This is a genomic window from Yersinia pekkanenii, assembly GCF_001152565.1.
Taxonomy (GTDB): Bacteria; Pseudomonadota; Gammaproteobacteria; order Enterobacterales; family Enterobacteriaceae; genus Yersinia; species Yersinia pekkanenii.
Window position 1 is genome coordinate 1 of the sequence record NZ_CQAZ01000009.1, and the last position, 57,671, is coordinate 57,671.

A 57,671-nucleotide genomic window follows, 5' to 3' on the forward strand; every position below is an offset into this window, starting at 1 on the left:
CGACTAATTAATAAGATAAAATAATAATATAAACTATTTTTATCAAATCATCAGGTCAGTAGACGTCATCAGATACTGTGTTTATATTTTCCTGCTCATTATTTTTAAGGAAAATAAAAAACCAGCCGTTAAGCTGGTCTCTTATTGTGGGGCATCAAATCCTAACGCTTATGACGCTTATTTTTTCAGTTGTAACGTCGTCATACAGGTTTGGCTCTCAGCATGGGTTGCAAAAGGTGATCGTCCTTTAACCCCCTGATAACTCACTTCAATCGTCCCCTCGGTATTACGTGGCAACCAAACACCGATAAAACCATTTTGATAGCTGGTGAGTGTGTCCTGCATGATAACTTTGCCGGTTTTATCGGTAATTTTTACATCAAATGGAGTATTTGCCAATTCGCCACGGCAACCAGACAAACTGTGATTAAAACAGGGGTGAGTTTGGTTCACAAAAGGGGCAAATGAGAGATAGAATTTGTCGCCCAAGGGAAAAGTATACTGCTGTTGCCCATCAGATAATGTCAATTCAGTACCGGTTACCGAGGCCGAATATGCCAGAGGGCGCTCTTGTTTCAACTGATCGATGGTTTCAATCATCTGCTCAGTGGTTTTCCCCGCCAGGCCATGTTGAGTCAAAAATTCCGTTTCAGCCGCAGAAACGGATTGCGCTGAGGCAAACTGGCTGAAAGTGACTGCGGCTAAAGCAATAATCGCTAACCGTGCTACCGAAGCAAACGTTTTATTCATTGTGATGGGCCTTTCGATAAGAGTAATAATGGCTATATAAGTGAAGGTAAAATTAACCCTCCCCTTGGGGGAGGGTCAAATACAGATTTGAATAGAAAGGTAAGTTAAAGTATATATATGGTTTCTCTTGAACGACATCAAATTAATACTGTGACATATCCCTCAATCTTGATTAATTAATATCAGGGTGCTGAGCAATCAGGTTCTTTCTCTTTGTCTCAAGTTCAGCTATTTGCTGATCAATATCTTCAATATTCTGTTCGATATGGTCATGGTGCTCCTGCAATATCTCTTTGGCTTCCGCCCGATCAGACGCGGCGGGTGTCGCACCTTTCAATGGCTGGTTGGCGGTCTCTTTCATAAATACTCCGGTAACCAAGCCAATAACGGCCACGACCATCAGATAATAAGCCGGCATAAACAGATTTTGTGTGCTTTCCACCAACCACGCGGCTGCCGTTGGCGTCAGGCCAGCAACCAGTACCGAGACATTAAAAGCGATAGCCAATGCACTGTAACGAATATGGGTTGGGAACATCGCCGGTAATATTGAGGCCATCACACCGGTAAAACAGTTAAGTAAAATAGCCAGAATCAGCAAACCACAAAATATCAAACCGATAATACCGCTATTAATCAGGATAAAACTGGGAATGGCGAGAATAAATAGCCCAACACTACCGAAAATAACAAAAGGTTTACGGCCAAATCTATCACTCATTAACCCCATAACCGGCTGCACAAATAGCATCCCCAACATGATGGCAATGATAATCAGCACGCCGTGATCTTCGGAGTAATGCAGGCTGTGGGATAGATAACTCGGCATGTAGGTCAGTAACATGTAATAGGTGACGTTAGTCGCAATCACCATACCGACACAAATGGTCAGATTCTTCCATTGCGTGGTTAAAATTTCACGAAAAGAGACCTTCGGTGGCTGCGCGATATTATGGCGCGAGTCACGGTCCATTTTATCCACATACTGTTGAAAAGTAGGTGTTTCTTCAAGTGCATGCCGTAAATAGATGCCAATTAATCCTAAGGGTGCAGCAACGAAGAACGGAATACGCCATCCCCATTCAAGGAAGCTGGCTTCGCCCACAATACTGGAAATCAGAACGACCACCCCAGCCCCTAAGATAAAACCAGCAATGGAACCAAAGTCCAACCAACTGCCGAGAAAACCACGCTTTCTATCCGGTGAATACTCAGCAACAAAAATAGCAGCCCCAGTATATTCGCCACCGACAGAAAACCCCTGTGCCAGTTTTGCCAATAATAACAATATCGGTGCCCAAATTCCTATCGAGGCATAAGAGGGAATCAAACCAATGCAAAAAGTACTGACCGACATAATAATGATGGTGACGGACAACACCTTTTGCCGCCCATATTTATCACCTAACGCCCCAAAGAATAAGCCGCCGAGGGGCCGAACCAGGAAAGGCACCGAAAAGGTTGCCAGCGCAGCGATCATCTGGATACCGGGATCAGCACCGGGGAAAAATACCTGCCCAAGTGCGAAGGCGACAAAACCATACACCCCAAAATCGAACCACTCCATGGCGTTGCCCAACGCCGCAGCGGTGATAGCCTTCTTCAGTTTGGTATCATCAATGATTGTAATATCATTGATTTGCATAGGTTTAACGTTCTTTTTTCTGAAATACATCTTATCCTCCCTTTTTTTCCTAATGGCGCGACCCTATAAAGCCAAAGTCATTAATGGCAGTCATATATGCTACGAATTGAAAATTTTACAGAAGGTTTATAATGATAGTTGTAAAAAGCTGAGATGTGTAGCACCACTGGCGCTAATCATTAGAATGACCCATTGAAATGTTCCGCAAAACTTTATTCACATCAAACGGCTAATAAAGTGAATCCAAGGGGAAATGTCCCTTTGAGATCATAGTGACTTATGCCACCGGAGCGCGCCAAGGAACAGTCGCTACTTGGTTATCGGGGCCACAAACTGGATTTGTCTGCCCCCCATAGATAAAACTCAATTACGCCTGCGGGCCTTCATCCGAGGGTTGCTTGCGCGTTTTTGCCCACTCTCGCAGCCGCTGAATATGCAGATACAATGCTGGAATAAACAATATTCCCACGGCGGTGGCCATCAACATGCCGCCAAACACCGTAATACCAATAATCTGGCGGCTCATTGCCCCGGCTCCGCTGGCAAAAACCAGCGGCATCACGCCAAGAATAAATGAGATTGCCGTCATCATTACTGCGCGGAAACGCTGTTTAGCGCCATCCCGGGCGGCATCGGCAATACTGGCCCCCTCCTCCCGTCGCGCTTTAGAGAATTCGACAATTAGGATCGCATTCTTGGCAGCCAGTCCTATCAATAGCACCAATCCGATTTGCGCATAGACATCGTTGGCAAAACCCATGGCCGTCAACCCTGCGACCGCCCCACCGACTGCAAATACCACCGAGAGAATAACCACCAGCGGAATGCTCCAGCTCTCATACTGGGCGACTAAGAACAGATAGGCGAATACCAACGCAGCAAGATAAATAAACACTACCTGACCGCCAGTTTGCTGCTCCTGCCATGACATGCCGCTCCAACTGTAGCTGTAACCCGGTGGTAAATGTTGCGCCAATAGTGATTCCATTGCCGCCATGGCCTGACCGGAGCTGGCCCCGTCAGCCGCAGAACCGCTGATTGCCACCGAAGGGAACTGGTTGAAGTTACTGATAAATGGCGCACCAACCGAGGGGGTCAGGGTGACAAGATTTGCCAGACTGACCAACACACCGTTGTCACTGCGCACATTCAGGCTATTTATTTGCGCAGTCCGCTGGCGGAAATCCATATCATTCTGTAATTGCACGCGAAACATGCGGTTATTCAGGGTGAAGTCACCCGCATTCATCCCTCCGAGAGACGTTTGCAGCGTCTGAAAGATCCGGCTAACCGGCACCTGTAATAGCGCGGCACGGTCACGGTCGATACTCAGATTGGTTTCAGGCACCGAGGCGCTGAATGTAGTAAACACCCGGCTGAGTTTCGGGTCCTGATTGGCCGCAAAAATAATCCCCTGACTGACCTGGGCCAGCTCTTGCGGTGACTGGCCCAGCAGCGCCTGAATACGTAAATCAAAACCAGAAGCACTGCCCAGACCGGCTATGGCCGGTGGGTTTACCGCCATAATCATCGCGGAGGGAATAGCCGCCAGATTGGCCTGAATGCTGGCCAGCACGCGGTCAATAGGTGGCCGTTGCCCCCAAGGTTTTAGCATCACAATGGCAAAACCGGCATTAGGCGCATTGTTGCCACTGAGCAAGCTGAAACCGGTGATTTTTATCACATCCTCAACCGCATCGTTGGCGGTCACCTGCTGATACATCTGGTCCATCACCGTCTGAGTGCGATTAAGGGAGGCCCCATCCGGCAGTTGTAAGCTGACAAAGAAGTAACCTTGATCCTCCTCTGGCAGGAACGACGTCGGCAGGCGGGTATAACCCCACAAGGTTGCCAGCCCCACCAGCAACAGCGCGGCAATACTGAACACTGCGCGGCGGCTGATTCGGCCGGTCAGCGCCACATATCCATCACGGGCGCTGTCCAGCCCACGGTTGATACCGCCAAACATTCCCGTGGTCGATAGCGTACGCCGCTTAAGTAATAGCGCACATAACGCCGGACTGAGGGTTAGCGCATTAATACTGGATAAAATAACCGCTGCCGAAAGCGTCACCGCAAACTGCCGATACAGTTCGCCGATGATCCCCGGCAAAATAGCAATCGGGACAAATACCGCCATCAGCACCAACGTCGTGGCGATAATCGGCCCGGCTATCTGGCCCATGGCCTGCATGGTCGCCTGCGCTGGCGATAAATTAGGGTCATTCGACAATAAGCGCTCGACGTTTTCAACCACCACAATGGCATCATCCACCACGATGGTCAGCGCCAGAATAATGGCAAATAAGCTGAGGGTATTAGCTGAATAACCAAAGACATACAGCACAGCAAAAGTGCCAAGTAGGGAAACCGGAATGGTCAGAGCGACAATAAACGTTGCTCGCATACTTTGTAAAAATAGATACACCACCGCCAGCACTACGATCAAGGTCAACGTCAGTGAAACTGCGATTTCATGCAATGTTGCGGTGACCGGCAGGGTGGAGTCATAATTGATTTCATAGGTTAAGTCTGGCGGGAAAGAAGCTGACAGACGAGCCATTTCATCGCGCACGCCATTGGCGACATTTAACGCATTCGCACCGGGTACCGGGTAAACCACTAAAAATGCAGATTCAGTCTGGTTTTGTGCTGCACTGACCTGATAATTCTGCGCCCCCAGAGCAACGCGAGCAACATCACCCAACCGAATCATGCCGCCCTGTGAATTGCTGCGAATAATCACATTGGCAAACTGTTGCGGATCGGTCAGCCGCCCCTGTCCACTGATGGTCAGAGTCTGTTGTTGACCGGGCATTGACGGTGACGAGCCAATCTGCCCGGCTGCCGCCTGTACGTTTTGTTGCTGTAATGCCGCGACAATATCCTGCACGCTGACATTCAGTGATTCCATGCGTTGCGGATCCAACCAAACGCGCATGCTGTAATCGCGCGCGCCGAATACTTGTACATCACCGACACCATTAATACGCGCAATAGCATCTCGTAACTGGATGCTGGTGTAGTTACTGACAAACAGCGGATCATGGGTCTGTTTCGGTGAAAAGACACTGACTCCCAGTAACAGGTTAGAGGCCCTTTTACGCACCGAGATACCGTTGTCATTCACTTCCGCAGGAAGCTGGGCGCTGACCTGAGAAATACGGTTTTGCACCTCAACCGCCGCCATATCTGGATCGGTGCCACTGGCAAAAGTAATACTGAGTTGATAGCTACCATTATTAGCGCTGGTCGACTCCATATACAGCATATTGCTGACGCCGTTGACCTGCGCTTCCAGCGGTGAGGCTACGGCTTGCGCCACATCACGGGCGCTAGCCCCCGGATAGACGGCACTCACGGAAACCACTGGCGGCGTAATATCAGGGTATTGTTCCACCGGGATCACATGCAAAGACACCCAGCCAACAATGGTGATCACCAGTGCAATAACAATGGCAAACTTGGGGCGACGGATAAAGAAATGCAGCATCTGGCTTTCCCCTTAGTTGGCTGTCAGCGGCGTAGCAACACTGGCGCTAACCGTCATACCAGGCCGGACATGTTGCAGCCCGGCCACAATGACGCGTTCGCCCACTTTCAGCCCGTCAGTCACCTCATATTGTTGTTCGAACTGTTCACCCAGAGTCACCGGCCGCACTTCAACTTGATCTTTATCGGTCACCACCAAAACAAAATGGCCCTGTTTATTCTGCTGTAATGCGGCTATCGGTATGACAGTAACTGGTTTGGCGGTTTCTGCGGCCAGCGACACATTCACCACCCCACCAGGCAATAGCAAATGCCGTGGATTGGCAAAACGGGTACGAATAGTCACGGTACCGGTCTGTTTATCGATTTGGTTATCAACGGATTCAAAAACGCCGCTTTCCGGATACTGTTTACCATTCGCCAGTTGAATACGTGGCGTGAAGTGCCCAAATGGCGATGGGGTATTCTCTGTGGCGGTTGATGCCGCACCTGCCGCCGATAACTGATAGGTCGCCGTGATGTAATCTCTTTCATTGACGGCGATAGCCACCCGAATCGGATCAAGCTGCACAATATTCACCAAAGTGCCGCTGGCCGGATTAATCAGGCTGCCGACATTAAAGCGGCTGTGGCCAATCTGGCCCGCTATTGGGGCATTAATACGGGTAAAGCCGAGCTGCAACTGCTGAATTTGCAGGTTTGCCTGCGCCTGAGCCACCGCCGCCCGGCTGATATCCCGCTGCGCCTGCGCTTCATCGACTTCGGCCTGACTGACTGAGCGGTTATTCCCCAAACGTTGTAACCGGGTCAGGGTCACCTGCGCATGATTGGCGCTGGCTGTTGTGCTATCTAACTGCGCCTGCGCCTGAGTAACTGACGCCTGATGCAAGGCGGGATCAATTTCATACAGCAACTCTCCCTGCGTGACCATCTGCCCTTCGGTGAATAATCGACGAGCAATAAATCCTTCGGTTCGGGTGGTCACATCCACCGCTTGAATCGCTTCCACTCGTCCGAGGTATTGCAACGCAGTGTCCGGCGTGATGGATGCTACCAGCGCTACCGTTACCGCCGGCGGTGCTGCTGCCATCGCACTATGTGCACCGACACTCAGCAACAGTAAAACCATGGCTCGCGGTAAACGCGAAGTTGCCCGCAAAGGGCGGCTCTGATCAACCAAGATCCGTGGCACGTAACGGATTATCGTGGACCGAATCAAATTCAGTGTAACCATGGTCATTCCTTACTCTCAGCAGCAGTGATAAATCATGAGTTGATATAACCAAAGAACTTGGGATCGCGGGTAGGCTTCAAGTGCTCAGGGGAGTTATTGCTCGCAGCCATAATCTGGCTCGAGAGAAGGTAACGTATTACAGCTACGATAATAAACAACTAAGATTATATATAGATAGAATTATGTTAGGTTGTAGCGTCTCAGAGTCCCCATATCCTGCTGATTAACCCGATATTTTTAAGTGCTAAGAGAATCCACTATGACAGACTCCGAACAGCCAGAGTCAGCATCACGAACAAAAGGAGGAAATGTTTTCTTTGCAAAACAGACTCTACAGGCCATGGCTTTACTGGTTGGGATAACCCTTATTATTGCTATTGTGGGCATTATCTACATCGCCTCACAATTAAATGAGCGAGCCGTATCTCAAAGCCATTTTCTGGTTGAAAAAGCGTGGAAAATGCGTCAAGACGCCATAAAAAGCAGAATAAAAGATAATGCTTTTTGGGGCGATGCTTATGAACATCTACATATAAAAGTAGATACTAACTGGGCCTTCGTTAGCCAAAATTTGGGGCCATCACTTTATGACGACTTTCGTTATGAAGGGGTCTTTGTGATAGATGGGCAAGGAAATACCCGTTATTCAGTCATTGATGGGCAATTGGTGAATACCAACCTATCCAATTGGCTTGACGAAGAGATTACGCCGTTAATTAACGCGGCACGTAAACGGGCTGAAAAACAATATATCGCCACGGAAACCATCGAAATTTCCGGGCAGCCGGTTATCATTGCCGCAGCAGCATTAACCCCGGGCGGCGATCCTCATGTTAAATCAGTGGCGGGGTCACCTTCTGTTCTGGTATTTATCGATTTTCTGACACAGACCGAGCTTAATACCTTAGGTGAAGATTACGGTATCCATAACCTTCGCACCCCACGGGGCAAAAAAGACACCTCCTCCAGTCCCTCGCTAGCGTTATCCTCAAGTGATAATGCTGAACTGACCTTGCTCTGGGATCAAGATATGCCGGGCGCGCAGCTACTCAAAGTATTGCTCCCGCTACTGGCGTTGGTGGCGCTGATCCTTGGGCTGTCTGGTTGGTTAGTCCTGCGGCGTACGATGTCCGAGGCGCGGGATGCGGATAAAAATAAAGATGCTTTAATCGCTAGCGAAGAGCGTTTTCGCCATGTGGCAGAATCGGCCACCGACTGGTTATGGGAAACCGATGCCGAACTGCGCATCACCTATCTGTCACAGCGGTTTTTAACCATTACCGGATTAAACGTGGATAGCTGGCTGGGGCGCAATCTTGATGCACTGTTAAATAATGACATTATTCCGCTGCGATCCTGGTTGCGACAAACTCATCTGACTGAATCCCGTAATGAGCTGCAATGCACTTATTTCTCTGCCAAAGGCGAGAAATGTATCTGCCGGATTTATGCCAAACCTATTATTAAAAACAACCAAACTATCGGGTTTCGTGGCACCGCCTCAGATATTACCCGTGAAATAGCAGCACAAGAACGTATTCAACATCTTTCTCTACATGACGTGCTGACCGGTTTACCTAACCGCCTGCGGATGAAAGAGTTTTTGGAAAATAAGTTACGGCATCTGGCTGCCGCACCGTACCCACTGGTGATCCTCAATGTTGATTTGGATAAATTTAAACCGGTTAACGATACTTTCGGTCATATTACCGGTGATCTGGTGTTGCATCAGGTCTCTGAACGTCTAAGAAGCTGTTTACGCGATCAGGATTTAGTCGCGCGTCAGGGGGGTGATGAGTTCATTTTGATTATTAGCGGCCTTTCTTCAAAAAAAGAAATTGCACAGCTCTGTGCCCGAGTTATCGCCCGAATCGAAGCGCCTTATAATATAAATGATCAAGATATTTATATCGGTGCCAGCATCGGTATTGCACTCGCGCCGCAGGACTCAATTCAAGCCGAGGAACTGTTGCGCTTTGCTGATATTGCCATGTATGAAGCCAAAAACAGTGGTCGTAACCGTTGGAGTTTCTACTCCAGTGAAATGAATGAACGCCTGATGCAGCGCAGTGAGCTGGAACGTTTTTTACGTCAGGCCGTCAAACACAACGAATTCAGTCTTTATTATCAACCACGCTACCGTATCGCCGGGACGAAACTTACCGGTGCTGAAGCATTAGTGCGTTGGAATCACCCGATTCTGGGGCTGTTGATGCCGGATCAATTTATTGCGCTGGCAGAAGAAACCGGATTTATCACCTCAATCAGCGACTGGACCCTGTTGCAGGCATGCCAGGATGCGTCAACATGGCACCCGTTACTGATTGTTTCTGTCAATATTTCTGCCATTGAATTCAGGAGTCAGCGTCTAATCGAACGGGTGCGCAAAGTCCTGCGACTGACAGGGTTACCCAGTCATCGGCTGGAGTTGGAAATCACCGAGCGGATCATGATTGAAGATGCCGACGGTGCCTTTAAAACCATGACAGCCTTAAAAACCCTTGGTGTGCGCTTATCGATGGATGATTTTGGTACCGGATACTCTTCACTTAATTATCTGCGCCGTTTCCCGTTCGATGGGCTAAAAATTGATAAAAGTTTTATCGATGAACTGGCCGAATCATACGAGGGTCAGTCGATTGTTGAAGGCATCATTAACCTCGGTCATGCGCTCTCCATGACGGTGACTGCCGAGGGAGTAGAAACCGCAGAACAACTCGGCTACTTGCAAACCCTGATGTGCGATGAAGTACAGGGTTACCTATTAGGTAAGCCAATGAAACTGAATGATTTATTGGTTGTTATCAGTAATGCGAATGACGATTAGCCGAGCGCTAACCGATACTGTTCAGCCGGTTGGTCACTGGCGGATAGCGGCAGCAATCAGTGCCTGCCCTAGCGCCAGGCCGCCATCACCGGCAGGTAAACGCTGAGGCAGCAATAGTTGGAAATCATGCAGTTGTGCGCGGAGTAATTCACGCAATAACCGGTTATGCAGCACGCCACCGGACAAGACGATGGTGTCAATACTAAAGTGCTGTGCTGCCCGGCGGGCTAAGGTTGCCAACCCTTGCGCCAGCGCGTAGTGAAATGCGTAGGCCCGCTCGGCTGGCGAGGCATCATAAGCCAGCCATTGTTGCCAGAAGGTGGCTAAATCCAGTTGGTTATCGTGCAACGGCATCGTTACCGGCGGGACTAAAACCGCGCTTTGCCGCGCCAGTGCTTCCAGCAGGCAAGCGGCTTCCCCCTCCCAGCTTATTGAAAGCGGAACAATATTTAGCGCAGCGGCTACAGCATCAAATAACCGACCCGCAGAGGAGGCCAGCGGTGCATTAATCCCCCGCTCAATTGCCCTCGCCAGTACTGCCCCCTGCGGCTGAGGAATAACCGTACTCTCAGGTAGATGTTGCCAATCTGGGACAAAGCGCTGCCATTGCGCCAGCAGGTTGCGCCACGGCTGACGGGAAGCAAGATCACCACCGGGCAAGGCCACCGCAGGCAAGCCACCAATGTATTCATAACTCGCATAATCTACTCGTAAGCATTCACCGCCCCACAATTGCCCATTAGCGCCATAGCCCAGCCCGTCCAGCGCTAAACCAATCACCGCCCCACCGTCACGCGGCCAGCCATGCTCTGCCAAACAAGCCACCAGATGGGCATGATGATGCAGCACTTCAACACAAGGAATACCCTGTTGCTGCGCTAACACTTTGCCCCACTGATGGCTGACGTAACCGGGATGAGCATCCACCACTACGGCTTGTGGGGTGAAATGGTAAATATCGCAAAACAGCGCCACTAGCTGTTGCTGTTGCTGCGCAATATCGGTGTCAGCCAGATCCCCCAGATGCTGGCTCAATACCGCATTGTGGTCACGCAGCAAGCAAAAAGTATTTTTCATATCAGCACCCAGTGCGAGGATCGCCGGTTGCTGGCCGAACCCTGGTGGCAGCGCGAAAGCATCCGGGACATAACCGCGCGCACGGCGTAGCATTTCAGCCTCGCCATGGATGAAACGCAACAATGAGTCATCGGCCCGTTGGACGATTTTCCTGTCGTGCAGTAACCAGTGATCGGCAATGCCACTCAGGGCGCTCAGGGCCTGTTCATTGCTTAAGGCCGGTGGCTTACCGCTCCCATTACCCGATGTCATCACCAGTGGGCGCGCCACTTGTTGCAGTAACAGATGTTGCAACGGATTGGCGGGCAGCATCACACCAATTTCAGGTAAATCCGGTGCCACCGCCGCACATAACGGGCTGTCAGAATGCTTCGCGACCAATACGATAGGAGCCGCCGGGCTGCGTAATAATCGCAACAAAGCCTCAGTATCGGTACTTTGAACACAGGTTTTCAGCCAGTTGGCATCGGGTAACATCACCGCCAGCGGTTTGGCAGGGCGATATTTACGCAGACGCAGACGGGCCACCGCCGCCGCATTGGTGGCATCTACCGCCAAATGAAAGCCTCCTAATCCTTTGATGGCAACAATCTCGCCAGCCAATAGGGCGGCAGCAGCCTGTTGCAAGACGGTAAAACCCGGTGCCACGCTCTGCCCATTCGCGCCGCTCAGCCACAGTTGCGGGCCACAATCTGCGCAGGCATTGGGTTGAGCATGAAAACGACGATCGGCTGGGTGGTCATATTCTGCCTGACAAGCCGCACACAGCGGAAACTCTCGCATCGCGGTATAGGGCCGGTCATAGGGTATACGGTGAATAATGGTGAAGCGCGGGCCGCAATGAGTACAGTTGATAAATGGGTAACGATAGCGGCGGTTACCAGGGTCATTCATTTCATGCAGGCAGGCATCACAGGTGGCGGCATCTGGTACGATTTGGGTGTCCATCTGCCCGGCACCGCTGTGCCGAATCACAAAATCCAGTGGCGGCAGTCCCCAGTGGTAAGGCGTGCTGACAATGCTGTCAATACGCGCCAGTGGCGGGCAATCCAGCGGCAGCGCCTGTAAGAAATCCGCCACCGCCAATGATTGCCACAAGTGAATAGTCACCCCTGCACTGTCGTTGCTGACATCGCCATGCAGCCCAAAACGGTGGGCAAGCTGCCAGATATAGGGACGAAAACCCACCCCTTGTACCTTGCCTTTTACCTGCAGGCAGAGGCCGTTTATCTTCACATTACACTCCAAACTAACAAATACGCGGCAGTGGCTCATCCAACGGCAGATCCAGTCGGCGCGAGACACCAAATGCGCCGCATAAACGCACTTGCTGGCGTTCAGTTACCTGACCGATAACTGCCGCATCTTTCCCCAGCGGATGACGATGTAATTCGGCCAATACGGCATCTTGCGCGGCGGGTGACACCACCAGAACCAGCTTGCCTTCATTGGCAAAATTAAGTGCATCCAACCCCAGTAATTCGCAAATACCGCGCACTGCCGGTTTTACGGGCAGATCGGATTCGTTGATCTCCATACCGCAACCGCTGGCAGCAGCAAATTCATGGAGGATCGCCGTCACGCCGCCACGGGTAGCATCACGTAACGCCCGCACACCGGGAATACTACGCAGCGGGGCGATCAACGGAGCCAGTAAGGCGCAATCGCTAATAAGCTCGGCTTCCAGCCCCAGTCCTTCGCGCAGATTCAAAATGGTCGCACCGTGATCGCCTAAAGTACCACTGACAACGATCCGATCACCGGCACGGATCATCGCGGTTCCCCACTGAATATCGGCGGGGATCACACCAATACCGGTGGTATTGATAAAGATCTTATCCGCCGCACCGCGCTGCACCACTTTGGTATCACCGGTGACGATCTGGATACCCGCCTGCCGTGCGGTGACCGCCATTGATTGCACAATGCGTTCAAGAGAGGCCATTGGCAGCCCTTCTTCCAGAATAAAGCCGCAGGAGAGATAGCGCGGAGTCGCACCACTGACCGCCACATCATTAGCGGTGCCACATACCGCCAACTTGCCGATATCGCCGCCGGGGAAGAAAATAGGATCAATCACATAACTGTCGGTGGATACCGCCAGCCGATCGCCCTGTGCTGTCAGATCCGCCAGCGCGATACGCGCCTGATCCTCCCGTTCATTCAACATTGGATTAGAAAATTCCGCCAGAAACAGGGATTCGATCAAGCTTTGCATTGCCCGCCCACCACTGCCGTGGGCCAGGGTGATTTCTTTTTTATTCATTATCGTTATGACCTGATGATTTATTTTGCTCACTATCGATATAAATAGTAGGCGGCGCAGGCCCCTTCAGAGGAAACCATCAACGCGCCAAAGGCATTGTCTGGTGTACATTCACCACCAAACAGTGAGCATTGATCGGGTTTACAGCGCCCGGTTAATACCTCACCGCAACGGGATCGCGGATCATCTGCCACCCGCTGTTGTTGCGGCTTGAAGCGTAATTCTGCATCAAAAGCCATATAGGCCGGGCTGAGCTGTACGCCGGAATCGGCTATCTCACCCAAGCCACGCCACTCACTGCTGACTTTTGGCGTGAATACGTCTGCCAATGCCTGTTGCGCCAGTAAATTACCGCCGTCCGGCACGATACGGCGGTACTGGTTTTCCACCGCACAACGCCCGCTGACCATCTGCTCAAGCAGCATCACCAGCCCCTGTAAAATATCCAGCGGTTCAAAGCCGGTAACCACCAGCGGTTTGTTAAATTGATCACAAATAAAACCATACGGTGTGGTGCCGATCACCATGCTGACATGGCCGGGAGCCAGAAAGCCGTCGATGCGCACATCCGGTTGCTGCAATAGGCTGCGTAAGGTAGGAATAATGGTAATGTGCTGGCAGAACAGTGTGAAATTGGTCAGCCCCAGCCGTTTGGCTTGTTGTAGGGTTAAGGCACTGGCGGGCATGGTGGTTTCAAAACCAAGGCCGAAAAATACCACTTCCCGATCTGGATTGCGCTGTGCCAGGGTCAGGGCATCCAGCGGAGAATAAACGACACGAATATCTGCCCCGCGCCGCTTGGCATCCAGCATCGAACCGTTGCGCCCCGGCACTCGCATCGCGTCACCGTAAGTGCAGAAAATCACCTCCGGATGGGCAGCAATTTCCAGACAACTGTCGATACGCCCCATCGGTAGCACACAAACCGGACAGCCCGGTCCGTGAACAAACTCCAGCCCATCCGCTAGCAGTTGATCGAGGCCAAATTTGAAGATCGCATGGGTATGGCCGCCGCACACTTCCATAATTTGCAGCGGTAAACGTTGTTGATCTGCGATCTGCGGTAATAAATGTTCGATCCATTGCAATAAGGCACTGACCAACGCCGGATCGCGGAATTCATCAACGTAGCGCATTGCTGGCCTCGCTTGCTACATCAGCATCCAGATCCAACCCGACAGCCTGCATATGTTCAAGGGCCGCCAGTGTCTGTTGCGCTTCTTCTTCGTCGAGCAGGCTCATAGCAAAACCGACATGCACCAATACCCATTGGCCCAGCAATGCTGCTGGTGTCTCGTCACATACCAGCGCGATATTAATTTCACGCTTAACACCACTGACTTCCACCCATGCCAGTTGGTGAATATCTTCACCCACCGCCACAATTTTACCGGGTACGCCTAAGCACATCGCTGTGCCTCCAGCCATTCCAGCCACAGCTCCATTCCCGCACCGCTACTGGCTGACAACGCAATTACCTGAATATCAGGATTGACCTGACGGGCATAGGCAATGCACTGGTCAATATCAAAATCCAGATACGGCAACAGATCTATTTTATTGATAATCATCAGAGTGGAGGCGGCAAACATATGTGGGTATTTCAGTGGTTTATCTTCACCTTCGGTCACCGATAATACCGCGACTTTATGGCGTTCACCCAGATCAAAACTGGCCGGGCACACCAAATTACCGACATTCTCAATAAACAGCAGGCTCCCCTCTATAAGATCCAAACGGTGCGCGGCATCATGCACCATCTGCGCATCCAGATGGCAGCCTTTGCCGGTATTGACCTGTATTGCCGGTACGCCGGTGGCGCGAATGCGTTCGGCATCATGGGTGGTTTGCTGATCACCTTCGATCACCGCACAAGGCACCTGCCCGCTAAGCCGTTGCAGGGTGGTGGTTAACAAGGTGGTTTTACCTGAGCCGGGACTGGAGACCAGATTCAGCGCCAAAATATGTTGTTTGACAAAATGCTCACGATTATGACGAGCCAACTGGTTATTTTTACTCAACACGTCTTGCTCGATTTGCAGCAAACGGCGCTGGCCCATCCCCGGCGCATGGCTGCCCGCCTCACCCTGACCATAATGCAATCCTTGTTGATCGGCATGTACCTGCGGCACAAAGGGTTCAGTTTCTGGCTGTGGCATCGTCACCGATTCAGGCGCTTTGCCGTGGTAGTGATGATGAACATCGCCCTGATGGTAATAGTGGTGGTGGTGAACAATGACCGGCTGCGTGCCTTTGGCGACATATTTATGTTTATGCTGAGTCTGTCGCGGCGGGGCATCGTTAGGGTGATCGTGGTGATGGCCGTCATCGTGGTGATGGTGGTCGTGAGGATGATCATGATGATCGTAGTGGCTATCGTCGCCTTCGATGTTTCTCTCGCCGCTGGCACAGCCACAAGTCGTACACATAGGAATTCACTCCTTCAGGATTATTCCACTTCTATCTGTTTTACCTGCAAACTGTTGCCATTCTCCACTTGCAGAGCATGACTGCCACAATGCGGGCACCCGGCATCGTGCCGTTCAATCGGGACACTGGCGCTGCACTGCCAACACCAGGCTTGTGCCGGTAAGTAGTGGATATGCAGTTGGCAATTGGCGGCCAAAGTCTGACGGCTGGCGGCATCAAAACTAAAACGCAATGCGCCCTCCTCAATACACGAGAGCGCGCCTATCTCCAGCCATACCGCCGTTATTCGTTTGGCACCGTTGAGCCGTGCCTGTTGTTCAATTAACTCCAGCGTGCTGAGACATAAACTGATTTCATGCATGCTGATTATTCATTTGGCTTACTTTATTAAACCAAGCTCGCCGCCGTGGATTGACCGGGGCATCGACGTCCATTACTGGCAGCGACAGCACCATAAGCGCACTTTGCTCCGCCAACCTCAGCGCTTGCTCTGCGCCAAGTGAGCTTTCCAGCGGTGACATCAGCGAACGGCTCAAATACTGGCCGCAACCGGCAATTTCGCTGACGGTAAAACCGATGGTACCGCAGGGTAATGCCAGCATCAGGCGCTCACCTACCACCCGGCGTTGCCAAGTCTGCTGCGGCCCCGGTAATACCACCAAGCTCAGCATCCACGGGGTCAATAACGCGCCAAGCCATTGCTGCTCAAATAGCTGAAATCCGCAGGCGCGCAGTGGAATGTTTTCGCGGTAAAACGGCAAGCCGCGCATCTCATCGGCGGCTATCTGGCCGAATACCTGTTCCAGCAACGCCGCCGGATGTTGTTCATGGCCCACAATGACTTCAGACATGATTTTTTTCTCGCGCCTTGAGGGTAATGCCGCTGACACGCAATGCCGCCAGAATCTGTTCCAGTGCCGGTTCAATCGCCCGCGTTACCGTTGGCGTCAGGCCGATATGCGGTGCCAGCGATTCCGGTACCACACCGACCAGTGTGAGCTGACGCGGGAACTCATCGGTCAGTTGCAATGCCATTAATACATCGCATAACCCCAATTGATGGGGCGAGACTTTGCGGCTAAACATCGCCGGGATCGCTTTATCACGCAGCACCGCAACGCTGCCCGGTGGCTGCCCGGTCAACACCGCATCAGCGACAATCAAATGCGCGCGATCCGCCATCGCTTCCATCAGTTCCAGACCGGCGGTACCGCCATCTAGCACCTCAACACCCGGTGGGATGTGAAACCGTTGCTCCAGCGCTTCGACCAGACGCACCCCCACCGCTTCATCGCTGAGTAATAAGTTACCTATACCTAATACCAAAATCCCCATCACAGCACCTTGACTTTGGTCACTTCGTTGCCCGTTGTGTCAACAATATGTACAGCACAAGACATACACGGGTCGAATGAGTGAATAGTTCGTACCACTTCCAGTGGTTTGGCAGGGTCAGCCACCGGCGTCCCCACCAGCGCTTGCTCGTAGGGGCCTGGTTCATCGTGATAATTGCGTGGTCCGGCGTTCCAGGTGGAGGGTACCACCGCCTGATAGTTGGCGATTTTACCGTCTTTGATCACCACCCAGTGCGACAACATGCCGCGCGGTGCTTCTTCAAAACCGACACCACGGATTTCGCCGGTTAACGGGATATCCGGCTTGATAAATGTTTCCACGTCACCGGTACCGATATTAGTCACCAGCGCCATCCATTGCTGGGCCAGTGTTTCGTGCAGTACGCAGCAATGCACTGCGCGGCCAATGATGCGGCCCAGTGTCGATGGCAGTTGATCTTGGGTAATGGTCTGCCCGCTCAGTGTTTGATAGGCCGCACCAATATCGCTGAAATGCTGTTTAGTTGGCCGATGACCCGCCGCCAGACCGCACATCAGCCATGCCAGCGGCCCGACTTCCACCGTTTTGCCGTAGAAGGTCGGCGCTTTTACCCAGGAATATTTGCCGTCTGCTTGCCAGCCGGTGTAATTCGGGTTGGTTTTACCCTCCCAGGGTGCTAGCGGTTCGTCGTCCTGATACCAGGCGTGTTTGCCGCTTTCGGCAATGCCGGTGATCAGGTAAGGATCATGGTGATTAGCAATCGGCCGGAAGGTGCCATTATCCAGATAACCACCCGGCAGCAGGAAGGTTTCACCTCGGCGATCGGTCGGCAGCTCCGGCACGCTGAGGTAGTAATCAGCCCCTTTGCCCAGATTGAGCCAACCCGGATAATGGGCGGCGATCACCGCCGTATCCACCTTATAAACCTGCTCGATAAAACTGCCCAAGCGGTCGATAAAGGATTTCACCAACATCAGGCGCTCCAGATTCAGCACACTAGGCATATCCAGATTGATGGGGTTTGCCACCCCACCCACCGCCAGATTCTGGATGTGCGGCGTTTTGCCCCCCAGCACCGCCACAATACGGTTAGCATCGCGCTGGCATTCCAATGCTTGCAGATAGTGCGCGACCGCAATCAAATTAACCTCCGGTGGCAGCGCCATCGCCGGATGACCCCAATAGCCGTTGGCGAAAATGCCTAACTGCCCGCTGGCCACCAGGTCTTTGATTTTCTGTTGTACGCGGCTGAACTCTTCCGCGCTGTTCAGCGGCCAGCTCGACAGCCCGCTTAGCATCGCCGCCGCCTTCTGTGGCGAGGCTTGCAGCGCAGAGGTGATATCTACCCAGTCCAGCGCCGACAGTTGATAGAAATGCACAATATGGTCATGAATGCTGTGCGCGGCCAGAATCAAATTGCGGATATGTTGCGCATTGACCGGCACTTCCATCCCCAGCGCGTTTTCCACTGCGCGTACCGAGGCAATGGCGTGAATGGTGGTGCACACGCCGCAAATGCGTTGCACAATCATCCAGGCATCGCGCGGATCATTGCCTTGTAAAATCTCTTCCATGCCACGCCACATGGTGCCGGAGGACCAGGCTTTAATCACTTTACCGTCCTCAATTTCGCAGTCGATCCGCAAGTGCCCTTCAATTCGGGTGACGGGATCAATGGTGATGCGTTGGCTCATGTTTTACCTCTGTCTGATTATTCTTATGTAACTGGCCGTGAGCAGGCAGCACCGGCAACAGCCGAATCAATAAAATGTAGGCACAGACCTCAATGGCGACGAAGCCGATGGAGATCAGGATTTCACTGGTGGTGGGGAAGTAGTTGTAGCCGCCGCCGGGGTTAAAGGCTAATAACGAGTAATTGAGCCGCCATAGCGCCGCGCCCGCAATCATGCACAGCGCCCCGATAAACAGTAAGCGGCTGTCTTCTCTGGCGCGCCGAATGCGAAAGATCACTAGCGGTAAGCTCATCAGCACGATCTCAGCCCAAAAGGCGATGGCATAGCGGTCGAGATGCCACAAGTATTCCGTCTTGTGGCGCACCACAATCTCACCGAGGCGTAGCAACACAAATAGCAGCAGAAACACATCGATGATGGTGGTCAAACGGGTGAATAATGGTGCTTCATTAGCGCCCCGCCCACGTAACCCAGCCTGTACCAGTGAGCCTTCGAAGATAACAATGGAGAAGCCCAGAATGGCGGCGGTCAGCAATGAAAATAGGGGTAACATTTCATAGCTTTGCCACAGCGGATGGATCTTCGCTCCGGCTGCAATCATCAATGACCCCATCGAGGACTGGTGCATAGTCGGCAGTAGCGCCCCCAATGCGATGACGAAAAACATCACTTTATTCAGTATCTTAAGCGATATTTTCCACCCGAGCCGTTCAAACAGCGCGGGGGCAAATTCCAGTGCCATCACGCCGATGTAGATAGTCATACAGACGGCGGTTTCAAACAGCACCGAATTGACATTGAAGTAGCCGGGGATAAAAAAGTACGGCAGGTTCCAGTAGCGGCCCACGTCGATGGTGATCGACAGCCCTCCCAACGCATAACCAAATAGGCTGGCGAGCAGCGCCGGGCGCACCAGCGGGTGATATTCGCCTCGGTTAAACACGTAAACCGCCCAGGCCAATGCCCAGCCACCACAGGCCAAACCGGTGCCCACCAATAAGTCGAAAGCGATCCAGATCCCCCACGGGAAGCCGCCGTTCAGATCACTGACCGATCCCAGCCCCAGTACCAAACGTTTGACAATCAACAGCGCGCACAGCACCACAAAAGGCGCTAACAGCATCACCGGCCAACTGACCAGCCGCCCACCCAGTGGGCTGGATTTATGCATGGTCATCTGGACCGTCCTTTTTATCCTGCGAGTCGCCGTCACTGTTTTTGCGTTCATCGCGGGTATTGCGATGCACCAACGCCGTCACACCTGCCAATACCGCCAGCGGCAGGATCATGCCTTTATACAGCGTATGCTGGACATGTTCGGAGCGCGCGCCAGTGGCCAGTTCCGCCAGTGGTGGCAAATCGAGTTTCTCGGCTGGAATAGCGGTCAGAACCAAGACCTGGGTGCCGCCGCCCTCTTTCTCACCATAAACATGCGGTTCATAGTGAGCGGCCGGATGCTCGTAAGTGTCGTTGGCACTGAGTGTCTGACGCGGGAAGCGGGCGTTCTCACCCGGTTTCAAGGTCAGCCGCCGTTGTGCTTCTGACAGCAACGCTTCGCGGGTACCGAATATCACCGCGCCAGTCGGACAGACCTCAACACAGCCGGGCAAGCCGCCTTTATCCAAGCGCTCGACCCCTTTCTGATTGCACAATTCACATTTATGGATCTTGCCAAAGGGATGGTCGTAATCGTATTTCGGTACATTGAACGGGCAACCGACCATACAATAACGGCAGCCGGTACAGACATTCGGGTCATAGTGGACGATGCCGGTTTTGGCATCTTTGCGCAGCGCGCTGACCGGGCAGACAGACACACAGTTGGCATCAACGCAGTGCATGCATTGCTTTTTGATATAGGCGTAGCCGTCCTCCAACTGATCTTTATGCACACCCGTGCCACTGGTCCACACCTGAATAATATTATTGGTATAGGGACTGAGTTTGTCGTTGTTTGACCAAATAGCGTCGCCGCCAGCATAGGTTTCGCCATGTTCGGCAAACTCGCTGTGATTGATCTCCTGGCATTTACTGACACACGCCTGACAGCCAACACATAACGTCGAGTCATATAACATGCCCAGCGCGCCAGGGATCGGTAGCCGGTTTTGTACCTCGGCTTGCGTGCGAGGAGAAAACCCCGCCAGCAATACACCGCCTGAGGCTAATTTGAAAAAGTGACGTCGGTTCACGGCTATTCCTCCCGCGATGAGTGATCGTCATCTTTACGGCGCTGCTTCTGTTGCCGCCCCAGTTCGCGCACCGTCATCAGGCTGACACCGGCCACCAATCCCACCACGCCACCGAGTAATGCGGTGGCCGTCGTGGAGATCTCCCCGCCTTCCGGGTTATGAATCAGGGGTTTCTCAGCACGCGGCGTAGGGTTTTCAACATTGGCCAGCTGCGCGATGCCTTTGGTGAAACCAATTCCTTCTTCATTGCAGCCGTAACAAGGATGACCAATGCCGACCGGCCAGATGCCACCGCCGACATCGCAAAACTCCAGTGTCGGACAGTTGCCATAGGTTTCCGGCCCTTTGCAACCGAGATGATAAAGGCAAAAACCCTGGCGATGACCTTCGTCGCCAAACTGGCGGGCAAAGCGACCGGCATCAAAGTGCGGGCGGCGCTCGCAGTTCTCATGGATCAGGCGGCCATAGGCAAAGGTAGGCCGGTTCTTGCTATCCAGAGCCGGAGGGCGCTGGAAAGTAATGATATGAGCCACCGTCGCCAGGAAGTTGTGGGGGTTGGGTGGGCAACCGGGAATATTAATCACCGTTTTACCCGGCAGTGCATCCTGCAAGCTGACCGCGCCGGTCGGGTTGCCGCCAGTGGCTGGCACGCCGCCCCAAGCGGAGCAAGATCCAATCGCAATAATCGCTGCCGCATGTTCCGCAGCGTCACGGATATGCTCAACAATAGGTTTACCCGCCACCATGCAGTAAATCCCACCGTCTTTCAGCGGAATAGAACCATCCACCACCAGAATGTATTTCCCGTTGTACTGCTCGATGGCCCGGTGTTTATTTTCTTCTGCCTGCTCACCAAATGCCGCCGACAGCACTTCGTGATATTCCATTGAGATAACACTGAGCAGTAGATTCTCAAGGGTGGGATGGGTTGAGCGTAACAGTGATTCGGTACAACCGGTGCACTCCTGAGCGCCAATCCAGATAACCGGTGGCCGTTGTGGTGAACTGACCGTATTGGCAATTTCCGCGGCCGCTCTACTGCTAAGACCCATGGTGGCAGCCAGTGCTGCACAAAGTTTCATAAAATCACGACGGTTAACGCCATGCTGGGAAAGCATGTTTTTCCCCCTGTCATTATTATTATATTGTCCACATACCCGATACTAACGACGGGCATATCCCTACAAAAAGAATGGCTTCTTGTTAACAGTTTGTAACTTTGGACATTTGATTAAGTTGATCTTTATCAATGGATAATTGATTGATTTAATCAGGGGGAATATCTGTGAACTAAAACCGTTTCAGCAAAATATTTTAATTGCCATGTAATAGAAAATCTGTCAAACGGGAATCGGATAGATACAGATGGAATTGAATATCATTAACCCCTTCATAAAGACAACCTCAGTAACTTTACTTAAATATTAATTATTTTAGTTAGTTAACTAAAAATCAAACTTTCGTATCACATGAAAATGAAACCAAAAAAAGCGTAAACATAAATAACAAAGCGCACTTTATAATTAATTAAACGGCAACAGAGACTCATAATGATTAAGTTGGGTAAAATAAGATTTTTATCAATTTCATTAATTTTAAGGGTTTCAACGTCCTGTTTTGCCATTTTTAAGGGTAAATCTTAATGTTAAAAAATGGATCACCTCAAAATGTCGATCAAAAAACAACCAATATGAATTAATTGTATATTTTGTATATGAATCAATTTATTGCTAAATAAGTCGTGCTATGATTGCGTTACCGGTCAAGATTCAACCGGTTATGTGGCTAGCAGCGAACACCGCTGCAATTTCAAGTAGGAAGGGATAACCCAAACTAATTGGAGTTGCAGGTAGGCAGCAAACGAGCGAATCCCAATGAGCTGACCCTTTGTCAGTGACTTGGGTGAGTAAGCGCAGCGAACACCGCTGCAATTTCAAGTAGGAAGGGTCTATATGATTAAACCATTCATTGTTGTTGCTATCGCCGTCGCCACACTCAGTGGTTGTGCCAATAATAATACCCTTTCGGGCGACACCTTCAGCAGTTCTCAGGCTGGACAGACCCAAACCGTGACTTACGGTACCCTGGTTTCTGTGCGCCCGGTGACGATTCAGGGTGGAGATGGAAATAACATTGCAGGTGCTGTTGGTGGGGCAGTTGTCGGTGGTTTTCTGGGTAACACCATTGGCGGAGGTACCGGACGCCGTCTCGGCACAGCCGCAGGTGCCGTTGCGGGTGGCGTTGTCGGCCAACAAGTCCAAAGCATGATGAACCGCAGCAGCGGTGTTGAACTGGAAGTCCGCCGTGATAACGGAACCACCTTCCTGGTTGTTCAGGCTCAAGGAGTGACCCAATTCCATGCTGGCCAACGTGTCACCATCGCCACTAATGGCAATACCGTCACTATTACCCCGCGTTAATGGCCTATCCATAAAAAAACACCGTCCAGCCCTAGGTTCGAGGGTAGGCTGGACGGTGAAAAATACGAACGCAACTATTCGGCTTTCTTCGCTGCCGATTTCACTACATTCTCTCCGTGATTACCAAAGAACTGATACAAGGTGTCTGAGGCTGTTTTGGTTAACACCATAATCTCGATACGGCGATTTTTAGCCGCCAGAGGCTCGGCCGGATCCAGTAACATCTGATCCGCCATCGCATTGATTTGTAATACACGCGCTTCGCTTAGCCCACCTTTTACCAACGCTTTATGCGCCATTAACGCCCGCTCACCAGACAGGTTCCAGTTGTTGTACAACACCTGATCACGGTAACGGGAAGCATCAGTATGGCCGGTAATAATGATTTTATTATCCATTTCATTAAAAGCTGGTGCCAATTCCGCCAGCAAACGGCTGAAGAAAGGCGTCAATACTGCACTACTGCGCTGAAACATATCGCGCTGTTTATCATCCTGAATCAGAATGCGCAGCCCTTGCGGTACCACCTCCATTTGCAGATTAGATTGTGCATCGTAGGCAGAAGTAATTTGCATAATGATGCGCGATAACTCCTCCATTTCTTGACGTGACTTATCCACCACCTCTTCCAGCGACTGCTCTGGCTCCGGCACCTCGATAGCCAGATTGCTTTTGGTTTCTTTAGCTTGCTCCTTGCCATCAATGCTGTCAGATAATTTGCCGCCGCCACTTTTACTTTTAGACGGAATCGAAATAAAGGATTGCTGGGCGAAAAGGGTTCTGCCATTCAGTTGCGCCACAATTTCTTGTCGCTCCTCTTCTGATACCACACCAACAATCCACAGCACCATAAACAGCGCCATCATCGCGAGGGTAAAATCGGCAAAAGCCACCTTCCAGGCACCAGAATGCCCACCACTGTGCCTTTTTCTAGCGGCGCGTTTAATTATGGTGGTTTGGCCGCCTCGGGCATGACTTCTCATTATGCGCCTGCCATCGTTAACTGATTAATCCAGGAGTCCAAGGTGGCAAACGTAGGTTTGCTGTCCAGTGGCAGCATTTTACGACCGGCATCCACCGCCAATAGCGAAGGTTTACTGGCCACATGATTAACCAGCACCATGCGAACACACTCAAAGAATGCCAGCTTCTTTTTCATCTCCTGTTCCATCGCATTGGCCATCGGATCCATCAGGCAGTAGCAGATAAACACACCGAGGAAGGTGCCAACCAAGGCCGCCGCCACTTTGACGCCGATCAGCGCAATCGAACCGTCAATGGACTGCATGGTAATGATAATGCCCAATACCGCAGCACAGATACCAAAACCGGGCATGGCTTCTGCGGTACGATGGAATGAGCGCGACGGAACCAACAGTTCCTCTTCAACGGCGGATAACTCTTGTTCTAATATCCCTTCCAACTCGTGTTGGTTAATTTTCCCCATTGCCATTAAGCGGAAGTTATCCGAGATAAATGTCACTAAATGGTGATCTTGTAAAATAAGCGGATAACGTTGGAATAATGGGCTATTAGCTGGCACTTCAATATGTTCATCAAGGCGCTTCAAACCACCTTCATCGACCATTTCGAGCAATTCATAGAGCAGCATTAATAATTGCTGTTGAAACTCAGCGGTATATCCACTCTTACGGGTAACCGCAATCATTTGTAGCCACATTTCTTTTAATACATAGCCGGGATTGGCTAATATCATGGCACCGATACCTGAACCAAAAATAATGATGATTTCCCCTGGCTGCCAGAAGGAAGATAATATTCCGCCTGACATAATATAACCACCAATTACACATACCATAATGACCAATAGGCCAAATAACTTCTGCATAATACCCTCGATAATTTAAAAAAATGATTTAATTTTTTGTGCTAATTTTTTATTCAGTTGGCAGATGCGCGCTTCGGTTAGACCTAATATCTGCGCAATCTCTTTCATACTCATTTCTTGCTGGTAATAAAGATGCAGGATAATTTTCTCTCGTTCTTCCAATGAGGCAATGGCCTGATTCAGATTATCTTCAATAATAATATTCTCTTCCAGAGCGCGACTTTGTAAGGCATCAGTTGGCGTTTCTAATGAGAGTATTTCGTCCAGACTCTCCATAGCACCGGCACTTTCTAATAACAGGTATTCCTGATATTCATCTGCGGTGAGATGTAACTCGGTTGCAATTTCCGCAAAGCTCGGTTCATGACCCAATCGCCGGGCTATTTGTCGTATTGCCTCATTGGTTTTGTGCGTTTTTTGTCGTAACCTACGTGGCCGCCAGTCATGTTCCCGCAGTTGATCCAGCACCGCACCCCGAATTCGATGGACGGCATAAGCAGCAAACTGCCCATCAGGGTGACCGTAGCGGCGCAGTGCCTCTAATAGCCCCATCAGTGCAATTTGCTGCATATCCTCCTTGCCGATCACACTGTCCACCTGAAAAGAAAGTTGCCTGACGATGCGTTTTACCAGTGGCAAATACGCTTCCAGGTATTTCCCTTCTTCCACAGGCGTCAGTGCGAGATTATCGTTAATATCCATTATTGCCATAGTGATTATTGGAAGACCATTCGGCTGATGACCACATCGTCAAAGGGCATCGGCGCATTTAATTTTTCAAAGTCTTTCTTATATTCACTCATCAACTGGCGGCGTAAATCGACAATAGAAGTATGGCGTACGGCCTGATAATCCATACTGGAAAGTAAATTAACTGTAGCCGCCTGAATAACAGGTACCATTGCAATCACTTTCTTAATATCATTATCATCACCGGTTGCCACGCCCAGCTCTAACTGCAAATAACGCTCGGTTTTATTGTCTTTCAGCGTAATAATCATATTTTTAATTTCAACAAACTGAACGGATTTATCACCACGCACAAATGACTTACTGACAACAACCGGTTGACGGTTAAATTTATCCTGAATAATTTCACGACCAAATAATGCAACTGCGGCCACGAAAATTGACAATAGCAATATCCACATTTTCAAAGAAAATGTTTTTTTCTCGGTGTTCATTAATAGTCCTTTATACGGTTATGAGGAGCGTACCGTCGTCGGTGCTCGTGCCTACTTGAGTCTCAATATGCAGTGCTGCCAAAATATCGGGTTGCTGTTGCTGATCCTGCCGTTGCTGCTGTTGCTGCTGTTGGCTATTCGCCGATATTTGTACCTCGACAGTTGCACTATTTTGCCCGATTAACGTTTGGCGCAACTCGGCGCTGGTTTGTTGTAATGCGCGGTAAACATCACCCTGACTCGCATTAATGTGAACCTGTAATTTTCCTCCTTCCATATGCAGTGAAATATCAATTTTCCCCATATCCGGTGGGTCTAAGCGAATAGTGGCATGCTGCACTTTGCTCTCAATCTGCATTTGCAGGCGCTCCCCCAGTACAGTACGTAACTGCTGCGACCACTCTTTAGGGCTGTTAGCCAGGTTGAGTTGGCTCTCCATTCGAGGGACTGCCACTTCATTACTGCTATTGGTGGTATTGCTCAATGCTGCTGGCATCACCGCGCTTATCCCCTCGGGCTGAAGACCAATACCCGGCAGGCTTTCAGCGCGGGTTACCGCAGGTTGTGCCATTACCTCCAGATTCGGACGGGCTGGTATCAACGAATTTATTATTGGCGATGATTTATCTTGCGTAACCTGGTCCATAACAACCGGCGGTGGCTCTATCGTCAGATGGCTATCCACTGCATGCGGAAAAGGCACAATAGTCACTGGCGGCGCAGTTTGCGGCGGCGTTTTCTGCCCATGAAACTGCAACAATACATCAAGCAGTTGCTGGTTCTGTTCATCGGTTGGTGGCTGCATGGTCACATCACTCGCAACGTTGTTACCATCAAACCGGGCAATCAAATCCATCACCACCGCCGGCCGCAACGAGATAGGCTGATGTGGCTCCCATACCTGCAACAGCACATCATCAAATGCCGTCAGAGAGTGTAAACCACCTTCATCGGCATTGCCGTCGATCGGCGTACTCCCCGCATCCGTTGCCCGTTGGCTGCCCACCTGAGCAAAGCCCGTTAATGTGATCACCTCGCTCCCTCCTCGCGCGCCATCTCCTGATAGGCAGCAATGGCTATCATCGCATAGGCGGTGATACCTTCTTGCCGGTTACGTCTATTCTCCATATCTGCTTTAAGGGTTAGTTGATATGCCTGACAACGTTCTAGAGCGCGTTGGTGACTGTGCTTTAACTTTCTCAATAGTTGAGCTTCAGCGGGCAGTATTTCCTGATCCGCGATGGCACTCAGCATTTGAGCAACACGGTCATCCAACTGCTGTAAATGTGCCCAATTTTGCTGTTGACTCGCACAATCCAACTCCATAGCCAACTCATCAGCGACAGAAATAATGGTCATATTAATGTTTCATTCCTTCCCAGCCTTGATATAAGGCAGATAAAATACCTTCTACTTCAGAAATAATTTCAATAGAAAGTTGATTACTTGCCTCATATAAACGGTAAACACAATATTCATAGAGTTTGCTAATAGTGATAGATAAATCACCACCGTCTTCATAATTAAGTACACTGGTCAAGCCATTAAGAATGTTAATACATTTGTTAATACTCTTAACTTTAAGTTCATAACGTCCGGCGTCAATATGCCCTTTAGCCCGGATTAACTCATCCTTTAGACCATCAAATAGCATCATGACCAGTTGATGTGGTGTTGCCGCTGCGGCCTGAATAGCAATATCTGTCTGTTGATATAATCCTACCGTCGGTTCTTTATACATATCTCACTCTCTTTATCTCTTCTCTTTTTCAGGTTTAAACAGTTCCAGGGTAGAGGTCAACTTGGTGATTAAATTATTTATTTTACTAAACTTCGTTAAATTAGCTTCGTACGAACGCTTATGATCAGCCTTTATAGCCTCGATATCACTATCAACACTTTTAATATCTCTGGCCAATCGGTCATTATCTAGTTTAAGTAAACCTGAGGTGGAGTCTATATAAGGTTTTAATGCATCGCTTAACTTATCGATCAATCCATCTTTAGCATTAAAAAATTCACTGAAATGTTTGCTGTCGGTTTTCAAGACTTCATTCAGCCTCTTACTGTTGATGAGTAATTCCCCATCTCGCCCTCTATCAATACCAAAAGAAGCAATATTCTTTCCATCAACAGAATATTTGATAATTCCATTTAACATTACATTGATCGCATTGGCATTGGATACCGAGGAGGAAGATTCGGTTACTTGTTGCAGCTTATTAAACGTAGCAATAAACGTTTTAACTTGCTCTTCACTGGCTTCAGTGTCTGTTGCCACCGTCACACCAACCACGGTATTTTCTTGCTTTAATTGAATAGAAATACCTTCAATAGCTTTATCCAGAATATTACTATCATGCGTTATTTTTATGCCTGACGTTTTTGCGCCTAACCAAACCAACGCATCTTGTCCTTCAACAATTTTTTTGGCGGTGGCGCTAATTTTTGCGGCTAAATCAGTAAGATCAATTTTATTAGCGGCACCACTTTTATGACTGTTCAAGGTCAATACAACCTCACCGCCGGTACGAACCAGCGTGGCACTTACCCCTTGCCCGTCGCTATTTTTAGCATTATCACTGGCATCATTAATCGCATTAGTCAGCTCTTCAATGCTATTGACTGCGGTAAGATCAATTGTCAGGTCAAGGCTACCCACTGATAACGTGATATCTCCCTGTGCCGCTTTCAGGGCATTATTATCAATACGCTCTAATGCCAGATGATCTGTTTTCGCCAATTTTTCGATAAATAAATCATACTGACCTTTCGCGGCTTTAGCTGTGGCGCTGACATTAATCGCCTTATCATCACTACTGGTTGCCTTGACTTGCAGTAGCCCATTGTTGCGTTGGTTTACTCTATTCAGGGTGGAACGAAAATCTGTCACCGCCGTTTCTAATTTATTAACATCGGCTTTTTGGGCGCTAATCTGTTTTTTCTGGTTTTCTAACTTAGATTCTCTTTTGGCAAACATTTTATCTGCGCTGAGTGTGGCCATTCTTTCTGCATCAATCTCTAACATGATATGTCCTCGTGTTTTATATCTGTTTAAAAGCAAAATACATGCCAACAATTAACACATTGATATTTAGTGAATTAATATTAATGTGGGAAATAAAATTTCCCTTTATTTCATACATCAGGAAATAATCGGCAGTTCAAAAAAATACCGCTCCGAAAAGCGGTATTGATTCATTGTCGCGTCAATTAACCTTGCAGTAAGGTTGAAATCAACTGAGTGGAGTTGTTGGCTTTTTTCAACATCATTACACTTGATTGCATCAACATTTCACTTTGCGCATGGTTTTTCATCTCATCAGCAAAATCGGTATCTTTGATGCTGCCCAGCGCCTGCTCGGTGTTGCTGATCATGTTGTCCAGGTTGTTAGAGGAAGATTGCAGGCGGTTTTGGTTCGCACCCAACGTGGCACGGAAGGCACCATAAGCATCAATCACTTGCGACAGTTTTTCATCCGCCGCCATCGCCAAATCTTTATCACCCAGTCTCAGGTTCATAACACCACCACCGACACCATTATTGGCGGCGAAATCTGCTGCTGCGGTTTCAGCTTTGGTATGTTCAGCGGTGAGATAAGCAACAGCAGCATCTACGCTGGCAAGCTGTGCTACAGTGGGAGTACTACCGATAGCAATGTTTTGCGCTGCGACAGTCTGCCCCTGCGCATCTTTATACTCAGGAATAGTGATGGCAACGGTTGTAGCCGTACCCACAGCTAACCCCGTTTTGGCGGTATCAGCATCATCTTTAGCGGTCTTGGCGGCATCAGTTGCATCATTCAAGGCTTTCAACGCTTGCTGTGCTTGCGTCCCGGTAGCATTTGCAACCAGTGGCACGCTCGCTTCTGTCACACTTTTAGTCAGATCTTCAATCACGCTGTCCAGATTTAATCTCAGGCTTGAATCTGCATTGGTGCCGCTCTGGAAATTCAATTCCTTACGCATTTTTCCACCCGCAGCAAACAGCTTCTCGGAGTTATATTCGGTGTTATTCAGTGCATTCTGTAGCTCTTTACCCAACTCGGTAAATTCTTTCTGAATGGCTTCGCGGTCTGCCGCTGAGTTGGTATCATTCGCCGCCTGCGTTGCCAGCTTCTTCATCGCATTCAATGTCTTGACTGACTCCGCCAGGCCACCGTCGGCAATTTGCAGCATAGCAATGGATTCCTGAATGTTCTGCTTTGCCTGGCCCATACCATTCAACAACTTTTCCATGCGGTTGGTGATCTGTAAGCCTGCCGCATTATCCGCTGGCGAATTAATACGGAAACCGGTGGACAGACGCTGTGAAGACTGCGCATTGGACAGATTTGCCTTACTTAAACTGTTGATCGCCGTTTTAGCAGAAATATTAGTATGGATAGAAAGTGCCATGAGGGTAATTCTCCTGAATTCCGGGGCTAACGGTTAGCGCCCGTGGTATCAGAATTAAGCGACACGACAGATGGTGAAATTAAGCCTGAAGGGTAATTTTTTGCCACGCTTTTTTCTTTTCTTTATTAGGTTCTGTATTTGCTGAATGAGTTATTCTGTTGGCGCTTAAGAAACAAATTAACGACACGGCAATGGAATAAATCAAATTATTATTTGATAATTCCGATTAATTATTCACTTTTGCATAATGGTATAGCATTGATTTTAATTTTCCTGCCGCGAATACCCATAAAAATTAAAGAGGTTAATAAAACAAAAGTCTCACCTAACTATCAGAAAATAAATGATTTTATTAATTTATTGCTTATGTTCTCTGGTTTAGTTAATAATACTGCAGGCCAAACCATTGGAGCATTATGCTTTAATTTGTTAATTAACTAGGAAATATTCTCATAAATTGGCATTTTATGCTGAAAAGAAAGATTCAAACCCTAGATATGGTTTAAAAAACACCCAATAATTATGGGCACTCCACTACCATTTTTAATGGATTGATTAAAAAAACAATATGAAAAACCGCACTTACACAGTGAATAATTGGTCAATTGACCTGACCTCCGGTTTTATCACACACCGGGATATGCAAGAAACAAAGCGCCTGGGTGAGTACCAATTAAAATTGATCACCGTTCTGCTGGAACATGTCGGTGAGATTTTATCCCGTGACGAATTAACCAATCTGGTATGGAAACGCCGGGTCATTGGCAATAATAGCCTGCCCAATGCTATTCACACCTTACGCGTGGCACTGGGTGATGAAAATAAGCAGCAGAGCATTATTCAGACTATCCCCAAAATGGGCTACCTGTTAGATCCTGCTTTTTGCGAAATAACAGAATATGACATAGAAGAAGGAATAAAAGAGTCGATAGAACAGAGCCAGCCCCATGCTGATGCAATGATGGCGCAGGAAACACCATCACCGCCTGCATTCAACGCCACTTCACGTGAAAATACCCCAACAGCAGAAACCTCACCACCACCAGCGGCGCAAACTCACCATCACTCTCCCACTTTAATGCCCAGGGTCACCGATCCGGCCAAACCACGGCGGATTTTAGGGCGCAGGCATCTGTTTGTCGCTCTGCTGTTAGTTGCAGTGATTATTGCTGGCCTTAGCCATTTGTTACGTCATTCGCCGCAAGGGCCACAGTATCACGCCATCGAACAAGACCAAGGGACATTCAGTAATATTAATCTGTTCCAATTAGTGGATGCCCAGTTATCGCAGCAGCAGGATGAAACCCTTAATCCGCGAATAAAGGACACACTCTATACACTCAATAAGCAGATTAAATCTAACGATACTCATATCAATATTTACTATTACGTGTCGCTGCGGCGGCTGGACTTTACGTTTATGGTAGAAAATCAATGTACCAAGAAGCAGCTCAGTATGACCATTTATCATTGGCGTCAGAACGATCAGTTACTGAATAATTTGATTTACCGTGAGATGGAGAGAAAGATTAATGAAATGGATAACTGCTAAAAGCAGCATGCTGTTATTGCTATTGGGGCTTTGTTTGTCACTTGCCGCTTTCGCTACTTCAGAATTAAAAGAAAAACCTGCATCTCTTCAGGGGCAATTTCAAATGGGTTTTTATGACTTACTGTCGCAACAGAAAGAAGTCTACGATGCACGTATTAGTGCCGTTCAAGGCGGGTACATCAGTACTATCACCAACCCAAACGATAACCGATTTATATTTAAAGGGAAGTTTACTGAGGAAACAGCAAAAAACGAGCAGTTAAGTTACCACTACAGCCCGATATTTTTTAATAATCCGACGTCGGGAAAGATGATTGATGGCTTGCTGGATTATCTCACCCATAACACGATATTTATGACGCCAATGGTGGTAGCAGGCCAGCCATTATTAGTCGGACAAAGTGGTATTATTTTGAGTGAAAAGTGAGAGGAGATATTAGCCTCCCCTCTGAATAGCGTCTGAGGTAAAGTTGTGGCGGCAGTAGGTACGCGGATTAATACCGGTCATTGTTGGGATAATGACATTAGAATTGGCCGCTTTAACTGACTGTAATCCTAATGGTTTGGGCTATAGATCAATCAGCTACCAATGAATTACATTCAACTTTCCAATAGATTTCTCACCATCGAATTACGCCCGCTCCCCTGTACAACCAGTATATTAGCCCACATAGCGTACTGCCCTTGCGCCAACTTGCTGGCTAACACTTCCGCTGCCATTTGTGCTGAATGTGGAACAGGAAAACTAGACATGCTGTTGATTTGTAGGTTGATATTTCTCTTATGTTCGCTTAGTTTACTCATCTGCTCGGTAATATGGTCCATCGCCTGCTGAATACCCACCCGGTGTTTATTCGCTGTCAGTGGGTGTTCTGCTATATCGCGCACCCGATCCTCCAGTACCCTTTCTGGCTGTAATTTCATCGACTGGAATGTCTCTTGCGAAAAACGTATGCCCCCCCCCCCCCCCCCGGACTTGAAGATCGGCATGAATATCTGCCCAAGACTGTTCATCCACCCGAAATTGCACATTACCGTGTGAATCTACCGCTCCGTGGAGACCAAAACGCCCTAACCCATTATTTAAACGTAATAGGTTTTGTGTCGCTGAGGCATCAGCAGATAGTTTTACCGCGACGATCCGATGCTCGGCCCCCGCCAGAGAAAACAACAGTGTTTCACTCTCTGCCGGTTGTAACAGTTTATCCACCTGGTGCAGATTGAAATTAACTTCTGTACGCTGATCGGCAACAAAATTAAGTTGTCGATCAATCGTGTTACCTGAAACCGATACACGTTGTTGCAACCAATGCAGTGTTTTGAGCGCCGTGGATTTTATTTCATTATTATGTCCTTCCTGTTGCAGCACCCGTTGTAATTGTGCGACCTGCAATTCAGTTGTATATAAATACTTTTCCGCTCGTTGTACTGCGGTGAGTTGCCGATTAAGTTGTACGTTATAACGCAGTGGCTGGTTAGAAATAAACGGTGATTCAGGGAAAGTGGCGTTTTTTGGTACCGAAGTCAGCGAGTCAGCGCCCTGAAATTTATCAAAACCAGGGAGTCTGGCATTATTTGCCATCTCCCATTGAGTTCTATTGAATCCTACCTGCATACCATCCCAGCTTAGATTAAGTTAAAAAGTGACAGTCCATTAATCTGTTTAAACGTCGTGTAGTTGGCGTTGGCAACTGCCATTACGTTTATCAATTCTGAATACGATTCAGCTAAATCAAGACCACCCAGATTTTCTTGGATAGTTGCATTCGATAACTCCATGTCTTCATGGTTTCTTTTCAGTAATTTACAATGCTTATCTCTAATACCTAACTCAGTTAATGTTACCCCCATCTGGTCAGAGGTCTTGTCAATCAACCCCATCATTTCATCAATTTTAGTGGTATGGCTGGTCGTAGATAAATTTCCCTGCTTAATCTCATCACACAATGTTTTCAATTTATTCAGTACTGCCAGCTCATCCGTAGGATCAGCAAAGGCTGACTGAAGATGCACATTTTCAATAATCTTGACCCCATGACCCACCCCGGTTTGGCGGCTATCACTATTACCTTTAAAAACATAAGTATTGTTGGCATCTAATTCAATTGGCTTGGTATTGCTGGCGGTTCCTGAAAATAAATAACGACCTTCACTATTTTTTCCGTTTAACTCAGATACCACAGCTTCCAACATGTAGTTCATTTCATCAGCAATTCCGCTGACATCTGTTTGGCTCTTAACATTATTACTGGCAGCCAGTAGTCTGTCTTTAATCACCACCAACTGTTTATTGATAGCCATAACTCGCCCGGCTTGATGATTAAGGCTGTTAGATAATCCATCAATATTATCGGTATGTTGCTTTATATCCGACTGTGCACGGTTTATCTGCATTAGCCGCGTACTGGCTATCGGATCTTCTGAGGGTAGATGAATACGTTGCTGCGTCATCATCTGCTGGTTTATCTTTTCCAGTTTCTGATTATGCTGAGAAATAAACCTATTCATCGCTGATAATAATGTTGAGTTACTGATTCTCATTATAACTTCCTTATTATGTTTAATGGTCAGATCAGGGCCAGAAGATCAGAGTACAATCTATCGCCGGTAGAGATAACTTTCATATTTGATTGATAAGCACGTTGATACTCCATCAAATTCATCGCCTCTTCATCACTGTTAACACCACTGACACTTTCACGATATCTTGTGGCTTGATTCAATACATTATTTGCACTTTCCAGCTCATTATTATTTCTATTGCTGGTCATCGCAACGTAACCCACTATCGCGGTACTGGCATCAACTAATTTTATATTGCTGCCGCCAGTGACATTTGCATCTTTAATATCCAGTAATTTAAATAGATTAACGCTATCACCTACCGGTTTCCCCCGTTCTGCCAAGGCTAACTGCTCTGCGGTCATCGCAGATAACCGTAGCATTCCATCGGAATGGCTCACATCAAAGGTAAATAAATCACGCCCGGCGGCACCATTGAAATCATCACCTTGTTTCAGTTGATGATTAAACTCAGTCGCTACTGTATTCGCCATATTATGAATAGATTTCTGTAATTCTTTTAGGGTGGTAAATTCATAATCATTTATTCCCCCTAGCTGACCACCACATGACATATCGACACCATAGGCTGCACCAGCATGATTGACACTCATTGAAATAGTGCCTGCCGAAGTCGTATTAACCGTCAGTTCAGAGGCTATAGAACCGTTAACTAAAGCTAGCCCTTGTTTCAAACTAATATTGTAAGTGCCATCCTCAGCTTGATGAATCCGGGTATCGATAAGGCCACTAAGTTTTTTTATCTGAAGCGCCTGCTTGTCCAATAAATCGTTAATATTCTTACCATCATAACTATTTTTTACTATCTGCTGGTTATAATCAGAAATACTCTTAGTTAAACTATTGATATTTTCAACATTAATATTACGATGTTGGGTGATGGATTTTTTCTGCTGATTAATAAAGTTATCCACATTATTAAAACGTATTGCCATAGTATTAGCCGATTCAATAATCTGCTGACGCATGGGGATTGAGTCTGGCATTTGAGTGGCAGCATTGAGCGAAGAGAAAAAATTATTTAGACCCGAGGCCAAACTGGTACTGTTATTGGATAGGGTTAACTCCATCGCTTTTAAATATTGTTCACCCACATCGTAGTACTGTTGCTGACTAATGGCTTGCCACTCCTGCATAACCACATAGTGCTCAGAAAGGCGCTTAATAGCATCAACATTAACACCTTGCCCCGCATTCTGCCCTGGTGAACCAATAGCGCTTTGTTCGACCCGCTGACGCGAGTAACCAGGAGTATGCAGATTGGAGATATTCATGGATGTCGCATTTAAATGTGCTTGTACTGCCTGCATTCCGCTAAATGCGGTTTTAATAAAATTCATTCGATTTCTTGCCTCAATAAACTCAATGAGAAATGCGCGTTGGTAGCAATAAGCGGCTATTTTCCATCCCGACTTAAATAGCCGCCCGCCGGTAGCTTACTGACTCCCCAACTGCTGGATCAGTAGATGAGCAATGCCACTACTGCGCTGCGAGGCCAGCGTGGAGGCCAGCTTGTCATCGTAGAAATCGCGCATCATACGCTGCTGTTTGCTGTTAAATGGGTCATCGGCGGCGGCCAGTGCTTCGGCGGCTTTGCGCATTTGTTGCAGCAGCGTACGCATAAAGAGGGCTTCAAACTGCACCGCCGCCTGTTCCAGATCCTGTGGCATTAAATCGCCAGAAAAACTCCCCGGCATCACCGGGGTTGATTTATTAATTGCATCAATCATATTTTGTCCTTAAATCACCACCAGCTCAGCCTCTAGCGCACCCGCTTCATGCAAGGCTTGTAATATCGCTATGATGTCATCTGGAGATGCACCTAAGCTATTGATAGTATTAACAATACCTTGCAATCGGGTACCGCTCGGTACGATCACCATTTGGTTTTTGCCTTTGGTGATTTCGATATCACTTTCCGGCGTGGTCACGGTTTTACCCCTCCCCAGCACATTGGGTTGGCTGACATTCTTCCGCTCGCGGATACTGACCGTCAGATTGCCATGAGAAACCGCCGCCGCACGCACCCTTACCCCTTCACCAATCACTACCGTACCGGTACGGGCATTGAACACCACCCGTGGCGACGGCTGACCGGCGTTGATCTGCACATCTTCCAATAAAGACATAAAGGCCACCCGCGCACCGGCATCTTGCGGTGCATTGACCATCACATTAGACGCACTTTGCGCCACCGCCGTGTTAGTACCGAATGCGCGGTTCAACGCCAGAGCCACATTATTGGCTGACTTAAAGCTCGGGCGCTTCAGGTTAAGCACCACCTGACGGTTGCTTTGGAAGTCACTTGGGATCTCGCGTTCAATACTGCCGCTATTGGGAATACGCCCCACAGTGGCGGTGTTAACGGTCACGCTTGAGCCGCTGCCACCTTCGGCTTTGATACCACCAACAATCACATTGCCCTGTGCCAAGGCATAGATTTCACCATCGGCACCGCGCAATTGAGTCAATAGCAAGGTGCCGCCGCGCAGGCTTTTGGCATCACCAATGGATGACACAGTGATATCAATGGATTGGCCGCGCGCATAACCCGGAGGCAAGGTGGCACTGATTGCCACCGCCGCCACATTCTTTACTTTAGGGTCCATTTTCTCCGGCAGTTGCACCCCAAACTGGCGCAACATGTTCGCCATCGACTGCCCCGTAAATTTGACCTGATTCTTATCGCCGGAACCGTCAAGCCCCACCACCAGGCTGTAACCCACCAGTTGGTTGCCACGCACTCCTTGAATATCCACCAGCGAGCCAAGGGGTTGTGCCATCGCGGCGGGCAGAGCAAACCACAAACCCAGTAGCACAAAATAACGTCGTAACATGTTGGCTCCTGCCTAGATAGGGAATAGCGGGTGGTTAAAGAAGCGGCTTAACCAACCGGCCGAGTTGGCATCGCTGAGCGCACCACGACCGGCATAGGAGATCCGTGCATTGGCAATGCGCTGAGAGGAGACCGAGTTGTCCCGTTCCACATCATCGGCCCGCACCATGCCGGTCACGCGCATATATTCATCCCCCTGATTGAGGGTCAGCCACTTCTCGCCACGAATAACCAATACTCCGTTGGGCAGCACCTGATGTACCGCTACAGTGATCGATCCGCGCAACATATTTTGCTGTGCCGACGTGGCACTGCCGTCAAAATCACGCTTGCCAGAAATCGAACCGCCGAGTTTGTTCAGCTTTTTCCCCAAGACTTCGGGAATACCAAGGCTCATGTCATTCTTTTTGCCAAAATTGGTTTTGGCCTGCTTACTGGATTGGGTGGATTCATCCAGTTTGACGGTCAAAATGTCACCGATCCGGTATGCGCGCCGGTCCTGTAATAGTGACCAGTGGTATGCGGGCTGAAACAGCCCGCCTCCTTCAGTTGCCATGACGGGCGGCACCAGATTGGCCGGTGGTGCAAATGCGGCATCATCTTTGTGCACCAGCAGGGTTGGGGTTTCACAACCACTCAACGCCAGCACCAAGGGTGTTAATAATAAAAACCTTTTCATTCATCATTCACTTTTCAACAGAGGTTGCCGACGGTTATAGCTTTTGAGTCACAAACTTCAGCATGTCGTCGGCAGCAGAGACCATCTTGGCATTCATCTCATAAGCCCGCTGTACGGTGATCATATCGACCATTTCCTCAACGACCTGCACATTGGAGCCTTCCAGTGAGCGATGCTCCAGTTGGCCAAATGCTTCTTCACCTGCCACCCCTTCCACCGCGCCACCACTGGCGACGGTTTCTTTATAGAGGTTGCCACCGACCGCTTCTAAACCGGCGGGATTAACAAAATTGACCAGCGTGATCTGCCCCAGTTCCACTGACTCAGTTTCGCCCCCCATGCGGGCGCTTACCGTACCGTCTTTCGCAATCGAGAGGTCATTGGCACCAGCGGGCATTTCAATTTGCGGGATCAACGGCATGCCCTGCGCATTGGTCAGAACACCGTCAGCATTGATAGCTAAATTACCGGCGCGGGTGTAGGCAAGACCACCGTCAGCGGTTTCAATCTGGAAGAAGCCCTGACCGGCAATGGCCACATCCAGATTACCGTTGGTAACTTTGATATTGCCGACGGTGAATTGCTTTTGGGTTCCCACCACTTTGACGCCGCTGCCGAACTGAATGCCATTGGGTGTGGCATTATTTTGGTCCAGTGGCGCACCGGGCGTGCGTTGGTTTTGATAGAACAAATCTTCAAATATCACCCGGTCGCGTTTAAAGCCGTCGGTATTGACGTTAGCCAGGTTGTTCGAGATAGCATTCATCTTGGCATCTTGTGCTGCCAGACCGGTTTTACTGACCCATAAGGCTGGATTCATTGTTCACTGCTCCCTAATGTCTACATCCATAAAATAAATAACCCCATAAAATAAACAGGTGCTGTAACAACGATTAGCTGCCACGGATCACGCGGTTACCCAATTGGGCCAGCTCTTCTGCCACTTTCATCATTTTGATTTGCGCTTCAAACTGGCGACTAATAGAGATGCTGGCGGTCATTTCACTGATAGCAGAAATATTGCTGCTTTCCAGATGCTGACTTACCACCTGAATACTCTCATCACGCGTAGCTGCGCCACGGCGACTCACCAATAGGCCACGGTTATTTTTAGTCAGTTGATTGGTGGGGATATCCACCAGTTTGATGCGATCAACATCGGTTGGAGCCTTGATGCCGCCCTGTTGTGGGATGATGGCAATGGTGCCGTCTTCGGTTACCGACACCGCAGAATAGGAGGGCAAGACAATCGGGCCGCCATCACCCAATACCGGTAAGCCATTGATGGTTAAATCGCCGTCCGGCCCCACCGCCATCTGGCCGTTACGGGTGTAGACTTCGCGCCCACCACTGAGTACCGCGATTAAGCCACGGTCTTTCACAGCGATATCCAGATCACGGCCGGTTTCCTGCAAACTGGCTGGGGTCATATCAACACCACCACTCTGGCTGAGTACTACCACCCGGCTGCGGTAGCCGCTACCCGGTACCTGAGTGGCCGTGGCCCGCTCCAGATCGGCACGGAACCCTTGCGTGTTGACGTTCGACAGATTATTGGCATGAATTTGTTGCTGCGTCAGGCTGCGGCTGGCACCGCTGACTGCGGTATAAAGAAGCTTATCCATTACAGTACCTGGAACAGTGCATTCATCATGCTGTCGTTGGTACTGATAATCTTGGTATTTGCCTGATAATTACGTTGCGCGGTCATCAGCCCCACCAGTTCGGCGGTCAAATCCACATTGGAGGATTCCAAAGCTCCGGTCTCAATATTGCCTAACAGACCGCTGCCGGGGAGACCCAATAGTGCCGATCCGGACTTACTGGTTGCACTCCAGGTGGTGCCGCTTTGGCTGGCTAAACCATTAGGATTGGCAAAGTTCGCGAGTACCAACTTACCTTGCAGCTTACGCTCGCCATTACTGAAGGTGGCATAGACCGAGCCATCGTTTTCAATTTTCTCACCGTTTTTTCTGCCAGCGGTATAGCCATCACTTTTGTTCCTGGTCGCAATAGATTCGCCATTAAATTGAGTGGTACCGCTGTAATCGATATCAATCGTCAAATTAGCCGCACCTGCCGGCGAAAACGTTCCCGTCGCCCCGTGTTTCTTAGCCGTCGACGTTTTTAGTAAACCATGTTGATCAAACTCTAAGCTATGTGAAATACCAGGAACCATTGTATTATCAACTGCATACTCAACTTTCCACTCGCCGGGAGTCATCTGTTTGATAAAGTATTGGTTTAATGAATGAGGCGTTCCCAATGAGTCATAGATATTTGAAGTCATGCTAAAGTTGTAACTGCTTTGACTGGTAGGGTTGAAAGGTGATATCGCCGGAGGATTAGCCCCGGCTTGTAAGTTAGCCATAATCTCCAATTGGCTTGAAGCCTTGGCCGCAAGGCCGGTGCTGCTTATCTCTAAATCGGTGATGATACCGGTTTGCAAATTTCCTGCTGCATCCGTGGGATAGCCTTGTAATTTCATGCCACCTGAGTTGATCAGCTTGTCATTATTATCGGTACTGAACATACCGGCACGGGTATAGGTGGTATCGCCAGCACTGTTTTTCACCACAAAAAAGCCACTACCTGCAATCGCCAAATCGGTGGCAATACCGGTTTTTTCGAGTGAACCGTCTTTACTGATACTTTGTGAAACACCACTCATTGCCACCCCCAGTGGCTGGGATTGTGCGTACATGGAAGCAAACTCAGCCCGGCCAGACTTGAAGCCTTTGGTGCCGGAGTTGGCGATATTGTTACTAATGGTATTGAGTTGTTCGGTTACCGCACTCAGCCCGGTATTGGCAATACTGAAACTCATAAAATTTTCTCTTATAAAATAGTGGGTTATATTTTTCTGTTCTTGAATTAAATGCCAAACTGTTTAACTTTGCTGTACGGCACCTCGCCCATACCGGCAATAGATAGCTGTGCCTCGCCTCCCGGCTGCGGGATCCGCACACTGTTTACCGCCCCTGCTAATTCCAACGGAATTAATGCTTCCCCACTGCCGCTTACCGCGCTGAGTTGGTAGTTGCCTGCATTAAGCTTTTGTTTGGTTGGATCAATGATGAAGTTCACACTACCGGCCGCTTGTGCGCCAAGATCGAGGCGATGCTCTTGCCCCAGGTTATCGGTCAAATACACAGCCACTGTCGACGCCGCGTGTTTTAACGTCAGTCGCCCATTTTGGATCTGCGTCCCCAGTTCCACGTCCTGGCTTTCCACCATCACCTGCTGCCCTACCAGATTGGCAGTGGCCATCGCCTGCATTCGCTCCATCTGCACGGTATTGCTGTTCAACATCTTTGCCATGTTTTCGGTCGATTGAACCTGCGAAAGTTGTGCCATCTGGCTGACAAATTCGGTGCCATCGGTAGGGTTCAGTGGATCCTGATTCTTAATCTGTGCCACCAATAACTTTAAAAATTGGTTATTGAGTTCTTCGCCATTAAGAAGTACCCCCTGAGGGGCGACTTCCGAGGTAGATTTAACCTGTAATCCACTGTTTTTAATATCATTAGACATATTAACGTTCTCCTAGCCTTAATACGCTCTGCTGCATACTTTTCACACTATTGAGCACTTCAACATTGGTTTCAAAGCTGCGCGATGCCGACATCATGTCCGCCATTTCTGACACCACATTGACTGCCGGATAAAACACATAACCTTGCGGGTTCGCCAACGGGTGATTAGGTTCATAACGTGGTACCGAGCCACCGGTTTCAACCACATCTAACACCTGTACCTGCGCACCGTTGACACCATGGGGATTAGCCGCGCTGCGGGGTGAATAAACCGCAGAGAACACCGGGCTGCGTGCCTTGTACACCGCCGCCGCCGAGGCCGCCGGTGACTCCGCATTGGCCAAATTACTGGCAATGGCATTGAGCCTGATGGTCTGGGCGGTCATGGCCGAGCCTGAAACCCGATAAATATTGTTAAAGGACATCGCTATTTCCCTTCAATTGCCTGTTTCAGCCCAGCCAGTTTCATATTGAGAAATGACAGACTGGTTTGATAATCGAGGGCATTTTTTGAAAACTCTGCCTGCTCGATGTGCAGTGCTACGGTATTGCCATCCTGTGAGGGCTGATAAGGCAGCCGATATTGAATTTGAGGTGATAACATTTCGCTATTCCCTCTTTTTGCTCGTTGCATTTCAGCGCCAAAATCAATATCTTTAGCCTGGAAATTTGGCGTATTCACATTGGCCAGATTGGCCGATAGCAGCTCTGCTCTGGTAAGTCGAAGCTGCATCGCCGCAGGGTGAACCCCTAACGCTTTCTGAAAATCAATGCCCACAAAACACGTCCTGATTTGATGTTAAAACACGAGTTTGCACTCACTAGCACTCACATAAATGCAAACAACGTGCCAGGTTTATAACATCATGAATATAAAGTATTTTTTATTACCATCTCGCCATAACGGGAAGGGCTATTTCCCCTCTGCCATACCCTTTTTTATCCGCCATCAGTATCGGTTGTTCCCGCTGTTTGCTGGCCTTATTTCGTTGCATGTCGCGGCGGCAAGCAGTGCTGAGATTAACGCCAGAAAACAGATTTATGCGCAGGCATTGCACGCAGCCAGTGCTGACATCAGCCAAACGGCCAAAAATAAAAACTGGCAGGGCTATACGGTAAAAATGAATATTTTTATTCCGTCAGAAGTGAGCCGTTATAAGGTGTGCCAAAGTGGCGTAAGGGTGGCCGCTCCAGCGAATGGGCAGCGCGATATCTCGCGTTTACGCTATGACATGAGTTGCCCTGATGGTCAGGGCTGGGAAGTGGCGGTCACGGCAAAACCTGATATCTATCTGCCGGTCTGGGTGGCAAAAAACAGTATTGAGCGCAGTAAAGTGGTGGCACCTGGCGATATTGAATTGAAGAAAAAGAATATCTCGGCGGCACAAGGTGGCTATATTACCGATCCGGATGAGATAGTCGGCTTCACCGTCAAACGCCGGATCCGCAGCCTGCAAGTGATTATTCCCTCACAACTGGAACAGCCGGTTTTAGTCACCCGGGGTCAACAGGTACTGATGATTGCCGAGCAGGGGGGTATTGAAGCCCGCATGTTAGGCGAAGCATTGAAAAATGGCCGCAAAGGGGAGCTGATTAAAGTGAAAAATCTTAGCAGCAAGCGCACCGTCACCGCCCTTGTCGATGATCTCGGCAAAGTCAGAATGCTGGGTATTAACGGCAGTTAACCTCAAGGTATCGACAAGTTAAGTTTTGACCAAACTGTGACGCTCTATCAGATTGTGGCGGTATCTCCACACTAATAAGAGAGAATCGGTAACTGACTATAGGTGATTTTATATGGAAATTAACACACATCGGCGGCAGATGATGGTGGCCGCTCCAGCAGCAAAAACAGAAAATGCCCCTGTTATTCAGCCTATTGATCCAGTTCGGGTACTGGCTGGCACCACACAACATGCCGCACCGGCAGGCGAGTTGCATGCCAAATTACAGGCCATGCCAGAAATTGACAGCGATCGCGTTGCCGCTGCCAAAGCTGAGATTCAGGCTGGCAAAATAACACTGAATACGGCGGATATTGCCAAAGCGATGCTTAACTTCCACAGGAGCTAGCCACGTTATGGAACCTGTACAAAATGTTCCACCACAGGACATTAACAAACTGAATATAAATCAGTTATTAATGGCGATCCAAGAGGATCGTAAACGTTATATTGCCCTAGAGAAACTGCTGGTAAAGCAACGTGAACTGATGATTAAACATGACTCTGAAGCCTTGCAAATACTCAATCCACAGTTGATGGAACTGTACAATTTAATTGATAAAACCGCCAATGAGCGGCGGTTGTTGATGCAGGAATTACAGTTACCCGCCCATAAAGAAGGAATGCACCTGTTGTTATCGCGTTTACCGGCACATTACCGTGAACACGCGGGGGCTTTATGGGCTGATCTACGTTTACGAGCCGATGCCTGCCGCCAGCAAAATCACCATAATGGCATGTTGCTGAGTATGCAGATGGAACTCTTATCTTCACTGACCGAGAACCGTTCCGATTTTCTGTATACGGGCTGAGACGTTGCAAGAAGCTGCGACCCGGTGGAATAAAAGTCGCAGAAATTACCAGCGCGACGTAGGGAATAACGACAGCGTTGAGCGGATAAAATAAATCTCGGATGACATCGTTAATATGGTCGTTATAGGCAGGATAATAGCTGGCATCCGCGCTATGGTTCCTGGCGATGTGCAGATAACTTTATCCCGCCTTACTGCGTTGCCAACATTGCGCAGCCAGACTATCAGTGACCTTTTGCTCACATCGCCCTTGCTCCAACTGCCATAGCTGTTGCTGCTGCGCTAACACCACGGCGACAGTTTTTTCCCGGCAGGCTTGTTGCTGCAACTCAATTTGCAACTTGCCCGCTTCAATACCCGCCAGCACCTGCTCCTGTTTTTGCCAGTCAATAACACGTTGGATATGGCGTTTATAGCTGGCGCTGTTTGTTATCAACACCGCACCCGCGGCGGCTGTTAATGAAAAATGAGTTAATGAGGTCAAGGCGCTAATATTATTTTGATAACGCTGACACAACTGCTTTTGCTGTGCCAGGCGACTGGTGGCTTGATTAAGCGCCTGTTGCCGCAACTGTTGTAATTGTTGTAATTGTTGCAGGGTGTGGATCATTAACTTGTCACTCATTATTGGCCTCAGATTGCGGGTACAGTGCGTTCAAATGTGCCAGAGTTGCCGGCAAGCGCGACGGCTGATCCACCTCCTGACGCAGAAAATCAATAATTGCCGGGTAATACTGCACCGCCCGATCGGCCATAGGATCGGCTCCTGCCACATAACCGCCCAGCGGGATCAACGGTTTGATCTCCATGTAATCGGCATAACATTGTTTCAGTAAACGGGCGGATTGAATCTGTTCACGCGGCGAGATCTGGCTCATACAGCGGCTAATCGACTGGCTAATATCAATGGCCGGATAGTGACCGGCCTCCGCCAGTTTGCGCGATAACACAATATGGCCATCTAATACCGCTCTGGCGCAATCAACGATCGGATCTTGCTGATCATCACCTTCCGCCAACACAGTATAAATGGCGGTCATAGTGCCGCTGCCCTGGCTGTTTCCGGCACTCTCTGCCAGCCGGGGAATAATGCTGAAAACCGAAGGCGGATAACCTTTGGTTGCCGGTGGCTCACCCAGTGACAGCGCGATTTCTCGCTGTGCCATCGCATAGCGGGTGAGTGAATCCACCAGCAGCAATACGTCGTTGCCTTTATCGCGATAATAAGTCGCCACGGAATGACATAGCTCGGTGGCTTTAATACGCATCAGCGGAGATTCATCTGCCGGAGCCGCTATCACTACCGATTTTGCCATGCCACTGGCCTGCAATGAGTTATCGATAAACTCTTTGACTTCCCGACCACGTTCACCGATAAGCCCAACCACCACCACATCTGCCTGAGTGTAGCGGGTCATCATGCCAAGCAGCATACTTTTACCCACACCACTGCCCGCCATCAATCCTACCCGCTGACCTTTGCCAATGGTGAGCAAGCCGTTGATGGCTTTGACCCCAACATCCAATGGCGTACTGACCGGCTGGCGCTGCAAAGGAGGCAGTTGCGGCAATTGCTGTGGCAGCGGGGTATCACCACTCAATATCCCCTGACCATCAATTGGCTCGCCCAGACCATTAACCACCCGCCCAAGCCAACTGTCACCAATCATCAATTCACCGTCCAGTTCACTCGGGAATACCCGAGCACCGCCTATCAGGCCATCAAGCTGCTTAAACGGCATCAGGTAAGTGACTTCCCTGTCAAATCCCACTACCTGTGCCTCGATAAAGCTCTCTTCCGCATTTTCTATGCGGCAACGCTGACCGATGGCCAAACGGCAACCGACACTTTCCAACAAAATGCCATTGACCCGCACTAATCGGCCAGCAACTCGGGCCAGATTAATGTTATCGATTGATTTCAGTGCGTGATCAAGTACCGCTAACTCACCCATGATGTTGATCCGATTGATGATCGTGGTCTGGCTGATGATCGTGTTCCGGCTGATCGTCTTGGTTCGGCAGTAAACTGCTTTTCAGTGCATCAACACATTGATCCAAACGATGTTGGCACCCGACATCGATTTCCGTGGTATCCGTCACCACCCGGCACTCCCCACTGACCATGTCAGCATCGCCAACCAGGCCCCACTGTTTGACCTTTTCTGGCGCGACATCATTGATACGGCCCAGTTCTATAGGGTTAAGATACACTTTGAGTTGCGTCGGCAGTGACGGTTGCGCCGCCAGAGCTTCCTCGACCAATGCCAGCAACTGCGCAGGTTGCAACGCCAGTTCACAGCGAATGACCTGACGGGTCACTTTTTCCACTAATTGCAATAACTCATCACGACGGCGGTTTTCATAACTGCGTAAATAGTCATGCATTTTTGCGACATAACCGCTAAACGGCTCGATAGCGTCATTAAAGCGGCAACTTTCTGATTGACGCCCCTCGACCCGCCCTTTTTTCACCCCGTCGTCATATCCCAGACCGACACCTTGCTGATATCCTTCCTCTTTACCCTCGGACAACCCTTTATTAAAACCCTGACGGACCCCTTCCTGAAAACCGTCCATCAGTTGTTTCTGGTATTCTGCCGGATCCATTGCCAATGCCTCGGCAGACTGCAGGTGCTGGCGGGTTTGACGCAGCGGGGGGAATTGATGAACCCGCAGTTTCAGACTGCCGCAGGTTGGGCTATTTTTTGTCAACATGGCTTTACTCCATTGTCTGTTCAGCGAACAATTGCACTTGGATCTCTCCCGCCTCGGCTAGCCTACGTACCTGAGCCATAATCTCTTTACGCACATGCTCGACCCGGCTAACCGGCACCGCGCCCATCCGATTCGTCGCATTTTGCAACTGCTGTATCTGGCGTTTCGGCAACACGTCATAGATAGCCTGGCGCAGTACCGGTTCAGTCCCTTTCAGGGCCACCGCCCAGTCGCTCATTGGAATGTCATCCATCAGGCGTTGCAAGGTGACCTCACTTTGGCGGCTGAGGATAAAGAATTCATACATCTCATCCTTCAGATCATTGAGCACTTCTTCATCACGCTCCCCCAGTTGCTCCAGCAACTGCTGCTGATTACCGGGGATACGGTTAACGATATTCGCCGCTTGCTTGATGCCCAATACCTTGGAGCCGTGCTCTGACAATACCGCCACGCCGCGCTCGATCAGACGATCCAGTTCATCAACCACATCGCGGTTGACATCATCAAGCTTGGCAATCCGATACAGCACATCGTCCTGACGACCTCTTTCCAGATAAGCCAGCACTTCAGCGGCAACATCCGGCGGTAAAAAGGCCAAAAATACCGCCTGTAATTGCAAATGCTCCTGCTCGATCAGCGCCGCCAACTGTGGTGTTCCCACCCACTGCAAGCGGGTCATACGATGACGAATTTCGTCGCCATAGATGCCATTAATCACATTCTTGGCAATATCGCTGCCCAAGGCTTTATTCAAAATACCTTGCAGATAGCTGCGGGATGCCCCGTTGATCCCGCTTTGCTCACGGTAATCGACAAAGAAGTCATCCAATGCCTGCCGTGCATGATTCAACTTGACACCATGCAGGCGAGACATGGTTTGGCTGATGCACACCACTTCCTCGCGCGTCAGTTTTTGCATCACCATCGCCGCAGCTTCCTCACCCACACTCAGTAGCAAAATCCCTGCCTGCTCTAAACGGCTGCGTACCGGAACTGCCGTAGCGCCGTCACTGACAACTGCGTCATCATTCTGATTGAGGTTTGATTCGTTCATTATTATTAATCCATTGTTTAATGACTTCGGCGACACGTTCAGTTTCTGACTGAGCCAGTTGTTGCAAGTGACTAATTTTGGTCTCCAAACCAGAGCCTTGCGGCGGCAGGTTGTCATCTTCTTTGAAGGAAGAAACCGACAACATCGGTTTGGTTGCAGTCGTGTTTTCACCTACGGTATTCACCGTATCCAGGCTGGCAACGTTTTCAGCCATCGCCGAGATAGCGTGTTTATCATCTCGACGCGAGAGCAGCGCTATCAATGGCCGCACACCGAACAGTAAGAACAACAGCGACAGTAAGCCAATACCGGCGATTTCTGCCCAACGGAAAGTAGTTGCATCTTGCCACCACGGAGTGACCGGTTCATCCATCAAGGTTGGCACGGTAAACGCCAGCATATGCAGTGTCAGGGAGTCACCACGTTTAACGTCGATACCGGCGGCATCTTCAATTAAGCGCTTCAATTCATTGGTCTGTTCTGGTGTCCATGTTTCCAGTACTGGCGCGGATTTATTCAAGATAACCGCAACGGTCATCTTCTCCAGCTTAAAGCCCGGATGACGAACATGGCGGATATCACGGTCATAGGCATATTTTCGTTGTGCCTGACTGCGACTGACAGTTGCAGGTGCGTTAGCAGTTTTCGGCTGCGCAGAGGGCTGATTGCTTAAGGAACCGGGGATCCCCATAGCAATGTCATCGCTGCTATTTTCCTGCTGAATATTTTCATCACTGATACGAGGCTCTGCACCATAGCGCTCCAGCGTTTCTTCAATGCGACTAAGATCAAGTTGAGTCGCGACACTGATACGGTAATTGTTAATACCGACCACGGAGCTAAGCAGATTGGCAATACTTCTCTCGGTAGAACTTTGCAAATAATGAGCTAACTCAGCCCCACTTTTCACACTTGGCATTCCTTTACCGTTAGCTTGATAAGCTTCTGATAACAGCTCACCTTGTTGATTAACCACCCGCACATTTGCGGCCTTCAGACCCGGAATGCTGCCGGCAACCAGTTGGACGATGGCACCTACCTGTTCTGTTTTCAGCGTCTGGTCATATTTCAGACGTAACACCACAGATGCACTGCTCTCCGCACGATTACTGATGGCAAAAGAACTGGCTTCACTCATCCCTAAATGTACCCGGGCATAATTCACTGCGGTTAATGCCATAATGCTCTGGGCCAGCTCACCTTCCAGACTGCGTTTGTAGCGCACATTCTGAATAAACTGACTGCTCCCTAGCATGGTTTCCTGATCCATCAGCTCATAGCCAGTTGGCAATGTGGCGGTAATACCTTTGGCTGCCAGCAAAATACGGGCTTTGCCTAATTGATTCTCCGCCACCAATATTTGGCCGTTATCCGGATTAATACGATAGGTAATGGCCTCGCCATCCAGCACCTCAACAACCTGCGCTACCGGAATATTCTCCTGTGAGCCGAACAGCGCGGTATAACCCTGTGAACTGCGCCAAAGACTGAAAATGATCGCACCGGTGACCAAAATGGCCACTACACTCATCAAGATGTTTTTTTGATTATTACCCAACCTGACGGATGGCAATTTTTGTTTAATTTTATCTAACACCGATTTACCCTACAGCGCAGTATTTATGACTTCATCCAGTGCAGAGGTAAGCTTATTACGCACCTGCACCATCGCAGAGAAAGCCACACTGGCTTTCTGACTTGCTAACATCGTGCCGGTTAGATCGTCACTGATGCCCATATCCATTGCGGTCTGCTTATCGCTGGCCACATGTTGTAAATTATCCACACGGTTAATCGCGCCATTGAGTACCTGAGAAAAAGAACGGGAACTCACCTCTCTTCTCTGAGCGAACATGCGGCTACCCGCAGGCTCCTGGCTTGCCATAGCCGCCATCTGCTGCATTTCCGCTATCATGGGCAATTGCATATTTGGCATAGTGATAGCCCCAACTTTATCCATCATTCTTCCTTTTATGAGTAACACTCAATGTCGATACCGTCTTCACGCATATTGGCCAACCGATAGCGCAAAGCTCGTGGTGTAATGCCTAAAAATGCGGCAGTTTTGGCTTTACTTCCCTGGTGTCGTTGCAGTAAATCCACGATATATTGATACTGGGCTAAGCGCCCACGTAACTTAATATTGCTTTCAGCATGAGTAGATTGAATTCTTGAAGTAGGAAATACCGGATTATTTTCTGCCAATTTACTTCTGACTAATTGACTTTCTGATAGCGTTATTTCTTGTGTGATAGACAGACCCAAATGTGAAATATCGATCAACCCGTTATTGCTCATAATAATCCCGCGCTGAATAACATTTTCTAATTCACGCACATTACCCGGCCAAGGATATGTCTGTAGCTCGTACTGCGCTTGCGCGGTAATATCTATTTTCACATCCAAAAAATTACGGTATTTTTTAAAAAAAACGCTCACCAGCGGCATAATATCTTCGGGTCTTTCGCGCAGCGGTGAGATATGAATAGGCACCACAGATAAGCGGTAATAGAGATCTTGACGAAAACGTCCTTCTGCAATCTCAACATTCAAATCTTTATTGGTTGACGCAATGATACGAATATCTAACGGAATGCACTTATTGCTACCTAAACGTTCAACTTCTTGCTCTTGTAATACGCGCAATAACTTAACTTGCAACGCTAACGGCATGTCGCCAATTTCATCCAGCAATAATGTGCCGCCATTAGCTTGCTCAAATTTACCGGCAACACTGGCAACCGCACCGGTAAATGCGCCTTTTTCATAACCGAATAATATTGCCTCCAGCATGCTCTCGGGAATGGCGGCGCAGTTCACCGCAACATAAGGTGAATTATCTCCCATCGCTTTCTGATGGATATATTTTGCCACACATTCTTTACCGGTTCCCGTTTCTCCGGTTATTAATACCGGCACATTAAACTCAGCAACCCGGCGTGCAAGAGAAAATACACTCACACTGGAGGGTGCATTAGCAACAAAACCATGTTCATTTTTAGATAATACATCCACAGTCATATTCATAATAATGTATCCACTCTCCAGTAGAACCAACGAAGCACGTTCAACAGTTAATAATACGACCAGAAACGAAACCTTCTTAAATCTTAATGAGATTAAAAAAACACTCTAGTAAATTATTTAATCACCAATAATTCAACAAGGTAAACCGCTAGAGAATAACTATAACTTTATAGTTTAAAATAAAGGAATTAAATAAAAATTAAAAATATTAATTGATTCAAATCAATGAGTTATATATTTAAAATTAATTAACCAATAAAAAACAAATAAATTAATAAAGAATTGCCCATTGTATTTCTTTGTAATAAAAGGTTTAATTCATAACCTATAAAACTTAAGTAAAAAACCAATGCAGAATGTTATATCAGCGTATCACCCCATCCTTTAGTTAAATTAAACGGCATGGATTTACGACTCAAAAACCTGCAATTAAAATAACTAACAAAACTAACATCACTCCCTCGTTTATCGCGATTACGCGCGAAACCAAGGACATTAGCCGGACTGGAATTTTGGATAAACTATGCAGCCAAATAAAGCTAAAGTAAGGGTTCATAGCAGTGACTCGCTAGCGGACACCATGACGCTTGATATTAATAAACTGGGGCGTCCTTATCATAAAATACCCAAAATTGTGGGTGATTACTTTGCTGTAATTGAGAATCAGATCAGCCTGTACTTTTTAAAAAAATATCGGGTTAATATCACATTAAAAGACATTAAATTTAAAGCAGATTGCCACTACAAGAACGCACAAATACTCAGCAGCCAAATAGGTAACATCGCCTTTGATATCGATCGTACTCTGCTACTGAATATCCTTAATGACTACTATGGCTTAACCAAAGAAAATAATATTACACCGTCTTTGGATAACACGCCAATAACCCAAACCGAAGAAAGATTAAAAAATAAACTAAGCATTGAAATAGCCATTCTGATCATGAATCAACCGGTGTTTGGTGAGCCACTGGTGATTAAAAGTAATAATTCTACGTCTATTGTTAAGTGGTCCTATCGTATGGATTTCCTATTAAAGGATTATGAGAACGGTGGTTTTACTCTACTGATTGACACTCCCCATGTCGACAGACTGCTCAATACATTAAATACCGAACAGCAAGGGGAAAAGAAAACTCAGGCTCTTTCAATAATACAATTTGATCGACTAGTGAGTCAGTTACCTATTCGGCTTACCAGCCAGTTAAGTTGCAGTAACCTGACTTTTGCGGAACTGATGGAGTTAAAAGAGGGCGATATTATTCCCACATTTCTACCAGAACGTTTTCCGGTAGTTATTGGTAAAGAAGCTTTATTTAGTGCGGTAGTGACTGAAAGTCGCGGCAAGCTATTTTTATCTGAATTTAATGACAAAACTAATGAGATAAATCATGACTGATACATCAATTGAACTTGGCAATGATATGGACTTTAACTTCGCAACAGCAGAGAACGGGTCAAGCATGTCCCAACCGTGTCCAGCCGAAACCGTTGAAACACCCGCAGTGGATAATCGCTGGTATGAACAGCAACGTAAAATGTCACTGTTCAGCCGCATTCCGGTCACCCTCACGCTGGAGGTCGCCTCGGTGGATATCCCACTCTCCGAGTTAATAGCCGTGAATAATGACTCGGTGATTGAGTTAGATAAACAGGCTGGCGAGCCACTGGATATCAAGGTCAATGGCATTATGTTCGGTCAGGCTGAAGTGGTCGTGGTCAATGAGAAATATGGCCTGCGTATTATTAGCTTCAACAGCCAAGGCTTGGGTGAACTCACGTTATGATCTTAAACCGCCTGCAAGCTATAACACCCACCACCATAAGTCGTGGTCTGTTATTCAGTGGATTATTGTTCAGCGGATTATTGTATTCCCCTCTTCTTCTGGCACAGGAGGGGGGCGTTACGCTATTCAGCACCACGCAAACGGCTGCCGGTCAGGATTATAACGTCAAGATTGAAATCTTGATCCTGATGACGCTGCTCGGCCTGCTGCCCATCATGATGCTGATGATGACCTGCTTTACTCGCTTTATTATCGTGCTGGCAATATTGCGCCAGGCATTGGGATTACAGCAAAGCCCCCCCAATAAGGTGCTGACTGGCATTGCACTGGCGCTGACTTTATTGGTTATGCGCCCGGTATGGACCAAGGTCCATCAGGATGCGGTCATTCCTTTCCAGAATGATGAAATCACCTTGCCGCAGGCGCTGGCACGGGCAGAAGTTCCGCTAAAGAACTACATGCTGGCACAAACCAGCACCAAATCACTGGAACAGATGATGAGCATTGCTCAGGTCAATGGTGAACCACAACAGCAAGATCTGACGGTGGTAACACCGGCCTATCTGCTCAGTGAGCTGAAAACCGCCTTCCAGATAGGTTTTATGATTTACATTCCGTTTCTGGTCATTGACCTGATTGTCGCCAGTATTCTGATGGCGATGGGCATGATGATGCTGTCACCGTTAATTGTCTCCTTGCCATTTAAATTAATGTTGTTTGTGTTATGCGATGGCTGGACATTGATAGTGGGTACGCTAACCGCCAGCGTGCAGGGTCTATAGCATGATGACCACGGACATTGCCGGGGACATCATAGCCGCCGGGCTGCATCTGGTATTGATCATTTCTGTGGTTGCCATCATCCCCAGCTTGTTAACCGGGCTACTGGTTAGCATCTTTCAGGCCACCACGCAGATCAATGAGCAAACACTCAGTTTCCTGCCACGTTTGGTGATGACCATGCTGGTATTGATCTTTGCTGGCAAATGGATGATGACCAAACTGAGTGACTTCACCATCGCTATTTTCCAGCAAGCTGCACAGTTGGTTGGGTAAATACAAATGGGAATCGATATTCAAATGCTCACCACGCCCGTATTCGCACTCTGGCTACCCTTTGTCAGGATCCTGTCGTTTTTGCATTTTTGCCCGGTTATCCAACATCAGGCGTTTACCCGCAAAGCGAAAATTGGCAGCGCATTACTGCTGGCCGTGCTGATAACCCCAATGCTCAGTCAGCCTGTCATTCTCGGTGAGTTACTGTCGATAAACTCACTCTTACTGACTGGTGAACAACTTCTGTGGGGCTGGTTATTTGGTTCAATGTTGCAATTGGTTTTTGCCGCATTGCAGGCCGCCGGTCAAATTTTATCGATGAATATGGGCTTAGGTATGGCGGTGATGAACGATCCCACCAGTGGTGCCTCAACTACCGTGATTTCGCAGATCATTTTTGTCTTCAGCGCACTGCTCTTTTTTACGCTTGATGGGCATTTACTGTTTATCACCATCCTATACAAAAGCTTCAGTAGCTGGCCGATGGGGGAAGCTATCAATGAATTCTCACTGCGCTCACTGGCGTTGAGCCTGGGCTGGATTATGTCATCCGCCACACTGCTGGCACTGCCGACCACCTTTATCATGCTGATCGTTCAAGGATCTTTTGGCTTGCTGAACCGTATTTCCCCTACCTTGAACCTTTTCTCACTGGGCTTCCCGATAGGCATGCTGTTCGGCTTGCTGTGCCTATTGTTATTGGCAATCAATGTTCCCGATCATTATCTCAATTTGACCAACGAGATCCTGAGCCAACTTGAACGGATGAAGGTGCACTGATGTCATCCAGCAGTGGAGAAAAAAGTGAACAGCCAACCAGCGGCAAGCTGACTAAAGCCAGAAAGAAAGGCGATATACCACGTTCGAAAGATGTCACTATGGCCGCAGGATTAGTGACCTCGTTAGTCACGCTGACACTGTTTCTTCCCTATTACAAGGAGTTGATTCGCGAGTCATTTTTAACGGTTGGCCGTATGGCGGGCAAGATAGATGACCCCGCCGCACTGGAACAGTTGCTGCTGACTAATCTGTTTATCTTTTTCAAATTTTTGCTCACTCTGGCCCCTATCCCGTTGGCCAGTATATTGGCAACGCTCATTCCCGGTGGCTGGAATTTCACCCCGGTAAAACTGATACCTGACTTTAAAAAACTCAGTCCGTTGGCAGGTATCAAGAAAATATTCTCTGCCAGTAATGGCACAGAAGTACTGAAGATGCTGGCTAAATGCAGCATCGTGCTTTACACCCTATACCTGATGGTCAACAGCTCACTGGCAGATTTGTTGCGTTTGCAAGCATTGCCCTTACAGCAAGCCATTACCGAAGGGTTCACCCTATATCACAGTATCTTGGTATATTTCATTACTATTATTGTCGTATTTGCCGCAATTGATATTCCACTGAGTCAATATCTCTTCACCAAGAAAATGAAAATGACCAAACAGGAGGTCAAACAAGAACATAAAAGTAATGATGGTAATCCAGAAATTAAAGCCAGAGTTCGCCAGTTACAACGCCAGTTTGCCATGGGGCAAATTAATAAAACCGTACCTGATGCTGACGTTATTATTACTAACCCAACGCATTTTTCAGTGGCATTGAAATACGCCCCAGAGAAGGCCAGCGCACCTTATATTGTGGCAAAGGGGAAAGATGATATTGCCTTGTATATTCGGCATGTGGCTAAGAAACACAATATTGAAATTGTTGAGCTTCCTCCTTTAGCTCGTGCTATTTACCATACCACCAAGGTCAACCAACAAGTCCCAGCCCAGCTATATCGAGCCATCGCTCAGGTACTGACCTATGTCGGACAGGTCAAGTCCTGGCGCTCCGGGTTGGCAAATAAACCGGTATTAAATACCCACCTTGGTATTCCCAAAGAGATGCAGAAATTCCATGATGAAAAATAAACTTAATTATTTTGCCAATGTATTTAGAGAGACGCACGTCACTGTGCCAATATTAATTCTTTGCGTACTGGCAATGATTATATTACCGCTATCGCCTATCGTATTGGATATTTTATTTACTTTTAATATTGTGCTGTCAGTGTTGGTGCTATTAGTCAGTGTAAACAGTAAACGCCCACTGGATTTTGCAATATTTCCCACCGTATTGCTGATTGCCACTTTAATGCGCTTAACCTTGAATGTGGCATCAACCCGAGTGGTGTTACTCAATGGACATGAGGGGGTCGGTGCAGCCGGTAAAGTCATTGAAGCTTTTGGTCAGGTGGTAATCGGCGGCAACTTTGTGGTTGGCTTTGTGGTGTTTATCATTCTGATGATCATTAACTTTGTCGTCGTAACCAAAGGCGCTGAACGAATTTCTGAAGTATCCGCACGCTTTACCTTAGATGCGCTGCCGGGTAAGCAAATGGCTATTGATGCTGACCTTAACGCCGGGCTAATCAATCAGGAACAGGCACGCCTACGCCGTAAAGAAGTCGCCAGCGAAGCTGATTTTTACGGCGCAATGGATGGTGCATCCAAATTTGTTCGTGGTGATGCTATCGCCGGTATTATGATTCTGGTGATCAATGTTATCGGTGGTATCTGTATCGGTATCTTTAAATACGATCTCAGTGCCAGCCAGTCGTTCCAACAATATGTTTTGCTGACCATCGGTGACGGCTTGGTGGCGCAAATTCCCTCATTGTTGTTGGCAACCGCGGCGGCGATTATTGTTACCCGAGTGAGCGATGGCGGAGACATGACTGATGAAATCAAAGATCAGTTACTGGCAAAACCGACCATCTTATATGCCGCAGCATTCGTGATGTTCATACTCGCCATCGTGCCGGGGATGCCCCATCTTGCCTTTCTCAGCTTTACCGGATTACTCCTGTTCGCCGCTTGGCAGCAAAGTAAAAAAATTCAGCAAGCAGATGCTGAACCCGATCTTACGGCCCTCAACCTGAACCTCTCTGAAGATAATACGCTGAACCTCAATTGGGACAGCATTCCTGTAATAGAACCTATTGGCCTGAATCTGGGGTATAAACTGGTCACTCTGGTTGATGAAGCCAAAGGGCGGCCACTGATCCAACGCTTGCGTGGTGTGCGGCAGATCATCTCCGAAACCTGCGGAGTGCTGTTACCTGAAGTCAAAGTACGAGAAAACTTCCGCTTAAAGCCCTCTCAGTACACCATCAATGTTAATGGCGTCAAAGTGGCGGATGGCGAAGTCTATATTGATAAGCTGATGGCTATTCCCACCGCAGAACAATACGGAGAAGTCGATGGCGTGTTGGCAATCGATCCGACTTATGGACTGGCCGTTGTGTGGGTAGAACCGCAGAATAAACCGATCGCATTAAACTTCGGCTATCAGCTGGTTGATTGTGCCAGTGTTGTGGCTACCCATGTGAATAAAGTGGTGCGGGACCATTTATCCGAGTTATTTAATTATGATGATATTACTCAATTACACCAGCGACTTGAATCACTGTCACCACGTCTGGCAGAAGATCTGGCTGCCACATTGAATTTTAGCCAATTGTTGAAAG

General features: G+C 48.6%; 57 protein-coding genes and 1 pseudogene (1 of these 58 running past the window's edge). 14 read left to right on the forward strand and 44 right to left on the reverse strand.

Annotated elements, in window-relative coordinates; all coding sequences use genetic code 11:
- Window positions 1-177: 177 nt before the first annotated feature.
- The 4 genes from cueP to AEP37_RS05980 form a co-directional block, all read right to left on the reverse strand.
- Entirely contained in the window at window positions 178-750 is a 573-nt protein-coding gene (gene cueP, locus AEP37_RS05965; protein WP_049611314.1) for a copper-binding periplasmic metallochaperone CueP, read from the reverse strand.
- Between the two features lie 172 nt (window positions 751-922).
- Entirely contained in the window at window positions 923-2,425 is a 1,503-nt protein-coding gene (gene proP, locus AEP37_RS05970; protein ID WP_049611317.1) for a glycine betaine/L-proline transporter ProP, read from the reverse strand.
- 337 nt (window positions 2,426-2,762) lie between these two features.
- Window positions 2,763-5,888 carry an efflux RND transporter permease subunit gene (locus tag AEP37_RS05975; RefSeq protein ID WP_049611320.1) on the reverse strand — a complete coding sequence of 1,042 codons (3,126 nt, stop codon included), beginning with the start codon at window positions 5,886-5,888 and terminating at the stop codon, window positions 2,763-2,765.
- 12 nt (window positions 5,889-5,900) lie between these two features.
- Window positions 5,901-7,121 carry an efflux RND transporter periplasmic adaptor subunit gene (locus tag AEP37_RS05980; RefSeq protein WP_049611323.1) on the reverse strand — a complete coding sequence of 407 codons (1,221 nt, stop codon included), beginning with the start codon at window positions 7,119-7,121 and terminating at the stop codon, window positions 5,901-5,903.
- A 259-nt stretch (window positions 7,122-7,380) separates the two neighbouring features.
- Between AEP37_RS05980 and AEP37_RS05985 the strand changes: the two genes are divergently transcribed.
- Window positions 7,381-9,948, forward strand: a complete 2,568-nt coding sequence (locus AEP37_RS05985; RefSeq protein WP_049611326.1) for a bifunctional diguanylate cyclase/phosphodiesterase — start codon at window positions 7,381-7,383, stop codon at window positions 9,946-9,948.
- Window positions 9,949-9,981: 33 nt separating this feature from the next.
- Here the strand turns inward: AEP37_RS05985 and hypF are convergent, their stop codons facing one another.
- Genes hypF through hybO form a run of 12 tightly spaced genes read right to left on the reverse strand, consistent with a single transcriptional unit; the run spans window position 9,982 to window position 22,060 of the window.
- On the reverse strand, window positions 9,982-12,261 hold the full coding sequence (hypF, locus tag AEP37_RS05990; protein WP_049611329.1) for a carbamoyltransferase HypF: 2,280 nt from the start codon (window positions 12,259-12,261) through the stop codon (window positions 9,982-9,984).
- A gap of 13 nt (window positions 12,262-12,274) precedes the next feature.
- Entirely contained in the window at window positions 12,275-13,291 is a 1,017-nt protein-coding gene (gene hypE, locus AEP37_RS05995; RefSeq protein ID WP_049611331.1) for a hydrogenase expression/formation protein HypE, read from the reverse strand.
- Window positions 13,292-13,323: 32 nt separating this feature from the next.
- The gene (hypD, locus tag AEP37_RS06000) at window positions 13,324-14,427 is read right to left on the reverse strand and encodes a hydrogenase formation protein HypD (protein ID WP_049611334.1); all 1,104 of its coding nucleotides are present in this window, start codon (window positions 14,425-14,427) and stop codon (window positions 13,324-13,326) included.
- Window positions 14,414-14,701 (reverse strand): hydrogenase maturation factor HybG, encoded by a 288-nt coding sequence (gene hybG, locus AEP37_RS06005; RefSeq protein ID WP_049611337.1) that lies wholly within the window; start codon window positions 14,699-14,701, stop codon window positions 14,414-14,416. The genes hypD and hybG overlap by 14 nt, the downstream gene beginning before the upstream one ends.
- Complete coding sequence (hypB, locus tag AEP37_RS06010; RefSeq protein WP_049611339.1) at window positions 14,692-15,720, reverse strand: hydrogenase nickel incorporation protein HypB; 1,029 nt, start codon at window positions 15,718-15,720, stop codon at window positions 14,692-14,694. Before hypB ends, hybG begins: the two co-directional genes overlap by 10 nt.
- Window positions 15,721-15,740: 20 nt before the next feature.
- Complete coding sequence (gene hypA, locus AEP37_RS06015; RefSeq protein WP_049611341.1) at window positions 15,741-16,082, reverse strand: hydrogenase maturation nickel metallochaperone HypA; 342 nt, start codon at window positions 16,080-16,082, stop codon at window positions 15,741-15,743.
- Entirely contained in the window at window positions 16,075-16,572 is a 498-nt protein-coding gene (hybE, locus tag AEP37_RS06020; RefSeq protein ID WP_049611344.1) for a hydrogenase-2 assembly chaperone, read from the reverse strand. Before hybE ends, hypA begins: the two co-directional genes overlap by 8 nt.
- Window positions 16,565-17,056, reverse strand: coding sequence for a HyaD/HybD family hydrogenase maturation endopeptidase (locus tag AEP37_RS06025; RefSeq protein WP_049611347.1), 492 nt, complete (start codon window positions 17,054-17,056; stop codon window positions 16,565-16,567). Before AEP37_RS06025 ends, hybE begins: the two co-directional genes overlap by 8 nt.
- Complete coding sequence (gene hybC / locus AEP37_RS06030; RefSeq protein WP_049611349.1) at window positions 17,056-18,750, reverse strand: hydrogenase 2 large subunit; 1,695 nt, start codon at window positions 18,748-18,750, stop codon at window positions 17,056-17,058. Before hybC ends, AEP37_RS06025 begins: the two co-directional genes overlap by 1 nt.
- Window positions 18,728-19,927, reverse strand: a complete 1,200-nt coding sequence (hybB, locus tag AEP37_RS06035) for a Ni/Fe-hydrogenase cytochrome b subunit (RefSeq protein ID WP_049611351.1) — start codon at window positions 19,925-19,927, stop codon at window positions 18,728-18,730. The genes hybC and hybB overlap by 23 nt, the downstream gene beginning before the upstream one ends.
- A complete protein-coding gene (hybA, locus tag AEP37_RS06040; RefSeq protein WP_049611353.1) occupies window positions 19,914-20,942 on the reverse strand; it encodes a hydrogenase 2 operon protein HybA in 1,029 nt (342 codons plus the stop codon). The genes hybB and hybA overlap by 14 nt, the downstream gene beginning before the upstream one ends.
- A gap of 2 nt (window positions 20,943-20,944) precedes the next feature.
- Window positions 20,945-22,060, reverse strand: a complete 1,116-nt coding sequence (gene hybO, locus AEP37_RS06045; RefSeq protein WP_049611356.1) for a hydrogenase 2 small subunit — start codon at window positions 22,058-22,060, stop codon at window positions 20,945-20,947.
- An 834-nt stretch (window positions 22,061-22,894) separates the two neighbouring features.
- Between hybO and AEP37_RS06050 the strand changes: the two genes are divergently transcribed.
- Window positions 22,895-23,362 carry an outer membrane lipoprotein gene (locus AEP37_RS06050; RefSeq protein ID WP_049611359.1) on the forward strand — a complete coding sequence of 156 codons (468 nt, stop codon included), beginning with the start codon at window positions 22,895-22,897 and terminating at the stop codon, window positions 23,360-23,362.
- A 74-nt stretch (window positions 23,363-23,436) separates the two neighbouring features.
- Here the strand turns inward: AEP37_RS06050 and lafU are convergent, their stop codons facing one another.
- From lafU to AEP37_RS06095, 9 genes are all read right to left on the reverse strand, one after another.
- The gene (gene lafU / locus AEP37_RS06055; protein ID WP_049611362.1) at window positions 23,437-24,345 is read right to left on the reverse strand and encodes a putative lateral flagellar export/assembly protein LafU; all 909 of its coding nucleotides are present in this window, start codon (window positions 24,343-24,345) and stop codon (window positions 23,437-23,439) included.
- On the reverse strand, window positions 24,345-25,211 hold the full coding sequence (motA, locus tag AEP37_RS06060; protein ID WP_049611365.1) for a flagellar motor stator protein MotA: 867 nt from the start codon (window positions 25,209-25,211) through the stop codon (window positions 24,345-24,347). The genes lafU and motA overlap by 1 nt, the downstream gene beginning before the upstream one ends.
- 15 nt (window positions 25,212-25,226) lie before the next feature.
- Entirely contained in the window at window positions 25,227-25,913 is a 687-nt protein-coding gene (locus AEP37_RS06065; protein ID WP_156168537.1) for a FliA/WhiG family RNA polymerase sigma factor, read from the reverse strand.
- Between the two features lie 14 nt (window positions 25,914-25,927).
- The gene (locus tag AEP37_RS06070) at window positions 25,928-26,395 is read right to left on the reverse strand and encodes a flagellar basal body-associated FliL family protein (protein WP_049611371.1); all 468 of its coding nucleotides are present in this window, start codon (window positions 26,393-26,395) and stop codon (window positions 25,928-25,930) included.
- Between the two features lie 10 nt (window positions 26,396-26,405).
- Entirely contained in the window at window positions 26,406-27,428 is a 1,023-nt protein-coding gene (locus tag AEP37_RS06075) for a flagellar hook-length control protein FliK (protein WP_049611374.1), read from the reverse strand.
- Window positions 27,425-27,754 (reverse strand): hypothetical protein, encoded by a 330-nt coding sequence (locus AEP37_RS06080; RefSeq protein ID WP_049611376.1) that lies wholly within the window; start codon window positions 27,752-27,754, stop codon window positions 27,425-27,427. The genes AEP37_RS06075 and AEP37_RS06080 overlap by 4 nt, the downstream gene beginning before the upstream one ends.
- Before the next feature lies 1 nt (window position 27,755).
- Entirely contained in the window at window positions 27,756-28,136 is a 381-nt protein-coding gene (fliS, locus tag AEP37_RS06085; protein ID WP_049611379.1) for a flagellar export chaperone FliS, read from the reverse strand.
- Window positions 28,137-28,148: 12 nt separating this feature from the next.
- The gene (gene fliD, locus AEP37_RS06090) at window positions 28,149-29,423 is read right to left on the reverse strand and encodes a flagellar filament capping protein FliD (RefSeq protein ID WP_049611382.1); all 1,275 of its coding nucleotides are present in this window, start codon (window positions 29,421-29,423) and stop codon (window positions 28,149-28,151) included.
- 185 nt (window positions 29,424-29,608) lie between these two features.
- Complete coding sequence (locus AEP37_RS06095) at window positions 29,609-30,793, reverse strand: flagellin N-terminal helical domain-containing protein (RefSeq protein ID WP_049611385.1); 1,185 nt, start codon at window positions 30,791-30,793, stop codon at window positions 29,609-29,611.
- Window positions 30,794-31,361: 568 nt separating this feature from the next.
- On the opposite strand from AEP37_RS06095, the gene AEP37_RS06105 reads away from it, so the two are divergent.
- Window positions 31,362-32,345 carry a winged helix-turn-helix domain-containing protein gene (locus AEP37_RS06105; RefSeq protein ID WP_049611389.1) on the forward strand — a complete coding sequence of 328 codons (984 nt, stop codon included), beginning with the start codon at window positions 31,362-31,364 and terminating at the stop codon, window positions 32,343-32,345.
- Window positions 32,326-32,772, forward strand: a complete 447-nt coding sequence (locus AEP37_RS26495) for a hypothetical protein (protein WP_049611392.1) — start codon at window positions 32,326-32,328, stop codon at window positions 32,770-32,772. Before AEP37_RS06105 ends, AEP37_RS26495 begins: the two co-directional genes overlap by 20 nt.
- Window positions 32,773-32,945: 173 nt before the next feature.
- Here AEP37_RS26495 and AEP37_RS06115 read toward each other — a convergent pair.
- The 12 genes and pseudogenes from AEP37_RS06115 to flgB all read right to left on the reverse strand — a co-directional run bounded on the left by AEP37_RS06115 (window position 32,946) and on the right by flgB (window position 42,757).
- A pseudogene (locus tag AEP37_RS06115) lies at window positions 32,946-33,960 on the reverse strand (flagellar hook-associated protein).
- Window positions 33,961-33,971: 11 nt separating this feature from the next.
- On the reverse strand, window positions 33,972-34,886 hold the full coding sequence (locus AEP37_RS06120) for a flagellin N-terminal helical domain-containing protein (RefSeq protein ID WP_049611395.1): 915 nt from the start codon (window positions 34,884-34,886) through the stop codon (window positions 33,972-33,974).
- A gap of 26 nt (window positions 34,887-34,912) precedes the next feature.
- Window positions 34,913-36,268 (reverse strand): flagellar hook-associated protein FlgK, encoded by a 1,356-nt coding sequence (gene flgK / locus AEP37_RS06125; RefSeq protein WP_049611398.1) that lies wholly within the window; start codon window positions 36,266-36,268, stop codon window positions 34,913-34,915.
- 96 nt (window positions 36,269-36,364) lie between these two features.
- A complete protein-coding gene (locus AEP37_RS06130; protein WP_049611400.1) occupies window positions 36,365-36,658 on the reverse strand; it encodes a rod-binding protein in 294 nt (97 codons plus the stop codon).
- 9 nt (window positions 36,659-36,667) lie between these two features.
- On the reverse strand, window positions 36,668-37,765 hold the full coding sequence (locus AEP37_RS06135; RefSeq protein ID WP_049611403.1) for a flagellar basal body P-ring protein FlgI: 1,098 nt from the start codon (window positions 37,763-37,765) through the stop codon (window positions 36,668-36,670).
- Window positions 37,766-37,777: 12 nt separating this feature from the next.
- Window positions 37,778-38,443: a flagellar basal body L-ring protein FlgH gene (flgH, locus tag AEP37_RS06140; RefSeq protein WP_049611405.1), complete on the reverse strand. Its 666-nt coding sequence runs from the start codon at window positions 38,441-38,443 to the stop codon at window positions 37,778-37,780.
- 34 nt (window positions 38,444-38,477) lie between these two features.
- Complete coding sequence (gene flgG / locus AEP37_RS06145) at window positions 38,478-39,263, reverse strand: flagellar basal-body rod protein FlgG (protein ID WP_049611408.1); 786 nt, start codon at window positions 39,261-39,263, stop codon at window positions 38,478-38,480.
- 73 nt (window positions 39,264-39,336) lie between these two features.
- Window positions 39,337-40,068, reverse strand: a complete 732-nt coding sequence (locus AEP37_RS06150) for a flagellar basal body rod protein FlgF (RefSeq protein ID WP_049611410.1) — start codon at window positions 40,066-40,068, stop codon at window positions 39,337-39,339.
- Complete coding sequence (gene flgE, locus AEP37_RS06155; protein WP_049611413.1) at window positions 40,068-41,270, reverse strand: flagellar hook protein FlgE; 1,203 nt, start codon at window positions 41,268-41,270, stop codon at window positions 40,068-40,070. Before flgE ends, AEP37_RS06150 begins: the two co-directional genes overlap by 1 nt.
- Before the next feature lie 47 nt (window positions 41,271-41,317).
- On the reverse strand, window positions 41,318-41,977 hold the full coding sequence (gene flgD / locus AEP37_RS06160; RefSeq protein WP_049611415.1) for a flagellar hook assembly protein FlgD: 660 nt from the start codon (window positions 41,975-41,977) through the stop codon (window positions 41,318-41,320).
- 1 nt (window position 41,978) lies between these two features.
- Entirely contained in the window at window positions 41,979-42,404 is a 426-nt protein-coding gene (gene flgC / locus AEP37_RS06165) for a flagellar basal body rod protein FlgC (protein WP_049611418.1), read from the reverse strand.
- A 2-nt stretch (window positions 42,405-42,406) separates the two neighbouring features.
- Window positions 42,407-42,757: a flagellar basal body rod protein FlgB gene (gene flgB, locus AEP37_RS06170; protein ID WP_049611422.1), complete on the reverse strand. Its 351-nt coding sequence runs from the start codon at window positions 42,755-42,757 to the stop codon at window positions 42,407-42,409.
- 58 nt (window positions 42,758-42,815) lie between these two features.
- Here flgB and flgA point away from each other — a divergent pair, with 58 nt between their 5' ends.
- The 3 genes from flgA to flgN all read left to right on the forward strand — a co-directional run bounded on the left by flgA (window position 42,816) and on the right by flgN (window position 44,515).
- A complete protein-coding gene (gene flgA, locus AEP37_RS06175; protein WP_049611425.1) occupies window positions 42,816-43,664 on the forward strand; it encodes a flagellar basal body P-ring formation chaperone FlgA in 849 nt (282 codons plus the stop codon).
- Window positions 43,665-43,776: 112 nt separating this feature from the next.
- A complete protein-coding gene (gene flgM / locus AEP37_RS06180; RefSeq protein ID WP_049611428.1) occupies window positions 43,777-44,052 on the forward strand; it encodes a flagellar biosynthesis anti-sigma factor FlgM in 276 nt (91 codons plus the stop codon).
- 7 nt (window positions 44,053-44,059) lie between these two features.
- Complete coding sequence (gene flgN / locus AEP37_RS06185; protein ID WP_049611431.1) at window positions 44,060-44,515, forward strand: flagellar protein FlgN; 456 nt, start codon at window positions 44,060-44,062, stop codon at window positions 44,513-44,515.
- A 181-nt stretch (window positions 44,516-44,696) separates the two neighbouring features.
- Here the strand turns inward: flgN and fliJ are convergent, their stop codons facing one another.
- Genes fliJ through AEP37_RS06220 form a run of 7 tightly spaced genes read right to left on the reverse strand, consistent with a single transcriptional unit; the run spans window position 44,697 to window position 51,320 of the window.
- Complete coding sequence (gene fliJ / locus AEP37_RS06190) at window positions 44,697-45,125, reverse strand: flagellar export protein FliJ (protein ID WP_408068320.1); 429 nt, start codon at window positions 45,123-45,125, stop codon at window positions 44,697-44,699.
- A gap of 7 nt (window positions 45,126-45,132) precedes the next feature.
- Window positions 45,133-46,470: a flagellar protein export ATPase FliI gene (gene fliI / locus AEP37_RS06195; RefSeq protein WP_049611447.1), complete on the reverse strand. Its 1,338-nt coding sequence runs from the start codon at window positions 46,468-46,470 to the stop codon at window positions 45,133-45,135.
- Window positions 46,463-47,233: a flagellar assembly protein FliH gene (fliH, locus tag AEP37_RS06200; protein WP_049611451.1), complete on the reverse strand. Its 771-nt coding sequence runs from the start codon at window positions 47,231-47,233 to the stop codon at window positions 46,463-46,465. The genes fliI and fliH overlap by 8 nt, the downstream gene beginning before the upstream one ends.
- A gap of 4 nt (window positions 47,234-47,237) precedes the next feature.
- Window positions 47,238-48,290 carry a flagellar motor switch protein FliG gene (locus AEP37_RS06205; protein WP_049611454.1) on the reverse strand — a complete coding sequence of 351 codons (1,053 nt, stop codon included), beginning with the start codon at window positions 48,288-48,290 and terminating at the stop codon, window positions 47,238-47,240.
- A complete protein-coding gene (gene fliF / locus AEP37_RS06210; RefSeq protein WP_049611457.1) occupies window positions 48,262-49,887 on the reverse strand; it encodes a flagellar basal-body MS-ring/collar protein FliF in 1,626 nt (541 codons plus the stop codon). Before fliF ends, AEP37_RS06205 begins: the two co-directional genes overlap by 29 nt.
- Window positions 49,888-49,896: 9 nt before the next feature.
- Window positions 49,897-50,250: a flagellar hook-basal body complex protein FliE gene (gene fliE, locus AEP37_RS06215; RefSeq protein WP_049611459.1), complete on the reverse strand. Its 354-nt coding sequence runs from the start codon at window positions 50,248-50,250 to the stop codon at window positions 49,897-49,899.
- Between the two features lie 11 nt (window positions 50,251-50,261).
- Window positions 50,262-51,320, reverse strand: a complete 1,059-nt coding sequence (locus AEP37_RS06220) for a sigma-54 interaction domain-containing protein (RefSeq protein WP_049611653.1) — start codon at window positions 51,318-51,320, stop codon at window positions 50,262-50,264.
- A 520-nt stretch (window positions 51,321-51,840) separates the two neighbouring features.
- Here AEP37_RS06220 and AEP37_RS06225 point away from each other — a divergent pair.
- From AEP37_RS06225 to AEP37_RS06255, 7 genes are all read left to right on the forward strand, one after another.
- A complete protein-coding gene (locus AEP37_RS06225; protein ID WP_049611463.1) occupies window positions 51,841-52,716 on the forward strand; it encodes a FliM/FliN family flagellar motor switch protein in 876 nt (291 codons plus the stop codon).
- Between the two features lie 64 nt (window positions 52,717-52,780).
- Window positions 52,781-53,104: a flagellar motor switch protein FliN gene (gene fliN / locus AEP37_RS06230; protein WP_408068321.1), complete on the forward strand. Its 324-nt coding sequence runs from the start codon at window positions 52,781-52,783 to the stop codon at window positions 53,102-53,104.
- Window positions 53,101-53,886, forward strand: a complete 786-nt coding sequence (fliP, locus tag AEP37_RS06235) for a flagellar type III secretion system pore protein FliP (protein WP_049611469.1) — start codon at window positions 53,101-53,103, stop codon at window positions 53,884-53,886. Before fliN ends, fliP begins: the two co-directional genes overlap by 4 nt.
- 1 nt (window position 53,887) lies before the next feature.
- Window positions 53,888-54,160 (forward strand): flagellar biosynthesis protein FliQ, encoded by a 273-nt coding sequence (gene fliQ, locus AEP37_RS06240; protein ID WP_013650415.1) that lies wholly within the window; start codon window positions 53,888-53,890, stop codon window positions 54,158-54,160.
- Window positions 54,161-54,166: 6 nt separating this feature from the next.
- Window positions 54,167-54,940 (forward strand): flagellar biosynthetic protein FliR, encoded by a 774-nt coding sequence (locus AEP37_RS06245; protein ID WP_049611472.1) that lies wholly within the window; start codon window positions 54,167-54,169, stop codon window positions 54,938-54,940.
- A complete protein-coding gene (gene flhB, locus AEP37_RS06250) occupies window positions 54,940-56,073 on the forward strand; it encodes a flagellar biosynthesis protein FlhB (protein ID WP_049611475.1) in 1,134 nt (377 codons plus the stop codon). Before AEP37_RS06245 ends, flhB begins: the two co-directional genes overlap by 1 nt.
- A protein-coding gene (locus tag AEP37_RS06255; protein WP_408068322.1) for a flagellar biosynthesis protein FlhA crosses the window boundary here: on the forward strand, window positions 56,063-57,671 show its 5' portion. 485 nt of this gene lie beyond the right edge of the window; the window shows 1,609 of its 2,094 coding nt (coding positions 1-1,609); it begins with the start codon at window positions 56,063-56,065; its stop codon lies off the right edge, out of view. Before flhB ends, AEP37_RS06255 begins: the two co-directional genes overlap by 11 nt.

Excerpts from the sequence above, each read along its gene's own strand:
- motA (WP_049611365.1), bottom strand. The coding sequence starts at position 25,211 with ATGCAGAAGTTATTTGGCCTATTGGTCATTATGGTATGTGTAATTGGT.
- fliI (WP_049611447.1), bottom strand. The coding sequence starts at position 46,470 with ATGGGTGAGTTAGCGGTACTTGATCACGCACTGAAATCAATCGATAAC.
- fliP (WP_049611469.1), top strand. The coding sequence starts at position 53,101 with ATGATCTTAAACCGCCTGCAAGCTATAACACCCACCACCATAAGTCGT.
- flgN (WP_049611431.1), top strand. The coding sequence starts at position 44,060 with ATGGAACCTGTACAAAATGTTCCACCACAGGACATTAACAAACTGAAT.
- flgH (WP_049611405.1), bottom strand. The coding sequence starts at position 38,443 with ATGAAAAGGTTTTTATTATTAACACCCTTGGTGCTGGCGTTGAGTGGT.
- hypB (WP_049611339.1), bottom strand. The coding sequence starts at position 15,720 with ATGTGTACGACTTGTGGCTGTGCCAGCGGCGAGAGAAACATCGAAGGC.
- AEP37_RS06130 (WP_049611400.1), bottom strand. The coding sequence starts at position 36,658 with ATGATTGATGCAATTAATAAATCAACCCCGGTGATGCCGGGGAGTTTT.
- fliH (WP_049611451.1), bottom strand. The coding sequence starts at position 47,233 with ATGTTGACAAAAAATAGCCCAACCTGCGGCAGTCTGAAACTGCGGGTT.
- flgK (WP_049611398.1), bottom strand. The coding sequence starts at position 36,268 with ATGAATTTTATTAAAACCGCATTTAGCGGAATGCAGGCAGTACAAGCA.
- flgM (WP_049611428.1), top strand. The coding sequence starts at position 43,777 with ATGGAAATTAACACACATCGGCGGCAGATGATGGTGGCCGCTCCAGCA.
- hypD (WP_049611334.1), bottom strand. The coding sequence starts at position 14,427 with ATGCGCTACGTTGATGAATTCCGCGATCCGGCGTTGGTCAGTGCCTTA.
- fliS (WP_049611379.1), bottom strand. The coding sequence starts at position 28,136 with ATGTATAAAGAACCGACGGTAGGATTATATCAACAGACAGATATTGCT.
- fliE (WP_049611459.1), bottom strand. The coding sequence starts at position 50,250 with ATGGATAAAGTTGGGGCTATCACTATGCCAAATATGCAATTGCCCATG.
- AEP37_RS06080 (WP_049611376.1), bottom strand. The coding sequence starts at position 27,754 with ATGACCATTATTTCTGTCGCTGATGAGTTGGCTATGGAGTTGGATTGT.
- hypE (WP_049611331.1), bottom strand. The coding sequence starts at position 13,291 with ATGAATAAAAAAGAAATCACCCTGGCCCACGGCAGTGGTGGGCGGGCA.
- AEP37_RS06150 (WP_049611410.1), bottom strand. The coding sequence starts at position 40,068 with ATGGATAAGCTTCTTTATACCGCAGTCAGCGGTGCCAGCCGCAGCCTG.
- AEP37_RS06050 (WP_049611359.1), top strand. The coding sequence starts at position 22,895 with ATGATTAAACCATTCATTGTTGTTGCTATCGCCGTCGCCACACTCAGT.
- AEP37_RS06120 (WP_049611395.1), bottom strand. The coding sequence starts at position 34,886 with ATGAGAATCAGTAACTCAACATTATTATCAGCGATGAATAGGTTTATT.
- AEP37_RS06095 (WP_049611385.1), bottom strand. The coding sequence starts at position 30,793 with ATGGCACTTTCTATCCATACTAATATTTCTGCTAAAACGGCGATCAAC.
- cueP (WP_049611314.1), bottom strand. The coding sequence starts at position 750 with ATGAATAAAACGTTTGCTTCGGTAGCACGGTTAGCGATTATTGCTTTA.
- flgG (WP_049611408.1), bottom strand. The coding sequence starts at position 39,263 with ATGAATCCAGCCTTATGGGTCAGTAAAACCGGTCTGGCAGCACAAGAT.
- AEP37_RS06205 (WP_049611454.1), bottom strand. The coding sequence starts at position 48,290 with ATGAACGAATCAAACCTCAATCAGAATGATGACGCAGTTGTCAGTGAC.
- AEP37_RS05975 (WP_049611320.1), bottom strand. The coding sequence starts at position 5,888 with ATGCTGCATTTCTTTATCCGTCGCCCCAAGTTTGCCATTGTTATTGCA.
- hybE (WP_049611344.1), bottom strand. The coding sequence starts at position 16,572 with ATGTCTGAAGTCATTGTGGGCCATGAACAACATCCGGCGGCGTTGCTG.
- proP (WP_049611317.1), bottom strand. The coding sequence starts at position 2,425 with ATGTATTTCAGAAAAAAGAACGTTAAACCTATGCAAATCAATGATATT.
- AEP37_RS06105 (WP_049611389.1), top strand. The coding sequence starts at position 31,362 with ATGAAAAACCGCACTTACACAGTGAATAATTGGTCAATTGACCTGACC.
- AEP37_RS26495 (WP_049611392.1), top strand. The coding sequence starts at position 32,326 with ATGAAATGGATAACTGCTAAAAGCAGCATGCTGTTATTGCTATTGGGG.
- lafU (WP_049611362.1), bottom strand. The coding sequence starts at position 24,345 with ATGAGAAGTCATGCCCGAGGCGGCCAAACCACCATAATTAAACGCGCC.
- AEP37_RS06135 (WP_049611403.1), bottom strand. The coding sequence starts at position 37,765 with ATGTTACGACGTTATTTTGTGCTACTGGGTTTGTGGTTTGCTCTGCCC.
- hybG (WP_049611337.1), bottom strand. The coding sequence starts at position 14,701 with ATGTGCTTAGGCGTACCCGGTAAAATTGTGGCGGTGGGTGAAGATATT.
- fliN (WP_408068321.1), top strand. The coding sequence starts at position 52,781 with ATGTCCCAACCGTGTCCAGCCGAAACCGTTGAAACACCCGCAGTGGAT.
- hypA (WP_049611341.1), bottom strand. The coding sequence starts at position 16,082 with ATGCATGAAATCAGTTTATGTCTCAGCACGCTGGAGTTAATTGAACAA.
- flgD (WP_049611415.1), bottom strand. The coding sequence starts at position 41,977 with ATGTCTAATGATATTAAAAACAGTGGATTACAGGTTAAATCTACCTCG.
- flgA (WP_049611425.1), top strand. The coding sequence starts at position 42,816 with ATGCAAACAACGTGCCAGGTTTATAACATCATGAATATAAAGTATTTT.
- AEP37_RS05985 (WP_049611326.1), top strand. The coding sequence starts at position 7,381 with ATGACAGACTCCGAACAGCCAGAGTCAGCATCACGAACAAAAGGAGGA.
- AEP37_RS06025 (WP_049611347.1), bottom strand. The coding sequence starts at position 17,056 with ATGGGGATTTTGGTATTAGGTATAGGTAACTTATTACTCAGCGATGAA.
- hybC (WP_049611349.1), bottom strand. The coding sequence starts at position 18,750 with ATGAGCCAACGCATCACCATTGATCCCGTCACCCGAATTGAAGGGCAC.
- fliQ (WP_013650415.1), top strand. The coding sequence starts at position 53,888 with ATGATGACCACGGACATTGCCGGGGACATCATAGCCGCCGGGCTGCAT.
- AEP37_RS06065 (WP_156168537.1), bottom strand. The coding sequence starts at position 25,913 with ATGGATATTAACGATAATCTCGCACTGACGCCTGTGGAAGAAGGGAAA.
- flgE (WP_049611413.1), bottom strand. The coding sequence starts at position 41,270 with ATGAGTTTCAGTATTGCCAATACCGGGCTGAGTGCGGTAACCGAACAA.
- AEP37_RS06245 (WP_049611472.1), top strand. The coding sequence starts at position 54,167 with ATGGGAATCGATATTCAAATGCTCACCACGCCCGTATTCGCACTCTGG.
- hybB (WP_049611351.1), bottom strand. The coding sequence starts at position 19,927 with ATGACCATGCATAAATCCAGCCCACTGGGTGGGCGGCTGGTCAGTTGG.
- fliJ (WP_408068320.1), bottom strand. The coding sequence starts at position 45,125 with ATGATCCACACCCTGCAACAATTACAACAATTACAACAGTTGCGGCAA.
- AEP37_RS06070 (WP_049611371.1), bottom strand. The coding sequence starts at position 26,395 with ATGAACACCGAGAAAAAAACATTTTCTTTGAAAATGTGGATATTGCTA.
- AEP37_RS05980 (WP_049611323.1), bottom strand. The coding sequence starts at position 7,121 with ATGGTTACACTGAATTTGATTCGGTCCACGATAATCCGTTACGTGCCA.
- flgC (WP_049611418.1), bottom strand. The coding sequence starts at position 42,404 with ATGTCCTTTAACAATATTTATCGGGTTTCAGGCTCGGCCATGACCGCC.
- AEP37_RS06225 (WP_049611463.1), top strand. The coding sequence starts at position 51,841 with ATGCAGCCAAATAAAGCTAAAGTAAGGGTTCATAGCAGTGACTCGCTA.
- flhB (WP_049611475.1), top strand. The coding sequence starts at position 54,940 with ATGTCATCCAGCAGTGGAGAAAAAAGTGAACAGCCAACCAGCGGCAAG.
- hybO (WP_049611356.1), bottom strand. The coding sequence starts at position 22,060 with ATGCTTTCCCAGCATGGCGTTAACCGTCGTGATTTTATGAAACTTTGT.
- fliD (WP_049611382.1), bottom strand. The coding sequence starts at position 29,423 with ATGTTAGAGATTGATGCAGAAAGAATGGCCACACTCAGCGCAGATAAA.